The organism is Plantibacter cousiniae (nom. nud.) (genome assembly GCF_977070315.1).
In genome coordinates this window covers 173,015-230,533 of record NZ_CDRVEU010000006.1, presented here as the reverse complement: position 1 = coordinate 230,533, position 57,519 = coordinate 173,015, and the positions used below count along the sequence as shown (strand labels likewise).

The window sequence follows — 57,519 nt, the reverse complement described above, 5'->3', positions numbered from 1 at the left end:
GGCAGTCCCGCTGGCTGCTGCCACTGACCCATCCGGCAATGCTGGACGTTTCACGTCGCTAGACGCGGCCTTCAAACCGGTGATCTGACGAGCGTGACCGAGTGTTCACGTTTCAGGTCTCTAAGCGTAAAGTCTAAGCCCGAGCCTATTGACAGCAGTGACTGGTCAGTCTTGTTAGGACTATGCATCTTGCGTATCCTCGGCGGTCCGTCTGTCCCACAGTAAAAAAAGCGGAATCCAATACATGTCAGATCTGAAAACTGCCGCGCTCGAATACCATGCCAATCCTCGTCCGGGGAAGCTGAGCGTCGAACTCACCAAGCCGACCGCAACCGCTCGTGACCTGGCTCTGGCCTACAGCCCTGGCGTTGCTGAACCCGTGCGTGAAATTGCCCGTGACCCCGAGCTGGCTTACAAGTACACCGGCAAAGGCAACCTGGTAGCAGTTATTTCCGATGGCACCGCGATTCTCGGCCTAGGCGATCTGGGTCCGTTGGCTTCCAAGCCGGTCATGGAAGGTAAAGGCGTTCTGTTCAAGCGCTTCGCCGGTATCGACGTTTTCGATATCGAAGTCGATTCCGAAAGCCCACAGGCCTTCATCGACACCGTAAAACGTATCTCCATCACCTTCGGTGGCATCAACCTGGAAGACATCAAGGCGCCTGAGTGCTTTGAAATCGAGAAAGCGCTGATCGAACAGTGCGACATCCCGGTTTTCCACGATGACCAGCACGGCACCGCTATCGTGACAGCGGCCGGCATGATCAACGCGCTGGAAATCGTCGGCAAGACCCTCGATTCGGCGAAGATCGTTTGCCTGGGCGCTGGCGCTGCGGCCATCTCCTGCATGAAGCTGCTGGTGAGCATGGGCGCGAAGATCGAAAACATCTTCATGGTCGACCGTACTGGCGTTGTCCACTCCGGCCGTACCGACCTTAACCAGTACAAGGCTGCGTTCGCTCACGCTACCGAGAAGCGCTCGCTGACTGACGCGCTGGATGGCGCTGACGTATTTGTAGGCCTGTCCGGTCCTAACCTGCTGAGCGCTGAAAACCTCAAGCTGATGGCCAAGGACCCGATCGTGTTCGCCTGCTCGAACCCTGATCCGGAAATCTCCCCGGAACTGGCTCACGCCACGCGCAGTGACGTGATCATGGCCACTGGCCGTTCGGACTACCCGAACCAGGTCAACAACGTACTGGGCTTCCCGTTCATCTTCCGCGGTGCTCTGGACGTTCGTGCCAAGCGCATCAACGAAGAAATGAAAATCGCCGCGGCCAACGCCCTGCGCGAACTGGCCAAGCTGCCTGTGCCACAGGAAGTCAGCGACGCCTACGGCGGCATCAAACTGGAATTCGGTCGTGAGTACATCATTCCGAAGCCAATGGACACCCGCCTGCTGGGCCTGATCGCCGATGCAGTGGCCAAGGCCGCTATCGAAAGCGGCGTTGCCACCCTGCCATATCCGAAGCACTACCCGCTGACCAGCGTGGATGATGTGTTCAAGGGCTGATCCCTGACCCAAAAAAAAAAACCTGCAGCGATGCAGGGTTTTTTTTATGCCTTGGATGCCCTGCTCTTGTGGGGCATTTTCAGGGATTGAACTAGCCTCTTCGCGAGCAAGCTCGCTCCCACATAGCCCCGGATCATCCTGAAAGTCCACGAATCCGTGGGAGTGAGCTTGCTCACGAAGAGGCCTGTGCAGCTGCTGAAAATCTACTGACCCACTAGTACGCCTTCGCGAGCAAGCTCGCTCCCACAAAGCTTCGGATAGTCCTGAAAGTCTCCGAATCCGTGGGAGTGAGCTTGCTCACGAAGAGGCCTCTACAGCCTCTGAAAATCTACTGATCCATTAAGTCTGTGCTATCAGAACAAATCGATCGGCGCTGACTCATCTGCCGGCAACGGGCTGCCCGGTGCGCTGCTGCCGCCCAGTTCGTTGACGCTTGGCGGTGTGTCTTCGCTTTTGAACAGCTCGAAGAATGCGTTCGGCGTGCTTGGCGTGGCGGCGCGGCCACTCAATGGGTCGACGCGCAGGCTGAGAATGCCTGGCGGTTCGGCCTGCTGATGCGGCGGCTTGTCCTTGAGCGCGGCGCTCATGTAGTCCATCCAGATCGGCAGCGAGACCGTGCCACCGAATTCGTGACGGCCAAGACTTTCAGGCTGATCGAAACCACTCCACACCGTGGTCACGTAGTCCGCGTTATACCCGGAGAACCAGGCATCCTTGGAATCATTGGTGGTACCGGTCTTGCCAGCGATGTCCGGTCTGTTCATGGACAGTGCGCGGCGCCCGGTGCCGCGCTTGATCACGTCCTGCAGCATGCTGTTCAGAATGTACGTGGTGCGCGCATCGACCACACGCTCTGCCACTGCGGGCGCCTGAGGCTGAGCAGGTGCTCCTGGCTCACCGGTGACCACGCTCGGGCTGTCATGTACCGCGAAGGTCGAGGTGTTGGGCGCGGTATTGACGTCATTGACCGGGACGCTTGGCGGGTTGGCGACAAACAGGGTCTGGCCGTCACGGTTCTCGATGGTCTGGATCAGATAAGGGCTGACCTTGTAACCGCCGTTGGCGAAGGTCGCCCAGCCGGTGGCGATTTCCATCGGGGTCAACGTCGCCGTACCCAGTGCCAGCGACAGGTTGCGCGGCAAATCCTGCTTGGAGAAGCCGAAGCGGGTGATGTAGTCGATGGTGCTGTCGATGCCGAGGGCCTGGAGCAGGCGGATCGATACCAGGTTACGAGACTTGTACAGCGCCTCGCGCAGGCGGATCGGCCCAAGGAAGGTGTTGGTGTCATTTTTCGGACGCCATACCTTGTCCAGGTATTCGTCGACGAACACGATAGGCGCGTCGTTCACCAGGCTGGAAGCGGTGTAACCGTTATCGAGCGCAGCGCTGTAGATGAACGGCTTGAAGCTGGAGCCCGGTTGACGTTTGGCCTGCATGGCGCGGTTGTAGTTGCTCTGCTCGAACGCAAAGCCGCCGACCAGTGCGCGAATGGCACCGTTTTGCGGATCAAGCGACACCAGTGCGCTCTGCGCGACGGGAATTTGACTGAATTTCAACGAGCCATCGTCCTGGCGCAGCAGACGAACGAGGTCGCCGACCTTGGCAACGTCAGCCGGCTGCTTCGGATTGGCGCCCAGGCTGTTGGTATTCAGGTAAGGACGCGCCCACTTCATGGTGGCCCAGTCGACGGTTTCTTCCTTCTCGCCGTTGCGGGTCAGAACGCGTAGACCGGTCTTGTCGACCTGCGTCACGATGCCGGGCTCGAGGCCGTTTATCATGCGCTGCTTGGTCAGTTCCTGTACCCAGTTGGCGCGGGTCATGCCCGGGAAGCGGCTTTCCGGACCACGGTAGCCGTGGCGCTGGTCGTAATCGATCAAGCCCTGCTGAATGGACTTGTTGGCGTGCTCCTGAAGGTCGCTCGGCACGGTGGTGGTAACGCGGAAGCCTTCTGTATAGGCCTCGCTGCCATAACGGCCGACCATTTCAGCCCGCGCCATTTCAGCGATGTACGGTGCATTCACTTCCGGCGTCGGCACGTGATAGCTGGCGTTGAGCGGCTCATTCAAAGCGGCCTGATAAGCCGTTTGGTCGATCTTGCCCAAGCGATACATGCGGCCCAGGATCCAGTCGCGACGTTCCTTGGCACGGGTCGGGTTGGCCAGTGGGTTGAAACGTGACGGTGCCTTGGGCAGACCGGCAATCATGGCCATTTGCGCAAGGCTTACATCACGGATCGACTTGCCATAGTAGACTTGCGCCGCCGCCTCGATCCCGTAGGCGCGGTTACCCAGATAAATCTTGTTGACGTACAGCTCGAGAATCTCGTCCTTGGTAAGTTGGCGCTCGATTTGCAAGGCCAACAGAATCTCGGTGGTTTTGCGCGAAAAGCTGCGCTCGCTGGTCAGGAAGAAGTTTTTCGCGACCTGCATGGTGATGGTACTGCCGCCTGACTGGATATGGCCGCTCTTGACCAGCTGAGTGGCGGCGCGCATCAGGCTGCCCGGGTCGACGCCATAGTGGTTGGCGAAGTTGTCGTCTTCGGCCGACAGCAGTGCGTTGATGAAATTGGGCGGGATTTCCGCGAAGCGAATCGGCGTGCGGCGCATTTCACCGAACTCGGCAATCAGCTTGCCGTCGCTGGTGAACACGCGCAGGGGGATTTGCAGTTGAATGCTTCGCAGCGCGTCAACGGATGGCAGGGTCGGGCTCAGGTAAAGAAACGCGCCGCTCAGGCCAAGCAACAGCGAGCAGAATACCGCGACGAGGGACCACCAGAAAAACTTCAGCAGGCGTATCAAGGCTTTTGGATTTCCAGAAAAAATAATGGGTTAAGCGCAGGCATTTACAAATGAACACGCCTTGAAGCTTTGTTAAATGAAAAAAACGCTGGGCATTATAAGCATTTTTCGTCCCCAAGCGTGATTTGCGCTACTGTCAAGGCTGTCGACAGTGACGTTGGCCCGAAATAACTCCGTAAGTGACGGAAACTCATAGGAATCAGGTTGTGTTCGAACTCTTCAGTAAGAAGGCCAACACCCTTCTAGGGATCGATATTAGCTCCACCTCGGTAAAACTCCTGGAATTGAGTCGTTCCGGCACCCGTTACAAGGTCGAGTCTTACGCAGTAGAGCCCTTGCCGGCCAACGCTGTCGTCGAAAAGAACATTGCCGAACTCGAAGGGGTCGGGCAGGCGTTGTCACGCGTACTCGTCAAGGCCAAGACCAGCGTCAAGATCGTGGCGGTTGCCGTGGCTGGTTCGGCGGTGATCACCAAGACCATCGAGATGGACGCCGGTCTTTCCGACGATGACATGGAAAACCAGCTCAAGCTTGAGGCTGACCAGTACATCCCCTATCCGCTGGAAGAAGTCGCCATCGATTTCGAAGTGCAGGGCTACTCGGTGCGCAACCCCGAGCGCGTCGAGGTGTTGCTGGCTGCCTGCCGCAAGGAGAACGTCGAAGTGCGCGAGGCCGCGCTGGCACTGGCCGGGCTGACCGCGCGCGTCGTCGATGTCGAGGCCTACGCCCTTGAGCGCTCGTTCGGGCTGCTGGCTGCGCAACTGGGCAACGGCCATGACGAACTGACGGTGGCCGTGGTCGATATCGGCGCCACCATGACCACCCTGAGCGTGCTGCATCACGGCCGGATCATCTATACCCGCGAGCAGCTGTTTGGCGGGCGCCAGCTGACTGACGAAATCCAGCGCCGCTATGGGCTCTCTATGGAGGAAGCCGGGCTTGCCAAGAAGCAGGGCGGCTTGCCCGACGACTACGTCAGCGAAGTGCTCGACCCCTTCAAGGAAGCGCTGGTGCAGCAGGTTTCCCGCTCCCTGCAGTTCTTCTTCGCGGCCGGTCAATACAACTCTGTGGATCACATCATGCTGGCAGGCGGCACGGCTTCGATTTCAGGGCTGGAGCATCTGATCCAGCGACGCATCGGCACTCCGACCATGGTCGCCAACCCGTTTGCCGACATGGCCCTGAGCGCCAAGGTCAATGCCGGGGCCCTGGCCAGTGACGCGCCAGCCCTGATGATCGCCTGTGGCCTGGCGTTGAGGAGCTTCGACTGATGGCGCGGATCAACTTATTACCGTGGCGCGAAGAGCTTCGCGAAGAACGAAAGAAACGCTTCCTGACCGCACTGGTCGGCGTGCTGGTGGTGTCAGTCGGCATTCTGTTTCTGATCGATCGTTTCGTCAGCAATGCCATCGAGCATCAGATGGCGCGCAATGCCTTTCTGCAGACGCAGATTGCCCAGCTCGATATCCGCATCAAGGAGATCAGTGATCTCAAGGCTCGGCGCAAACAGCTGCTCGAGCGCATGAAGATCATTCAGGACCTGCAAGGCAACCGCCCGATCACCGGGCGCGTCTTCGATCAACTGGCACGGACCCTGCCGGACGGCGTTTATTACTCGCAGGTCAAAATGACCGACAAGCTGATTGCCATCAATGGCGCTGCCGAGTCGAACAACCGGGTTTCCGACCTGATGCGTAATCTTGAAGCCTCTGACTGGCTGGAAGCGCCGAGCCTGACCGAGGTCAAGGCCACCACGGCCGGTGCCGTGGATCAGGCCAATGTCTTTCAGCTGACCGTACGCCAGACCCAGCCTCCGGTTGCCGCTGCCCCAGGAGCCAAGCCATGAATATGTCCGAATGGCTGGAAGGGCTGCGCAAGGTCGATCTGAGCGAGCTGGACCTTAATAACCTGGGCTCATGGCCCGCAGCGGTCAAGGCTATTGCCGGGCTCCTGGTTGCGGTCATGATTTTCGCACTGGGCTATTTCTTCTTTATCCAGGACCTGGAAACCCAGCTGGAAAGTGCTCAGAACAGCGAGGTGACGCTCAAGGAACAGTTCTCCAACAAGGCCTTCCAGGCGGCCAACCTCGAGCCGTACAAGAAGCAGATGGAAGAGATGGAAAACACCTTCGGCGCCCTGCTGCGGCAATTGCCCAGCGACACCGAAGTGCCCGGCCTGCTTGAGGACATCACCCGCACCGGGCTGGGAAGCGGGCTTGAGTTCGAGGAAATCAAGCTGCTGCCCGAGGCGGTCCAGCAGTTCTACATCGAGCTGCCGATACAGATCACCGTGGTCGGTGGTTATCACGACCTGGCGACCTTCGTCAGCGGTGTAGCCAGCCTGCCGCGCATCGTCACGCTGCATGATTTCGAGATCAAGCCGGTCGATCCCAAAGTGCCGACCAAGTTGCGCATGAGCATTCTGGCCAAGACCTACCGCTACAACGATGAAGGGCTGAAGAAATGAGGGCGGCGCGATTGCTGTGCGTCAGTGTGGTTCTGGCAGGGCTGGCCGGTTGCGGTAATGACAATGATTTTGCCGATCTGTCCGAATTCATGGATCAGGCCAGAGCCCGCCCGAGTGGCAACATCGAACCTTTACCCAAGTTTCGGCCGTATGAGGCGTTCACCTACAACGCCTCCACGCTGCGCAGTCCTTTCCAGCCGCCGGTCAAGATCGACCTGCTCAACCGCCAGAAGGGTTCACGGCTGGTGGCGCCGGACGAACACCGGGTCAGGCAGTTTCTTGAAGGTTTCAATATCGAGTCGTTCGAGATGGTCGGCACGATTGGCAACGAGTCGGGGACGTTTGCCCTGCTGCGCGGTGCCGGAGGTGTTCATCGCGTCAAGGTGGGCGATTATCTGGGGCGTAACAACGGCCGGGTAGTGTCGATCGGCGACGCGCAGGTTGATGTCATCGAAATTGTTCCTGATGGAGAGGGGGCGTGGCTGGAAAGGCCACGCACTATCGCCCTCAAAGAACGCTCATGAAGTGGGCAAGGCCAAGTATGCACAGTAGCGCTCAACGGAAATTGATCATGACCCGGATTCTCTCGATTATCGGCGTGTCGTTATGCATCGCGGTGCTGGCGCCGGTTCTCCAGGCTGCCAACCTCAAGACCCTGGATGTCGCCGCCCTGCCGGGTGACCGCATCGAGCTGAAGCTGGCATTCGACGCCCCGGTGCCGGCACCGCGCGGTTACACCACGTCGCAACCAGCGCGCATTGCGCTGGATCTGCCGGGTGTTACCAGCCAGTTGGCGACCAAAAGTCGTGACCTGGGCACCGGTAATGCGCGCAGTGTGGTTGTGGTACAGGCTCAGGACCGCACCCGGGTGATCATCAACCTGACCACGCTTTCGCCGTACAGCTCCCGCGTCGATGGCAACAACCTGTTCGTGGTCATCGGCCAGGGTGCCGGCGCCGCGCAAGCTTCCCAACCGACCACCGCAATGGGTGCGCAACGGGTCGCGGTGCCACCGCCCACGCCTGCATCCGCCAAACCGTTCATCCCCGCAGGCGTCAAGGCCATCCGCAATGTCGACTTCCAGCGTGGCGAGTTGGGTGAGGGCAATGTGGTCATCGACCTGAGCAACCCCAGCATTGCCCCGGATATTCAGGAGCAGGGCGGCAAGATCCGCGTGGACTTCGCCAAGACCCAGCTGCCCGAACCGCTGCGCGTCCGGCTGGACGTCAAGGACTTCGCCACGCCGGTACAGTTCGTCAGTGCTTCGGCGTCGGGTGACAAGGCCAGTATTCTGATCGAGCCGTCGGGTGCCTTCGACTACTCGGCGTTCCAGACCGAAAACAAGCTGACGATCAGCGTGCGCCCGTTGACCAACGAGGATCTGGACCGCCGCGCCGCCGACAAACCGGTGTACACCGGTGAAAAGCTGTCGCTTAACTTCCAGGATATTGATGTGCGTTCGGTGCTGCAGCTGATTGCCGACTTCACCAACCTCAATCTGGTGGCCAGTGATACGGTCCAGGGCGGTATCACCCTGCGTCTGCAGAATGTGCCATGGGATCAGGCGCTGGACCTGGTGCTGAAAACCAAAGGCCTGGACAAGCGCAAGGTCGGCAACGTGCTGCTGGTTGCGCCAGCTGATGAAATTGCCGCCCGCGAGCGTCAGGAGCTGGAGTCGCTCAAGCAGATCGCCGAGCTGGCGCCCCTGCGCCGTGAGCTGCTGCAAGTCAATTACGCCAAGGCGGCCGACATCGCCAAGCTGTTCCAGTCCGTGACCAGTGCCGAGTCCAAGGCCGACGAGCGCGGCTCGATCACGGTGGACGACCGGACCAACAACATCATTGCCTACCAGACCCAGGAGCGCCTCGACGAGCTGCGTCGTATCGTGTCGCAACTGGACATCCCGGTACGCCAGGTGATGATCGAGGCGCGCATCGTCGAGGCCAACGTCGATTACAACAAGCAACTCGGGGTTCGCTGGGGCGGTTCTACCAACACCAGCGGCAGCGGTAAATGGACAACCTACGGGCTGGATAATAACGGTGACGAGGCCGGTAACACTGGCAGCAGTACTACCTCCAACGTGCCGTTCGTGGACCTGGGCGCCGCTGATGCGACGACCGGTATCGGCCTGGGCTTCGTGACCAATAACACGCTGCTGGACCTTGAGCTGAGTGCCATGGAGAAAACCGGTAACGGTGAAATCGTCTCCCAGCCCAAGGTGGTCACCTCCGACAAGGAAACCGCCAAGATCCTCAAGGGTACGGAGATCCCGTATCAGGAATCCAGCTCCAGCGGTGCGACCACCGTGAGCTTCAAGGAGGCCTCCCTGTCGCTTGAGGTAACGCCGCAGATCACGCCGGACAATCGCATCATCATGGAAGTGAAGGTTACCAAGGACGAGCCGGACTACCTGAATGCGGTGCTGGGCGTACCGCCGATCAAGAAGAACGAGGTCAACGCCAAGGTGCTGATTTCCGACGGCGAAACCATCGTCATCGGTGGTGTGTTCTCGAATACGCAAAGTAAAGTTGTCGATAAAGTGCCATTTCTTGGCGATGTACCGTATCTTGGCCGGCTTTTCAGGCGCGATGTGGTATCCGAGTCCAAATCCGAGCTGTTGGTATTTCTGACTCCGCGTATCATGAACAACCAGGCGATTTCTGTGAGTCGTTGATTTTGTGCGAAATTTAATACTTGTGGGGCCGATGGGTGCTGGCAAGAGCACCATCGGCCGTTTGCTTGCCAAAGAATTGCGACTGCCGTTCAAGGATTCCGACAAGGAAATCGAGCTGCGTACGGGCGCCAACATTCCCTGGATCTTCGACAAGGAAGGCGAACCGGGTTTTCGTGATCGCGAGCAGGCCATGATTGCCGAACTGTGCGACGCCGATGGCGTGGTTCTGGCGACCGGCGGTGGCGCGGTCATGCGCGGCGAAAATCGCCAGGCACTGCGGGCCGGCGGGCGCGTGGTGTATCTGCATGCCTCGATCGAGCAACAGGTAGGGCGCACCGCGCGTGATCGCAATCGTCCTTTGCTGCGTACCGCCGATCCTGCCCGGGTACTGAGCGAGCTGCTGGCCATCCGCGACCCGTTCTATCGGGAAATCGCCGATATCGTGATTGAAACCGATGAGCGGCCTCCCCGAATGGTGGTTCTCGAGATACTGGCGCGACTGGCAGAGCTTCCTCCCCGTTAAAGCGCAGGCGAAAATGCGCTATTCTCGTCGACCAGCAAAACAGCGTCGGTTCATGGCCTTGCGTCATGAGATGCTGAAGCACAAACCGTCCAATCGGTAATCAATGTGGGGACACATGCAGACACTTAAGGTCGAGCTTGGTGAGCGTAGCTACCCGATCCATATTGGCGAAGGCCTGCTGGATCAGCCAGAGCTCCTGACCCCGCATATCGTCGGGCGTCAGGTGGCTATCGTTTCCAACACGACAGTGGCACCTCTGTACCTGGAGCGCCTGACGCAAACCCTGGCCGGTTACAACGTTCTGCCGATTGTTCTGCCCGATGGCGAGGCGTTCAAGAACTGGGAAACCCTGCAGACCATTTTCGATGGCTTGCTGACCGCTCGCCATGACCGTCGCACCACGGTCATCGCTCTGGGCGGCGGGGTGATCGGCGACATGGCCGGGTTTGCCGCCGCCTGTTATCAGCGCGGCGTGAACTTCATCCAGATCCCGACCACGCTGCTGTCTCAGGTGGACTCATCGGTCGGCGGCAAGACCGGTATCAATCATCCGCTGGGCAAGAACATGGTGGGTGCCTTCTATCAGCCGAGCGTGGTGCTGATCGATACCGCTTCGCTCAATACCCTGCCCGAGCGTGAACTGTCCGCCGGGCTGGCCGAAGTCATCAAATATGGCCTGATCTGCGACGAGCCCTTCCTGACCTGGCTCGAAGAGCACGTCGATGCACTGCTCGGCCTGGACCAGGCAGCGCTGACCGTAGCCATCGAACGTTCCTGCGCCGCCAAGGCGCTGGTGGTCGGCGCCGATGAGCGCGAGTCCGGCGTTCGTGCGACATTGAACCTGGGTCACACATTCGGGCACGCCATCGAGACGCATATGGGCTATGGTGTCTGGCTGCATGGCGAGGCAGTTGCTGCCGGTACGGTCATGGCGCTGGAAATGTCCTCGCGCCTGGGCTGGATCAGCACGCAGGAGCGGGATCGCGGCATTCGTCTGTTTCAGCGTGCCGGGCTGCCGGTCGTGCCACCGCAGGACATGACGGAAGACAATTTCCTCGAACACATGGCGATCGACAAGAAAGTCATCGACGGTCGCCTGCGTCTGGTGCTGTTGCGCCGGATGGGTGAAGCGGTCATCACGGACGATTATCCAAAAGAAGTATTACAGGCCACCCTGGTTGCGGATTATCGCGCCCTGGTGGATCAGCTCAGAGGTTAACGGAAACCCCATGACTAGTTTGCATGCCGACGAGGCCTTCCTCGGCCATTATCAGTTGAGTCATGACCCCTTTGCTGCGCGGGTACCTGGCTTCAAATTCTTTCCTGCCCAACGCAAGCCTGTGCTGGGTCAGCTTCATCATCTGGCGCGCTACAGCCAGCTGCTGCTGGCGGTCACCGGGCCTCAGGGCAGCGGCAAGACCCTACTGCGCCAGGCGCTGGTGGCGAGCACCAACAAGCAGTCGGTGCAAAGTGTCGTGATTTCTGCGCGCGGTGCAGGTGATGCGGCAGGCGTGCTGCAGCAGGTCGCGCAGGCGCTGAGCGTCGCGCAGGCTGAAATGCAGTCGATCCTGTCGCAGGTCGTGCAGCTTGGGCTGACCGGCCAGGAAGTCTACCTGCTGGTTGACGATGCGGAACAACTTGGCGATTCGGCGCTCGAAGCGTTGCTGGGTCTTGCTGTGGGAACGCCTGAAGGGCGTCCGCATGTATTCCTGTTCGGAGAGCCATCGCTGCTCGATCGTCTCGATCAGATGTGTGCCGACCTGCAGGGTGATGTCGAAGGCGAACGCTTTCACGTCATCGAGCTGCAACCCTATACGGAAGAGGAAACCCGGGAGTATCTGGCTCAGCGTCTGGAGGGTGCAGGGCAGGGAATCGCGTTGTTCACCGCCGACCAGATCACCGATATTCATGAACAGTCCGATGGCTGGCCTGGCGCAATCAACCAGGTAGCCCGCGATTCAATGATCGAGGCGATGATCGCGAGTCGTTCCGCGGTCAAGCGTCCAAGTGTGGGGTTCAAAATGCCGAAAAAACACGTATTGGCCTTGGGTGCCGTTGTCATAGTGGCCGTGGCAGCAGCCGTGCTGATCCCGGGTCGCGGCGACAAGACGGGTACACCCGCCAATGCCCCGGCTTCCGCTCAGGCGCAACTGCCGCTGGGTGAAGGCAAGCCAACTGCTCAACAATCGAATAACGGCAGCCCGGCCATCGAATTCGCTGGTAACTCGCAGCCGATGCCGCTACCGATGAATGGCTCTCAGCCGGTGATGCGCGGTCCTCTGGCCGAGGCTGCCGGGTCCAGTGATTCCGACGAAGACGCAGTGCCGACAGGTTCGCCTGCACAGCCGCCGACCGTCACCACTACGGCGCCGCCAGCGGGTGTACCGGCAGGTCAGGCCGCAGCACAGACGCCTCGCTCGTCCATCCCTGCACCGACCCCGGCACCTGCGCCAGCCGCCAAGCCGGCCCCTGCGCAGACTCAGGTCGCAACAGCCAAGCCTGCCCCGACTCCGGCTCCGGCTGCCAAGCCTGCTGAAAAACCGGCAGCGGCGGCGGCCAAACCGGCTGCCGGCGGTAGCTGGTACAGCAGCCAGGCACCCGGTCACTACGTGGTCCAGATCCTCGGCACCAGCTCCGAAGCGACGGCTCAGGCCTACGTTGCAGAGCAGGGTGGCGAGTATCGTTATTTCAAGAAAACCCTGCAGGGCAAGCCGCTGTACGTCGTGACGTACGGCAACTTTCCTGACCGTGCTGCCGCCCTGGCAGCCATCAAGGTATTGCCAGCCAAGGTTCAGGCTGGTAAACCTTGGCCTCGTACTGTCGCCAGCGTCCAACAAGAGCTCGGCGCCACTCGTTGAAGTCGCAGCGGCTCTACCCGGGCCGCCCGCCGACCTACCTGACTTAACCCGCCTGAGCGCGCCGCATGTCGGCGCGCCTTGCGGCGTCTGCGTTACAAGCGCCTTACAGTCTCCCGTCGCGTCAGTCAGATTCACGAAGAAATACTTTGACTAGCACAGCGACCCGTTTTAAAACTTTCATAATTGCGACATTGATTATCAGCCAGTCGTCGTTAAATTTGTTAGCCCTTGTGTCGCTGTGTACAATGACCTCCGTTTTGCCTGTCCGAAGCTGGCGCACGTTCGGCGTGACAGGTAATTGGTTGAATTAAAAGGAAATTTGCCTCGAATAGAGGCAGCCTGGTGAGAAAGTGTCTATGAAAGCAGGTCTGTACCAACCAGATGAATTCAAGGATAACTGCGGCTTCGGCCTGATCGCTCATATGCAGGGCGAGCCCAGTCATCACCTGTTGCAGACGGCCGTTCAGGCCCTGACCTGCATGACCCACCGTGGCGGTATCAACGCCGACGGCAAGACCGGCGACGGTTGCGGTCTGTTGATTCAGAAGCCCGACGGCTTCCTGCGTGCGATCGCCAAGGAACACTTCGCCGTCGATCTGCCCCGCCAATACGCTGTGGGCATGGTGTTCCTCAATCAGGACGACGCCAAGGCCGACGCTGCACGCGAAAACATGAACCGTGAAATCCTCGCCGAGGGCCTTGATCTGGTGGGCTGGCGTCAGGTGCCGATCGATACCAGCGTTCTGGGTCGTCTGGCGCTGGAGCGCCTGCCGAAAATCGAGCAGGTATTCATTGGCGGTGAAGGCCTGAGCGATCAGGAATTCGCCATTAAGCTGTTCAGTGCGCGTCGCCGCTCGTCGGTGTCCAACGCCGCAGATACCGATCACTACATCTGCAGCTTTTCGCACAAGACCATCATTTATAAAGGCCTGATGATGCCGGCCGACCTCACGGCCTTCTTCCCGGACCTGAGCGACGAGCGTCTGCAGACCGCTATCTGCGTGTTCCACCAGCGTTTTTCCACCAATACCCTGCCGAAATGGCCGCTGGCGCAGCCGTTCCGCTTCCTCGCCCACAACGGCGAGATCAACACCATTACCGGCAACCGCAACTGGGCGCAGGCGCGACGCACCAAGTTCACCAACGATCTGATGGACCTGGACGAGCTGGGCCCGCTGGTCAACCGCGTGGGTTCTGACTCGTCGAGCATGGACAACATGCTTGAGCTGATGGTCACCGGCGGCATCGACCTGTTCCGTGGCGTGCGCATGATCATTCCGCCTGCGTGGCAGAACGTCGAGACCATGGATCCGGACCTGCGGGCGTTCTATGAGTACAACTCCATGCACATGGAGCCGTGGGACGGCCCTGCGGGCGTGGTCATGACCGAAGGTCGTCATGCGGTCTGCCTGCTCGACCGCAACGGCCTGCGCCCGGCGCGCTGGGTCACCACCAAGAACGGCTACATCACCCTGGCGTCGGAAATCGGCGTATGGGACTACAAGCCTGAAGACGTCATCGCCAAGGGCCGCGTCGGCCCTGGGCAGATCTTTGCCGTGGACACCGAAACCGGTCAGATCCTCGACACCGACGCCATCGACAACCGCCTCAAGTCGCGTCATCCGTACAAGCAATGGCTGCGCAAGAATGCCCTGCGCATTCAGGCCACCATGGAAGACAACGACCACGGTTCGGCTTTTTACGACAGCGAGCAGCTCAAGCAGTACATGAAGATGTATCAGGTCACGTTCGAAGAGCGTGATCAGGTGCTGCGCCCGCTGGGTGAGCAGGGTCAGGAAGCCGTAGGCTCGATGGGTGATGACACGCCAATGGCTGTGTTGTCGCGTCGTGTGCGTTCGCCTTACGACTACTTCCGCCAGCAGTTCGCGCAGGTGACCAACCCGCCGATCGACCCGCTGCGCGAAGCCATCGTCATGTCGCTGGAAATCTGCCTCGGTGCCGAGCGCAACATCTTCCAGGAATCGCCGGAGCACGCCTCGCGCGTGATCCTCAGTTCGCCGGTCATTTCGCCAGCCAAGTGGCGGTCGCTGATGAACCTGGAGCGTCCGGGCTTCGAGCGCCATATCATTGACCTGAACTACGATGAAAGCCTGGGTCTTGAAGCCGCTGTGCGCAGCGTTGCCGACCAGGCCGAAGAGGCCGTGCGTTCCGGTCATACGCTGATCGTGTTGAGCGACCGACACATCGCACCGGGCAAACTGCCGGTGCACGCTTCACTGGCGGTCGGCGCGGTTCACCACCGTCTGACCGAACAGGGCCTGCGCTGCGACAGTAACATTCTGGTCGAAACCGCGACGGCGCGTGACCCGCACCATTTCGCCGTGCTGATCGGCTTCGGCGCCTCGGCGGTCTATCCGTTCCTGGCTTACGAAGTGCTGGGCGACCTGATCCGTACCGGCGAAGTGCTGGGCGATCTGTACGAAGTCTTCAAGAACTATCGCAAAGGCATCACCAAGGGCCTGCTCAAGATCCTCTCGAAGATGGGCATCTCGACCGTTGCGTCCTACCGTGGCGCGCAGTTGTTTGAAGCCATCGGCCTGTCCGAGGAAGTCTGCGATGTCAGCTTCCGCGGTGTGCCGAGCCGCCTGAAGGGCGCGCGCTTCGTCGACATCGAAGCCGAACAGAAGGCGCTGGCTGCCGAAGCCTGGAGTCCGCGCAAGCCGATCCAGCAAGGCGGCCTGCTCAAGTTCGTGTTTGGTGGCGAGTACCACGCCTACAACCCGGACGTGGTCAGCACCCTGCAGGCTGCCGTGCAGCAAGGCGACTACAGCAAGTTCAAGGAATACACCTCGCTGGTGGACCAGCGTCCGGTGTCGATGATTCGCGACCTGCTGCAGGTCAAGACACTCGATCAGCCCTTGAACATCGACGAAATCGAGCCGCTGAGCGAAATCCTCAAGCGCTTCGACTCGGCCGGTATTTCGCTGGGTGCCTTGTCGCCCGAGGCCCACGAAGCGCTGGCCGAGGCGATGAACCGTCTGGGCGCGCGCTCCAACTCCGGTGAGGGTGGCGAAGACCCGGCTCGTTACGGCACGGTCCGCAGCTCCAAGATCAAGCAGATCGCGACGGGCCGCTTTGGCGTGACGCCCGAGTACCTGGTCAATGCCGATGTGCTACAGATCAAGGTTGCGCAGGGCGCCAAGCCGGGCGAGGGCGGGCAATTGCCGGGCGGCAAGGTCAATGGGCTGATCGCCAAGCTGCGTTATGCGGTGCCGGGTGTGACGCTGATTTCGCCGCCACCGCACCACGACATCTATTCCATCGAAGACTTGTCGCAGCTGATTTTTGACCTGAAACAGGTCAACCCGGCGGCGCTGGTGTCGGTCAAGCTGGTGGCAGAAGCGGGCGTCGGCACCATTGCCGCCGGTGTCGCCAAGGCCTACGCCGACCTGATCACCATTTCCGGTTACGACGGTGGCACCGGTGCATCGCCACTGACCTCGATCAAATACGCCGGCGCACCGTGGGAGCTCGGGCTGGCCGAAACTCACCAGACCCTGCGCGGCAACGACCTGCGCGGCAAGGTTCGGGTACAAACGGACGGTGGTCTGAAAACCGGCCTGGACGTGATCAAGGCTGCCATCCTCGGGGCCGAAAGCTTCGGCTTCGGCACCGCGCCGATGATCGCGCTGGGCTGCAAATACCTGCGTATCTGCCACCTGAACAACTGCGCCACCGGCGTAGCGACCCAGAACGAAAAGCTGCGCAAGGACCACTACATCGGCACCGTCGACATGGTGATCAACTTCTTCACCTACGTGGCAGAAGAAACCCGCGAATGGCTGGCCAGGCTGGGTGTTCGCTCGCTGGAAGAGCTGATCGGCCGTACCGACCTGCTGAACATCCTGCCGGGCGAAACCGAGAAGCAGCAGCATCTGGACCTGACACCCTTGCTGGGCAGCGACCATATTCCGGCCGACAAGCCTCAGTTCAGCCTGGTGGATCGCAACCCGCCGTTCGACAAGGGCCTGCTGGCCGAGAAGATGGTGGAGATGGCCAGGCCGGCCATCGAGTCGCTCAGCGGCGGCGACTACGAACTGGAGATCTGCAACTGCGACCGTTCGATCGGCGCGCGCATCTCCGGCGAAATCGCCAGACTGCATGGCAACCAGGGCATGAACAAGGCACCTGTCACCTTCCGCTTCAAGGGCACTGCCGGCCAGAGCTTCGGGGTGTGGAACGCCGGTGGCCTGAACATGTATCTGGAAGGCGATGCCAACGACTACGTCGGCAAGGGCATGACCGCTGGCAAGCTGGTGATCGTGCCGCCCAAGGGCAGCCCGTTCAAGACCAATGAAAGCGCGATTATCGGTAACACCTGCCTGTACGGCGCAACTGGCGGCAAGCTGTTTGCAGCGGGCACGGCTGGCGAGCGTTTCGCTGTGCGTAACTCCGGTGCCCACACTGTCGTTGAAGGCACTGGCGATCATTGCTGCGAATACATGACGGGTGGTTTCGTCTGCGTACTGGGCAAGACCGGCTACAACTTCGGTTCCGGCATGACCGGTGGTTTCGCCTACGTGCTCGACCTGGACAACACCTTCGTTGACCTCGTCAACCATGAACTGGTCGAGATCCAGCGTATCAGCGGCGAATCGATGGAGGCTTACCGCACTCACCTGCAAAGCGTCCTGAATGAGTACGTCGCGGAAACCGACAGCGAATGGGGCCGTAATATCGCGGAAAACCTGGACGATTACCTGCGTCGTTTCTGGCTGGTCAAGCCCAAGGCTGCCAACCTGAAATCGCTGCTCTCCAGCACTCGGGCCAACCCGCAATAACAGCAGCTGCGAGCGGCGAGCTTCACGCCGCACGTTAACAGCAGTGCGCCAATTGCCTGCGATCATGATTCCCGCAGCTTCAGGCTTGTAACCTGAAGCTGCTGCAAAGAGGCTCCAGAGAATGGCTGAACGTCTCAGTAACGACTTCCAGTTCATCGACGTCGGACGTAAAGACCCGAAGAAGAAACTGCTGCGTCAACGCAAGAAAGAGTTCGTGGAAATCTACGAGCCTTTCAAGCCCCAGCAGTCTGCCGATCAGGCGCACCGCTGCCTGGGCTGCGGCAACCCGTACTGCGAATGGAAGTGCCCGGTGCACAACTTCATTCCCAACTGGCTCAAGCTGGTCGCCGAGGGCAATATCCTCGCGGCTGCGGAATTGTCGCACCAGACCAACACCCTGCCGGAAGTCTGCGGCCGCGTGTGCCCGCAGGATCGCCTGTGTGAAGGTGCCTGCACACTGAACGACGGTTTCGGTGCGGTGACCATCGGTTCGGTCGAGAAGTACATCACCGACACTGCTTTCGCCATGGGCTGGCGTCCGGACATGTCCAAAGTCGTGCCCACCGGCAAGCGCGTCGCGATCATCGGCGCAGGGCCTGCGGGCCTGGGCTGTGCCGACGTGCTGGTGCGTGGCGGCGTGACCCCGGTGGTGTTCGACAAGAACCCGGAAATCGGCGGTCTGCTGACCTTCGGCATCCCGGAATTCAAGCTGGAGAAATCCGTGCTGAGCCATCGCCGTGAAGTGTTCACCGGCATGGGCATCGAATTCCGGCTAAATACCGAAGTCGGCAAGGATGTCACCATCGATCAACTGCTCGAAGAATACGATGCGGTGTTCATGGGTATGGGCACCTACACCTATATGAAAGGCGGCTTCCCCGGTGAGGATCTGCCGGGTGTGCACGATGCGCTCGACTTCCTGATTGCCAACGTCAACCGCAACCTGGGCTTCGAAAAGGCGCCGGAAGACTTCGTCGACATGAAGGGCAAGCGGGTCGTGGTTCTGGGCGGTGGTGACACGGCGATGGACTGCAACCGCACCTCGATCCGCCAGGGCGCCAAGTCAGTGACCTGCGCCTACCGCCGCGACGAAGAAAACATGCCTGGCTCGCGCAAGGAGGTGAAAAACGCCAAGGAAGAAGGCGTGAAGTTCCTCTACAACCGTCAGCCTATCGCCATCATCGGCGAGGGCAAGGTTGAAGGCGTGAAGGTGGTCGAGACGCGCCTGGGCGAACCGGATGCCCGTGGTCGTCGCAGTCCCGAGCCGATTCCGGGCTCCGAAGAGATCATCCCGGCAGAAGCCGTGGTCATCGCCTTCGGCTTCCGCCCAAGCCCGGCGCCATGGTTCGAGCAGTTCACCATCAGCACCGACAGCCAGGGCCGTGTCGTGGCCCCGGAACAGGCGCAGTACAAGCACCAGACCAGCAACCCGAAGATATTCGCCGGTGGCGACATGGTGCGCGGCTCCGACCTGGTGGTGACCGCTATCTTCGAAGGCCGTAATGCGGCTGAAGGGATTCTGGATTACCTGGGCGTCTGAGTCTGGTGTTGCCGGGGTGTGCCGTTGCTGACGCGCACCCCGACAACAAGCGTCTACCCTTCGCATGCACTGTGCCAATGTCTCTGACATCCCGCCCGGCACTTACTCTCTGGACTCGGTGTAACTCGCTCAGGAAGAGCGTTTCCACCGGGGAAGGCAGTGATGAATAGTCGTTTTTGCCTGTTTCCTGCGCTTTTGAATGCGTCAGGCGCGTGTGCGCTCGACGTGGCGGGTTTGAGATCTTCTGAAACAACCCCGATTCTCCGATCACGACCTGTTCGTAAGGGGCGCGATACTCGATTGTTAACGCCTTGTTTCTGCCCTCGGTTTCTGCTTCCGGAAGGCGTTACGCTGTTGCGCTTTCATCGGGATGCCAATTGCCGTGCAGGCACTCCCGCCATCCATGTCGCTATAAGGAAATAGCCATGTTGAAAGCCGCCCCCATGGGCAAACTTGCTCTATCCAAAGAACAGAAACTTCTCGGTCCGGACAGGTTCACGCCCAGTACGGTTGCCGTACGCGAACACCGGGCTCGAGAACGCGCGGACCGGATAATCGACCAATTCATCGGGCGCTTTACAGAGAAGAACTTTTTCCCTGAAGGCGGTGAAGATGCGTTATTCGCCTTGCTGGTTCAGTTGCCTGACTGGCCTGCCGACCTGTCTATCAGGATTCACAACGAAAACGACGAAGTGCTCGCGGTCTTTTTGAAAGGCAGCGATGAAAGCGCCGTTCAAGGCAGCATCGTCCTGATGCAAAACGCCGATGCCTATATCGTTCCGGATGATGTTCCGGTCTCCAATGATGAGCCGTTGCTGCACTGGGTGTTCAGTCAGTTGCCGGCAGGTTCCAGTCTCGGCATGGGTGGCAACTTTCCCGGCAGTCACAGTGATGACGGACGAATCGTTACCCTGCGCGAACAAATAGCGGGTCTGGCAAATGACCAAAGGCCGCTGTTATTCGATGCACTGGTGGCGGCCGATGAGGGCGCCTCGAAGGGGCAACTGGATACCCGCACACGTAATCCTTTCCTGCCACTGTGGGTTCGTCAGCAGACTCTGCTTTCTCCGGTCCTGAGCGAGCTATGCGCTTTATACCCGGATGTTCCGGCCGGTCGTCTTGAAGGACTGTTGGAGCAGATGCCGCTGACAGAGCAGGAAGAAGCTGACTTTCTGGATAATGTTGTTCTGCCGGAGTCTTTCGAGGAGGCGATGAGCATTTCTCTGGATGAGTGGAGCAGCAGTCTGGCTATCGACGGCCTGTCGCGAACGCGGAGCTTCAATACCTACACGGATGAGCTGGCCCGCGAGATCATCAGAGAGTTGCTGACTGCCGAATCGGGGCGAGAGCTGGTGATCTTCGAGCCCGGCGAGAGCGAGTATTTTCCGGAAGACCCTGACGATACCCGTATCGTTCTGCTGCATGACGGCTACGGCAACTACAGTGCTCGGGACACCGAAAGCGGCGGGTTTTTCTCATTCAAGCCGGGTACCGACAGCTTCTATCTTGCGATCAGTTCGCAACTGAAAGCCGAAGAGCGTTTTGCGCTGGGCATGCAGTTCGAGCAGGATGTGAAAGGCATTCGCGACGTTCTGACCCGGCGTGCCATTGAGAAAAATCGCGGCTGGTTCGACCCTGAGCAACCCACTGAAATCGAAAACGATTGTCTGCCTGACTGGTTCGCGAACGCGACCGATGTCGAAAAACAAAGCTGGAAAGTGGCGGTGCAGGACTACAGCCAGGCGTTGCTCGAAGCCCAGGCACCTGACCTGCCGGATCCTTCCGTTTACGGACAGCCTGACCGGTTGCGTAACTACGCGCGGGGAAAACTGCAAGAGCGAATTTTGCTCGACCACGGCATTACAGTGGATCCTGACCGCATCAGCGTTCATACCACCAGCGTCGAGATTGATCCGGGCATCGGCATTGATATCGATTATGAATATGTCGGCCCTTCCGAGCTGGAGCCGCATTACGAAACGCAAGAGCGCAGCCTTACAGATCTGTCGCTGGAGAACATTGCACTCACCAATATCAACTTTCTACTCACCGGTCGCGCGTTTGACGATCAGGGGCAACTGCTCAGTTTCCTCAACGCCGGTTATCTGTTCGGCCTGATTCGTGAGCTGAACATTGGTGAAGATTACTCAAGGTACCTCAGCATAGTCTTGTCCACGTCGGCGGCAGGACAATGGCACCGTGAGCGTTATGCACGCGTCATGCGCGCACAAATGCGCCTCGACGCGATCGAGGCGAAAATGGCGGGAGACTTTCTGGGCGATGGCGGGCTTCCTCCCGAGCTGGCGAACAGAGGCTACAAATGGGTTGCCGCTGTGCTCGATCACCCAGTTGACAGTGATGATCGCGCGACGGTGGAGGGGCATCGCATTCAGGTCAGCCAGTTATCCATCAATGGCGTGTCATTGAGCGGTGTATTGGTGATCGGCACCGAGTCGCGCTCCAGCGTCGCCAACGTGGTGGTTTTTACCCCGCAGGCTCCTGACGGCATGTGCTTCCGGGAAATGAGCGATACGCAGGAGTTCCGGCAGCGGATATTGCTTGAGCCCGAATTGCTGAACTACCTGGTGAGCAGGGCACCTTTGGCCTCACAGGCCGATGTCAGGCAGGTACTGACCGCTGGCCGTGACACGCTGTTCATGGAACTGCAGCCGTGTACCGGGAGTTTTCTTGAGGTGGTCTATGAGTCTGAAGTCGCGCGGGTCATTTCTGCTGTCGATGAACAGACCAATACCAACTGGGAAACCTATTGGGAAAGTGCCTGGGAAATCACCAAAATCGTTGGCGACATCCTCCTCACCTTCACACCTTTTAAAGTGCAACTGCCGATCGCTGCCCTTCGCAGTTTTTACGCTATCTGGCAGGGCGTTGGAAAGAAGTCCAGCGAACAGGGGAGTGCCCCGTTGTATTTGGTTCAGGCGGCATTGTTGCTGGCCGATGGGCTGACGCTGTCAAAAGGGCGGCGGGTCAGAACATCTTCTACGGCAACGGTTGGCCGCTCTGTGCTCGATCCGAAAACAGCGGTATCCAAAACGCCTGTCGGGCTGAAAGCGCGCAGTGACGGGATTTACCGGGGCATCCATGAGAAAGCTCAAGAAGGTGTACCGAGCCGCTTTTACGCCGTGCAACAGGAAAAAGTCTATGCCGTCAGATACGACTCAGATTGTGCGGCATGGCGGGTTATTGATTCGCGGCGACCGGATGCGTATTACCAAATGCCGATCCAGCTCGACGATCAAGGTGTCTGGGTACACGCGTCGGCCGGTTTGCGCGGTGGCGGCAGACACCGGATAACCAAGCTGCCCACGGAAACAGGGAACGGTACGGATACACCGGGCAAGAGTGCTGGAAAACTCAGGTACAAAATACACATGAGTGATTTTTTCAACGCTGCCGAATTCAAAAGAGCGGATAAGGAGATACAGGCCAAAGACCTGGAAGCCTCAGTCAGGAATGCTGTTGAGAAGTACGTTCTTGATGGCGCTGCTCACCTGCATAGATGGAAACCCACTGCAAAAAATAAACTGGATAAAAACGCAAAGTTTTTTTTCCTGGACTTGCCCTCCATTGGCGATAGCACCGGGAGAGGGGATTGGCGTCTGGTGCTCAAGCGTGTGGAAAAAGGCCTGCTCGAGCCTTTCGATATCCTCAACCATAAGCAAATGTGACGGAAATCAGCCGGTTCTGAAGGCGCATGCCCGTGCATAACGACAGCAAATCGGCACGATAGACAAAAGGCACGGCTCTCGCCGTGCCTTTTGCGTCGAGCTCTGAGAAAATGCCGGCACTTTTATTGCGGATGCCGACATGACTGCCCTGAAGAACGACCGTTTCCTTCGCGCTTTGCTCAAGCAACCCGTAGACGTCACGCCGGTATGGATGATGCGTCAGGCAGGTCGCTACCTGCCGGAATACCGCGCCAGCCGCGCCAGTGCCGGGGACTTCATGAGCCTGTGCAAGAACCCGCAGTTCGCCTGTGAAGTCACTTTGCAGCCGCTGGATCGCTACCCGCTGGACGCGGCGATTCTGTTCTCCGACATCCTGACCATTCCCGATGCGATGGGTCAGGGGCTGTACTTCGAAACCGGCGAAGGCCCGCGCTTCAGGAAAACCGTCAGCACGCTGGCCGACATCGAAGCGTTGCCGATCCCCGATGCGCAGCAGGACCTGGGCTACGTGATGGATGCGGTCAGCACCATTCGCCGCGAACTCAACGGTCGTGTACCGCTGATCGGTTTCGCCGGCAGCCCGTGGACGCTGGCGACCTACATGGTCGAGGGCGGTTCGTCAAAAGACTTCCGCAAATCCAAGGCCATGCTCTACGACAACCCGCAAGCGATGCACCTGCTGCTCGACAAGCTGGCGCAGTCAGTGACCTCCTACCTCAATGGCCAGATTCTGGCCGGTGCGCAAGCCGTGCAGATCTTCGACAGCTGGGGCGGCAGCCTGTCTTCGGCGGCGTATCAGGAGTTCTCGCTGGCCTACATGCGCAAGATCGTCAACGGCCTGATTCGCGAAAACGACGGGCGCAAGGTGCCAGTGATCGTGTTCACCAAAGGTGGCGGTCTGTGGCTGGAAAGCATTGCCGACATCGGTGCGGACACCCTCGGGCTGGACTGGACCTGTGACATCGGTGAAGCGCGTCAGCGTGTCGGCAGCAAGGTTTCGCTGCAAGGCAACATGGACCCGACCGTGCTGTACGCCCGCCCGGAAGCCATCCGCCAGGAAGTCGCACGCATCCTTGCCAGCTACGGCAGCGGCACCGGGCACGTCTTCAACCTCGGCCACGGCATCACCCCTGAAGTCGACCCGGCCAATGCCGGCGCGTTCATCAATGCGGTGCACGAGTTGTCGGCGCAGTATCACCAGTAATTGCCGAGCCAACGAGGCGTCGATGCCTCAAGACGCATCGATTGATTTAAGCGCCGACGACTACGTCGGCGCTTTTGCATCCGCAAAGCCCTGCCGCAGCGAACCGCTGCGTGGCAGGAATCTGCCCTGTCGCTCGCCTTGCGCCTTGCCTTCTGCGTAGCTCAGGCGACCGTTGACCCAGACACCGTCGATGCCCTGCGCCGCTCGCTGAGGGTCTTTGAAATCCGCCACGTCGCGCACGGTTTGCGGGTTGAACAACACCAGATCCGCCCAGTAACCCTCGCGAATAAGGCCGCGTTCGTGCAAGGCGAAGCGCGCGGCTGACAGCCCGGTCATTTTGTGTACGGCGGTGTGCAACGCAAACAGCCCCTTGTCCCGGCTGAAATGCCCAAGCACTCTCGGGAACGCGCCCCACAGGCGCGGATGAGGAAACGGGTCTTCCGGAAGGCCATCGGAGCCGATCATCGCCAGCGGGTGAGACATGATGCGTTCGACGTCGCCCTCATCCATGCCGTAGTACACCGCACCCGCAGGCTGTAACTTGCGTGCGGCGTCCAGCAATGACAGCCCCCAGTCGGCGGCAATGTCCTGCAGATCCCTGCCGCCCTGATCCGGGTGTGGCGTAGACCAGGTGATGGTAATGCGAAATGCGTCAGTCACCTGTTTAAGGTCCAGCGTTGAAGAACTGGCCGCATAGGGATAGCAGTCGCAGCCTACCGGATGGTCCTGCGCGGCCTCTTCCAGGGCCGCCAGCAGTTGCGGGCTGCGTCCCCAGTTGCCGGCACCGGCGCATTTCATGTGCGAGATGATGACCGGTGAGCGCGCATGGCGACCTATATCGAATGCTTCTGCCATGGCCTCAAGCACCGGCTCGAATTCGCTGCGCAGGTGGGTGGTGTAAATCGCGCCGAACGCGCTGAGCTCCTCAGCCAGTTGTTTGACCTCGCTGGTTTCGGCCGAGAACGCCGAAGCGTAGGCAAGGCCGGTCGACAACCCCAGCGCGCCCGCTTCCAGGCTGTCGCGCAACTGCTCGCGCATCGCGGCGATTTCTTCCGGGCTGGCGCTGCGCAACAAGTCATCCATGTGGTTGCTGCGCAAGGCGGTATGGCCGATCAGGGCCGCCACGTTAACGGCGGGCCGGGCGTTTTCAACCGCCGCGCGGTAGTCGGTGAAACGTGGATAGACGAACGCCGCGGCGTCGCCCAGCAGGTTCATCGGGTCGGGCGGATTGCCGCTCAGCGAGACCGGCGCCGCGCTGATCCCGCAGTTGCCGACGATGACGGTCGTCACGCCCTGGCTGATTTTCGGCAGCATCTCGGGTTTGCGGATGACCACCGTATCGTCGTGGGTGTGCACATCGATAAATCCGGGGGCCAGCACGCGACCGGCCGCATCGATTTCTTCCCGGGCACTGGCACCGGTCAGACTGCCGATGCGCTGGATGCGCCCTTCGCTGATCGCCACATCGGCGCGTACCCCCGGCGTGTCACTGCCGTCGATGACCAGTGCGTTGCGAATGATCAGGTCATAAAGCATGGTTCAGTCTCCCAGCGGCAGGCCATCTTCACCACCACGGTATTCATCCAGCGCAAGCTTGATCCGGCGCAGCCGCTCCTGATTGTCTTCAGGGCTCGCCAGCGCCAGTTCAGTGGCCAGCACATCGATGGTCAGCAGCATGCCGTAGCGCGCTGCGGTAGGTTTATAGATGAAATTGGTTTCAGCAATTTGCAGCGGCAGCACGACCTCGGCCAGTTGTGCCAACGGTGAGTCAGGCAGCGTAATGGCCAACACGCGGGCACCGTAGCTGCGGGCCAGGGTCACCGCGTCGAGCAGTTCCGGTGTGCGCCCGCCGAGCGAGCAGACAATCAGGCTGTGTTGCGGGCCAAGCGTAGCGGCGACCATGCGCATCATCACCGGGTCGCGGCAGGCGGCCACCGGGTAACCCAGGCGCACCAGCCGGGTTTGCAGTTCTTCGCTGCACAGGCTGGAGCAACCGCCCATGCCGAATGTGTGAATCATGCGTGCGTCGGCGACACAGGCGATGGCGGCGGCAAAGCGTGTTGCATCGAAGCCCGCCAGGTGCTGGCGCAGGGTCGCTTCGATGTCGTCGACGATCCGGGTGAAAAACGCCGACTGCTCCGGCGCCGGTTCAGGATGAAGGAAGCGGCTGCCGACGCCGCTGGCCTGGGCCAGTTGCAGGCGCAAATCGCGCAGATCCCGACAACCGATGCTGCGTGCGAAGCGTGACAGCGTCGCACTGCTGACCTCGGCGCGGCTGGCCAGCTCATCCAGACTGGCACTGGCCGCGAAGGCGATATCGCTGAGCAACAGCCTGGCGATTCGTCCCTCTCCCGCGCTGAGGGAATCCTGACGGGCACGTATCTGGTACAGAATGTCCACTCAAAGCACCTGCGCCAGGCCCAGCGTCAGGGCAAAAGCGACGACAGAAATCAGCGTCTCCAAGACCGTCCAGGTCTTGAACGTTTGCGCGACGGTCATATTGAAATACTCCTTGATAAGCCAGAAACCACCGTCGTTGACGTGGGAAAAGATCACCGAGCCTGCGCCCGTCGCCAGCACCAGCAATTCGGGGTGCGGGTAACCCAGCCCCAGCGCGACAGGCGCAACAATGCCCGACGCCGTGGTCATCGCCACCGTCGCCGAGCCTGTCGCTACACGCATCAGTGCAGCGAAAAGCCAGCCCATCAGCAGGGGTGAGAGATGAAAGTCCTGCGCCAGACCAACGATCTGGTTGGTGACACCGCTGTCGACCAGAATACGGTTCAAACCGCCACCGGCACCGACCAGCAACGTGATGCTGGCGGTCGGTGCCAGGCACTCATTGGTGAATTTCAGGATCGAGTCGCGGTTGAAACCCTGAGCGATGCCCAGCGTCCAGAAACTCAACAGGGTGGCCAGCAGCAGGGCGATCACCGAGTTGCCGATGAACAGCAAAAAGCCATTGAACGCACTGCCCGGTGTGCTGATCAGGTTGGCCCAGCCACCCAGCAGCATCAGCACCACCGGCAGCAGAATCGTGGCCATGGTCAGGCCGAAGCTGGGCAGCTTCTGGCGTGGTTCGCGGTCGAGAAACTGCTTGGCCAGCGGGTTTTCAGCTGGCAAGTGGATGCGCGGCACAATGAATTTGGCATACACCGGACCGGCGATGATCGCCGTGGGGATGCCGATCAGGATGGCGTAGAAGAGCGTTTGCCCCACCGACGCCTGATACGCCTGCACCGCGAGCATCGCAGCAGGGTGTGGCGGCACTAGCGCATGCACCACCGAGAGACCGGCGACCATCGGCAGGCCGACCATCAGAATCGACACCCCGACACGCCGGGCCACGGTAAAGGCAATCGGCACCAGCAGAACGAAGCCGACTTCGAAGAACAGTGGCAAGCCCACCAGAAACGCGATGCAGACCATGGCCCAGTGCGCGTTACGTTCGCCAAAGCGGTCGATCAGAGTGCGCGCCACCTGCTCGGCGCCGCCAGACTCGGCCATCATCTTGCCAAGCATGGTGCCCAGCGCCACGACCAGCGCGATATGCCCCAGCGTCTTGCCAACCCCCGCTTCATAGGAGGCGACCACGCCACTGGCCGGCATTCCCGCGACCAGGGCCAGACCGACCGAAACAAGCGTAATGACGATAAACGGATTGAGGCGGTAACGCGCGATCAGCACGATCAAGGCGATGATGGCGACAGCGGCGTAGACCAACAGCGAAATACCGGGAGACGGCGACATAGCGGCGGTTCCTTGCAGAATGGGTAGGCGAGAGCGCAATACCGACGGCTGAAGCCGTCAGCCTGAAGGCGACTCGGGGGTACTCGGCAGGGATAACGCAATAAGGTGGAGCAGGGGCGTTTCAGGGCGATCACAGGTATTCATTGTTTTTATCTCTGCTTTCGTGATGAAAATAAATTACACGAAAACGAAATATAAACAAATATATGAAAATAAATTTCTTGGAAGGGGTTAGGTGGCTGATGGGAGTGCCATTGCGTCCCCCCATCCGCCTGCGTCTGCCGGGTGACTAAACCTTCGCCCCCAGCGGCTGCAACCTTGCCAGCCGCAGCGCTACCCCAAGTGCGATCAGCAGCAACACGCCGATAAACAGCCCGATGCCGTTCCATCCCGCGTAGTGCCAGAACACGCCGCCGCCGGTTCCGGCTACGCTCGAGCCTGCGTAGTAACAGAACAGGTACAGGGACGCGGCCTGGCCTCTGGCGGTGGTGGCCCTGCGTCCGACCCAGCTGCTGGCCACCGAATGTGCGCCGAAGAAGCCGAAAGTGAAGATCAGTACGCCGACGATCACCAGCGGCAGCGGGGTGAACAGGGTCAGCAGCAGGCCGGCCAGCATCATCACGATCACGGCCCAGAGCACCTGTCGGCGGCCAAGGCGGTCAGCCAGCGAGCCGATCTTTGCCGAGCTGTAGATGCCCGACAGGTACACCACGGAAAACACCCCGACCACGGCCTGGCTCAGGTTGTAGGGTGCGCTCAGAAAGCGGTAGGCGATGTAGTTGAACAGCGTGACGAATGCGCCCATCAGCAGAAAGCCGGTCAGAAACAGCAGCGGCAAGCCTGCATCGCGAAACTGCACCACAAACCCGTCGAGCAGACTGCGAGGGTGCAGCGAGCGCGGGCGGAAGTTGCGTGACGCCGGCAGGATCCTCCAGAACACCGCTGCGGCGATCAGCGCCAGCCCGCCAACTACCAGCATTGCCGCGTGCCAGCTGACATAGTCGATCATCACCCCGACGATCAGCCTTCCGCTCATACCACCGACGGCGCTGCCGCCGATATACAGCCCCATCGCCAGACCCAGATGGGTGGGGTGGATCTCCTCGCTCAGGTAGGTCATGGCCACCGCCGCGAGGCCGCTCAGTGACAGGCCTACCAGGGCGCGGGTAATCAGTACGCCCTCCCAGCTGGGCATCAAGGCGCTGGCGATGGTGAACAGCGACGCACAGAACAGCGCCATGACCATCACCGGCTTGCGCCCCAGCCGATCGGATATCGGCCCGGTGATCAGCAGGCCGATGGCGAGCATTGCCGTGGCTACGGACAGGATCAGGCTGCTTTGTGCCGCCGTCAGGGAGAACTCGCTGGACAGCGTCGGCATCATCGGCTGAACGCAGTACAGCAGGGTAAAGGTCGAAAACCCGCCAGCGAACAGCGCCAGAGCAGTGCGTTTGAAAAGCGGCGTGTTCTTTTCGATGTAGGTATCGTCGGGCAGTGTCGACGACTGTACGGACGGGGTGTTCAGGTCTGGGGTGGGCGGGGCGACGGCAGGGTTCACAAAGACCTCAGGGCATGATTGAGCAGGCGATGAAAAAATCATATAGCTCGCTAATCATTCCATCCAATATATTGTTCGACCTGTTTGATAGGTAAAACGACTTAATGGAGGCCGCATGGAATTGCGTCATCTGCGTTACTTCATCGCGGTTGCCGAAGAGCTGCATTTTGGCCGCGCCGCGCAGGCGCTGGGTATTTCGCAACCGCCGCTCAGCCAGCAGATTCAGACGCTGGAGCAGGAACTGGGCACGCGCTTGTTCGAGCGCACCAACCGGCGCGTCGAGTTGAGCGAATCCGGGCGGCTGTTTCTCGACGAAGCACGGCTGGTGCTGGCGCAGGTCGACAAGGCCACTGACGTGGCGCGGCGTGCGCAACTGGGTGAGATCGGCGAGCTGAAAATCGGCTTTACCTCATCTGCGCCGTTTACGTCGAGCATTCCGCAGGCGATTTTTGCTTTCCGCCAGGCCTACCCTGACGTCCATCTCACCCTGACCGAGATCACCAGTCAGGAAGTGGCGGCAGGTCTTGAGGACAAAACCATTCAGGTCGGCATCATGCGCCCGCTGGCATTGCCCGATTCACTGGTGGTGTTCGAATTGCTCAGTGAACCGTTGGTGGCGATCATGCGTGCCGACCATCCTCTGGCGGCAGAAAGCGAGGAGGGAATCTACATGGCAGCGTTGGCCGCCGAGCCGTTCGTGTTCTTCCCGCGCACCTACGGCAGCGGCATCTACGCGCAAGTCCTGAGCCTGGCGCGCGCCGCAGGGTTCAGCCCGCTGATCACCCAGGAAGCGGGCGAAGTGATGACCATCATCGGCCTGGTTGCAGCAGGATTGGGCGTCACCGTACTGCCTGCGTCCTACCGGCGAATGCGCATCGACGGCGTGGTCTACCGCAACGTCCTCGACCCCGGCGCAACCAGCGCGGTGTGGCTGGTGCAACGCAAGGACGAACAATCGCCCATGGCCAAGGCGTTCACCGAGCTGTTAACGCGCAATGTGGGGTGATTCAAAGGTACTGATGATAGGACGCAGAGTGTCCAGAACGGCATGCGACGCAGAGCGCCGCACGATGGTTGAGATTCTGGCCGCAGGCCGTGGGAGCGACCTGCCGGGAAACGGCAGCAAGACCGGTGCATGCGGTGGGCCGGGCCGCTGAGCGTCCAGAACGGCATGCGACGCAGAGCGCCGCACGATGGTTGAGATTCTGGCCGCAGGCCGTGGGAGCGAGCTTGCTCGCGATCTGCCGGGAACCGGCAGCAGGACCGGTGTATGCGGTGCATCAGGCATGGCCGGGCCGCTTCTCAGCCGGTCGTAACCTCCCGAACGTCCTGCGGGCAGCAGCCCTCTCTTGTAGGCATGTTGATACCTAAAGATCGGACGCAAAGCGACCAGAGCTGCATTCCCACGCCGGAGAGTGGGACGACAAGTGTGTGGACTGGAGCATGAGGAACGGCAGGCGTCCCAGATAACACCCTTAGCGCCAACGCCTGAAGATCAGCGAGGTGTTCACGCCGCCAAATGCGAAGTTGTTGTTCATCACGTATTCGTTGCTCATGTGCCTTGGTTCGCCGACGATGTAGTCCAGTTCACCGCACTGTGGGTCGATGTCGACCAGGTTGAGCGTATGGATATAGCGATCGCTGTTGAGCATTTCGATGCTGAACCATGACTCCAGCGCGCCGCACGCTCCCAGCGTGTGGCCGAGGAAGCTTTTCTGCGAGCTGAGCGGCATGCGCGGGCCGAACAGGCTGCTGGTGGCCAGGGTCTCGGCGATGTCGCCCTGTTCGGTGGCGGTGCCGTGACCGTTGACGTAACCGATGGCGTCGGGCGGCAGGGCGGCGTCTTCGAGGGCCAGCTCCATCGCGCGGCGCATGGTGGCCTGCTCGGGGCGAGTGCTGTGCGCGCCGTCGGCGTTGCTGCCGAAGCCGACGATCTCGGCGTAGATGTGCGCGCCACGTGCCTGGGCATGCTCAAGCTCTTCAAGCACCAGCATGCCGCCGCCTTCGCCGATCACCAGGCCGTCGCGTCCGCTGTCGTAGGGGCGTGGCGTGCTGTGGGGCGCATCATTCTTGAGGCTGGTGGCGTACAGCGCGTCGAACACCATGGCCTCGGTCGGGCACAGCTCTTCAGCCCCGCCCGCCAGCATCAGCGGCAGACGGCCGAACTTGATCGCCTCGTAGGCATAGCCGATGCCCTGGCTGCCACTGGTACAGGCGCTGGAAGTCGGAATCAGGCGTCCGGTCAGGCCGAAGAAAATGCTGATGTTGGCAGCGGTGGTGTGCGGCATCATGCGCACGTAGGAGTTGGCGTTCAGGCCCACAGCCACCGAGTTGATCAACATGTTGCCGAAAGCCTTGATCTCGTCGGTGCTGCCAGTGGACGAGCCGCAGGCCGTACCCATACGGCCATCGCGAATGATCGGGTCATTCAGCAGCCCGGCGTCGATCAGGGCCTGCTCCGCAGCCGCCACGGCCAGACGGGACACGCGGCCCATGCTGCGCAGTTGCTTGCGCGTCCAGTGCCCCGGCACGACGAAATCGTCGATGGGGCCAGCCAGGCGGGTATTGAGCTCGGCAAAACGGTTCCACTCGTCCATCCGGCGAATGCCGCTGCGATTGGCCGTGAAGCTGGCATCGATAGTCGGCCAGTCGCTGCCCACCGAAGTGATGCCGGACATGCCGGTCACTACCACACGCTTCATCAACACAGTCCCCCATTGACGGCCAGAACCTGACGAGTGATGTAGCTCGCTTCGGCCGACATCAGAAAATTCACGGCCCCCGCCACTTCCTCGGGCGTGCCCATGCGTTGTGCCGGAATCATTTTCATCAGTTCGTCAACGGGCACGTTCTCGTCGAGCATAGCCGTATCGATCAGCCCCGGCGCGACGCAGTTGACGGTGATCTTGCGTTTGCCCAGTTCGATGGCCAGCGCCTTGGCGGCACCGATAAGCCCTGCCTTGGATGCGCTGTAATTGACCTGGCCGCGATTGCCGATCAGCCCTGAAACCGAGGTGATGCAGACGATGCGCCCTGCTGCACGACGGCGAATCATCGGCATCGTCAACGGGTGCAGGACATTATAGAAACCGTCCAGGTTAGTACGCAGCACCTGATCCCAGTCATCGTCGCTCAGCGCCGGAAACGCGCCGTCGCGGGTCAGCCCGGCGTTGAGTACCACGCCGTAATAGGCGCCATGCGTCTCCACATCCTGTTCCAGAATTGCCTTGCAGGCGGCACGGTCCGAGACATCGAATTGCAGCACGCGTGCCTGACGGCCCAGCGCAACGACTTCGGCCTGCACGGCTTCGGCTTCGCTGCGGCCGGTGCGGCAATGCAGGATCAGGTCGTATCCGGCCTGCGCCAGACGCAGGGCGATGGCGCGGCCGATGCCACGGCTGGAGCCGGTGACCAGTATCGATTCAGTCATGCCGGGGCTCCTTCAGCCAGGTAGTCAGCAGTGTTGGGCGGGCAATATACATTGAGTCGGGCAAAAGCCTCGATACCCGGGCCGGTGAGGGTGCACTCGAACATGCCCATGCCGTTGTCGTCCTGCAGGGAGCGCACGGCATGGATGTGCAGTTCACTGCCCAGTGGGAAGCGTGTCACGTTGCAATCGAACTTGCGGCTGCCAAGCAGAAAACCCAGCTTGACCGCTTCGCCGTTGTTGCGCGCCTTGCAACCGGCATAGGCCGCGACGCTCTGCGCCATCAGCTCTATGCCCAGCCATGCGGGCAGGCTGCCGTCCGCTTGATTGAACAGGCCGTCGGCGCGTACGGTCAGGCAGGTTCGAATCTGTTCTTCGTCAAAGCTCAGCACCTGATCGATAAGGATCATGTCGCCGGCATGGGGGATGAGTTCGGCGAGCGGCCACTCGGTCATGGGGCATCTCCGATAATCAGGCTGATGTTGTTGCCACCGAAGGCAAACGAATTGCTCATCATGTAACGAGCGCTTTCAGGTGTCAGGCGCGAGCCTGCGTGTGTCCATTGCAGCGCAGGCAGCAGTGGATCGGCCTCGCTGTCCCACAGGTGCGGGGGCAGGGCCCGTTCGGCATTCTGCGGTGCCAGGCTCAGCCAGCAAAACGCCGCTTCCAGCGCGCCCGCTGCGCCCAGGGTGTGGCCGCTGAGCGGTTTGGTCGACGAGCAGGGCACGCCGTTCGGAAATACGCCCTGCACGGCCAGGCTCTCCATCGCGTCGTTGTGCGGCGTGGCGGTGCCATGCAGGTTCAGATAACCGATCTGCTCCGCCTCGAGTCGCGCATTGCGCAACGCTTGCAGCATGGCATCGCGCGCACCACGCCCGGTGGGTTCGGGGGCCGAGATGTGGTGAGCGTCGCAGCTGGCACCTGCACCCAGCAGGGCAATCGAGTGCCTGCTGTCAGCTTCGCGAGTCATCAGGAACAGGGCGGCCGCCTCGCCGATATTGATCCCGTTGCGGTTGCTGGAGAACGGATTGCAGAGCTGCGGCGACATGGCCTCGAGTGCCGAGAACCCCTGCAGGGTCAGCCTGCACAGGCTGTCGACGCCGCCGCACAGCACGGCATCGCACAGGCCCATGTCCAGCGCCCGCCGCGCACTGAGCAATGCCCGCGAACTGGAGGTGCAGGCTGTCGAGATGACGTAGGCCGGGCCGCTCAATTGCAGCCAGGCGGCGAGAAAATTTGCCGGTGCGCCCAGTTCCTGCTGCCGATAATCGTAATCGTCGGGGAAGGTCCGTTCACGCAGCCAGACGGCCATGCTCTCGCTCGCTTCATCAATGCCCGAGGTGCTGGTGCCGATGATCACGCCAATCCGCCCGGCGCCGAAGCGGGTGATGGCCTGGCTGATGTCCTCCTCGATCTGCAGGGCGGCGGCCAGCAGCAGCTGGTTATTGCGGCTGCGATGCAAATGCACGGCCGGCGGAATGGGCGGCAGTGCGGATTTGACCGCGCCGACCGGCAACGCACGTTCCGGTACCCAGCCGCTTTCGAAAACCATGCCCGAGCTGTCACCTGCGAACAGCCTGCGCGACACCTCTTCACGGCTGTCGCCCAGCGAGCAGATCACGCCCAGCGCGTTGAGATAGGCGGTCATGGCAGGCTCTCGTTGTTCAGCGGTGTGACCTTGTAGCTCAGCCTGTCCTTGAGGCGAATAGTGAATGCGTTGGCCGACTGATATTCGACCAGCCAGCGATCATCCAGGCGGCGCTGCATGCCCTGGCGGTAAGCCGTCGGGTAGCGGCCATGCATTTCCAGGTCCGGGGTCATGGCGAACATCAGCGCAGCGAACAGCTCGCGGGCTTCGGGATTGGGCGGCAGCAAGCCATCGGCCTGCCATTTTCCGTCGATCAGCAACTGGCGCGCTTGGGGAATGCCCAGCGGGTCCATCATCGACCAGCGCAATCCGCCGTTTTCGCGCTGGATGATCAGCAGCCAGTCCTGATGCTGATCGGCCTGGCGACGCTCGATGTGCAGCTGCATCGGCAATTGCATGGTCGGTGCGCTGGTCGGCAGCGGGGCGTGTGCCGCACAGCCGCCGAGCATCAGGAAGGCTAAAAACAGTATGCGAATCATGATGCTTCCACTTCCAGGGGTTTGCGGGCCACGACATTGACCAGCGTTTCCTCACGTTGCCCGAACGGCCTGGGCTTTTGCAGTTTCAAGACTTCGAGCAGGCCGAAGTCCCTGGCGCGGCTCCACCACAGGTAAGGGTACGAAACATTCGGTGCATCGAACTCGAAACCCTGGTCGCGGATCATCTGCAGATACTGCGCCGCGCTTTTCTGAACGTGCATCGGATGGCGGAACAGCCAGCGAATCACCCAAGTGTCGATGTACGCTTCGGTCGACTCGGCGAACAGCAGGTAGCCGCCCGGTTTGAGTACCCGGTAAAACTCGGCCAGCGCTTGTTCCTGCTCCACCAGATGATGGAAAGTCTGGTGGCAGAACAGCAAATCGACGCTGGCGTCGGGTACTGGCAGGGCTGCGCAGTCGCTGCCGATCAGCTCGACCTCTAAGCCTCTGGCCCGCGCCTCTTCGCGACTCATCTCGAGGCTGTGCGGATCGGCGTCGACACCGATGAGCCTGGACGGCTGAAAAACCTTGTTCAGATGCTGGAACGAGCGGCCTTGCCCGCACCCGGCGTCGAGCAACACCGGCGCAACCGGCGGCGGGCTGGCGAACAGGCTGCGCAAGTCGTCTATCGCCACGCGCAGCACGCGGTACTGCCAGATGTTGCTGCGCAGAAACCACAGGCCGAAGCGGGTTTCCTCGACATAACTGTCACTCAGGAACGGTCGACTCATGAACCACCGTCCGCGCAGATTTCCGAAAGTGTGCGCAGGCGGCGCTTGGGCTCGCTGACAAACGGATTGCGTTCGTCCCAGGCATAACCGGCCAGAATCGAGCTGATCATGCGGCGGATGTCCGGAGCGCTGCCGGGGTAGAAAATCACGCTCTGGAACGTACCGTCATACCAGCCCTCGACATAGGCACGAAAGGTGTCGACGCCACGTTTCAATGGCACCGCGAACTCGCTTTCCCAATCCACGTTTTCGCCCTGCAACTGGCGGCTCAGCACGCCAGCCGCCATGCTCGCCGAACGCATGGCGATGGTCACACCTGACGAAAACACCGGGTCGAGGAATTCCGCCGCATTGCCCAGCAGCGCAAAGCCTTTGCCGTGCAGGGTCTTGACGTTGGCCGAGTAGCCACCGATGGTTCTCGCTGGCGTATCCCAGACTGCGTTTTTCAGCACGCTGGCCAGTTGCGGTGTCTCATCGATAAAGGCGCGCAGGCAGGCATCCAGATCCTCGGGCTTGTCCTTGAAGCGTTCAGCCGAGGCGACCACGCCTATCGAACAGCGGCCTTCGCTGAACGGGATCGACCAGAACCACACATCGCTGTGCTGCGGATGGATGCTGACGAGAATCTTGCGGCGGTCGAAGGGCGGGCTTTCGATGCGGTCTTCGATATGGGTGAACACCGCCTGGCGCACCGGAAAACCCGACGGCGCTTCCAGATCCAGCAAGCGCGGCAGCACACGGCCATATCCGCTGGCGTCGAGTACGAAGCTGGCCTGCACGCTGTATTCGCTGCCGTCCTCACGCCTCACACGCAAAACCGGCTGCGGGCCATCGAAGTCGGCGCTGACGATCTCTTCCTGATAGCGGATGTCCACGCCTTGCAGCGCAGCCTGATCGGCGAGCAGTTTGTCGAACTCGCTGCGCTGCACCTGAAAGGTCGTCGGCTTGCCGTTGCTGAACGTATCGCTGAAGTCGAAATCGCTGTATTGCTCGCCACGCGCGAAGGCTGCGCCATTTTTGGGCTGGAAACCGGCGGCCTGCACGGCCTCCAGCATCCCGGCTTCTTCGACGAAGTCCAGGCAGTGGCACAGCAGGCTTTCACCGATGGAGAAGCGCGGAAACAGCTGGCGCTCGATGATCAGCACGTCATGGCCCTGGCGTTTGAGCAGGGCAGCCGCTATTGAACCGGCCGGGCCGGCACCGATGATGACGACCTGACGAATTTCCCTATCAGTGATGGGCACAGGTATTCCTTTTCGGTTGGGCGGTGGCTGGGAGTGACGACAACGCTGCAAGACTCATGCGTGTGGCCCTTCAGCATTGGCTGGCGAATGAAGCGCTTTACGCGGGCTGGCCCAGGGCGCCAGCAGGAAGCTGAACGCCAGCCCCAGACTGACCGACAGGCCGAAGTTGCTGATCGCCGGGGTGCTGGAAACGGCCAGCAGGCCGAACGACAGCCAGGTGGTGACCGCTGCCAGCAGCGTGCCCAGCAGGCTGACTGCCGCGCCGCCTATCTGCTCGCGCATCAGGATGGCGTAATCGACGCTGATCGCCGTGACCAGCAACAGGCCGAACAGGCTGAACAGAGTCAGCGGCTGACCGAGCCAGCCCAGGCTGGCGAGGCTGCACAGGGCCGCCAGCAGGGGCAGGGCGACGATGCGCAACGCACCGCCGAAGCCAAACGGAGCGATCAGCAGCAGGACGATCAGTACGCACGATGCCAGCTTCAATTCCGCTGCGCTGATCTGCGTGTGGGCAAACACCTCGTTGAGCTCACCCAGACGGTCGACCAGTTGCACGCCCTCCAGCCCGATGGCCTGCACGCGCAGCAACGCCATGCTGTTCATGCCACGCAGGCTGACGATGCTGGCTACCTGAGCGTCGCCTTCGGCATCTTCGCTGGCGCCCAGCCAGAGCGTGCGCCACGGTTCGCTGAGCGGGCCTTGAAGCGCCTGATCAATGTCTTGCGTTGGCAGTGCCTGCAATTGCGCGAGTTCGGTTTTCAGTGCGTTGGCCGGAACGCCAAGCTGTACCAGTGGCTCCCAGTGTTGCGGCAATTTGCCCAGTGCATCACGGGTCAGTTGCTGCTCGGCAGGCGAATCCAGCAACTGGTTGAGCGCCATGTAGCCTTGCAGCTTGTCCATGCTGACCAGCTGGTCGAGCCGTTGGGTCAGTTCGGACTGCCGATCCAGCAACTGCTGTTGGTCCTTGCCGCGCACTAGAAAAAACTGGCTGGTGGGCTGATAACCGGTGATCCGTGCGATGGCCTGGGCTTCATCGGTCAACGCCTGAGGTGCTGCCACCCATTGGCGGATATCGTTCTTGGTGGTCAGGTGCCAGAGTCCGCCGCCACAGAAGACCAACAGCAGCACCAGCAGGATCGGTGTGCTGATGCGCAGCAGCAAGGCGGCGCGGCAATCGAGCATCAATTGCGCCAGTTTCAGCGGCCACTGGGCAGGGCTGATCTCGACTTTTGCGAGCAGCGCGGGCAGCAGGCACACCGCCGTCAGGTAGGCGCCGATCAGGCCGGCCGCCGAGAACACCGCAATTTGCGTGAGTGCCGGGAACGGCGTCCAGGCCAGCGCCAGGTAGCCGATGCAACTGGTGATCAGGCTCAGGCTCAGGCCCGGCAGGGTCAGGCGCAAGGCGGGCCAGCTGCGCCAGGGTTTGAGGCTCCAGCTCTTGGACAGGTAATGCAGCGGGTAATCCACCGCCACCCCGATCAGGCTCGAGCCCAGCACCAGCGTCATGACGTGCATGCTGCCGAATATCGCAACGCAGGCCACCGCGCCGAAGAGCATGCCGATTACCACCGGCACGAATGCCAGCAGCACGCTCCAGCGGCGGAAGGCGAGTAACAGCAACAACAGGATACCGACCGTTGCGCCACCGCCGACCCAGGTGATTTCCCGGCTGGCCTGCTTCTGCCCGTCGGCAGCGTAAAGCAGCCCGCTGGCCGCGAGCAATTGACCACCCGCCTGACTGGCCTGCACCCGCGCTTGCGCCAGCAGGTCCGCGACCTGGCCGGGCAGGTGCATGTCGAAGGCATCGGTTCGGGTTCGCGAACGCAGCAGTACCCAGCTTTTGCCCTCGGCGCTGGCCACCAGCGCGCCACTGGCCAGGTCCGCCTCGACCGAGCCCTGCTTCGGCAGGCCGTTCTGGATACGTCCGGTCAGCCCCAGCCAGTCATCCTGGCCAGGCACCAGGCTGAACCCGGCAAACGGGTCGAACAGCGTCTGTACGCGCTGTTCGATGAAGGTTTTCGGGTCGTCGATCAGCAGTGTGCGGTCCGCTGTCGGCAGCATGGCGATGCGCCCTTGCAGCAACTGGGTGCGCAACGCGGGCAGATCGGCCTGCAGCGACCACTGAACCTTCTCGAACAGGCCGGTCGACTGCCATTGTTCAGCCAGATTGCGTGCCAGTTCGACAGCCTTCTGCCGATCGCTGTGGCCCACCAGCACCAGCATTTCGCGGTTGAGCGGTTCCTGCATGCGCTTTTCGGCGCTCACGACCAGTTCGTCGTTATCGGTGCCCGGCACCAGCTCCATCAGGTTGGCCGACAGCGGCGAGCGGTCGTGCCACTGCCAGCCCGCGAGCGCCAGTACGCCCGCCAGAATCAGCAGGAACAGTCGCGGCAACAGCCGCTCAGTCTTTGAAGTCATTACGCTGCGCATCGGTCAGGGTCGGGGCACTGCTGCTGTCGATCATTTTCAGGACCGTGCTGTCGCCCTGGGTTTCCAGCAGCTCGATACGCTGCACCAGTTCGCCACCGTCGATGTTGATCTGTTTGAACACTTGTTGCAGCAGCATCGAACGCGGCGTCAGGGTGAGGTGCCAGGCATTCGCCTCGCCCTTGAGCTGCAAGTCGAAATCCCGCTGCAGACCGCTGCTGTCGCCTTGCAGGACCGCCAGGAACAGACGGTTCTGCTCGGCGCCGGCGTTCTTGTTCGGCACCGGCTTCCAGGTGCTGACATTGCCATCGGCTTCACGACGGGCAATACCGTCGGCATTGATGCGGTAATCCTGTTTGAGCGGTGTTTCCAGCAGCCAGAGCAGCCCGAAATCCCTGGCGAGCACGAAGCGGCCCTTGCTGAGCAGCGGTTGTGGCAGGGCACGCAGGTGTTTTTCCTGAACGAAACGACCCTGCACCACGGCAGGCTTGGCGAGCTGATCGCTCAGTTGTTGCAGATCGAACGCCTGCGCCAGAGAAGAAAGGCACAGCAGACCCAGCAGAATCAAGGTACGAAGCGGGCGGTTCATGGCGAGGCGCTCTCTATTGTGCTCTCAAGGGCAGTTTTGACGGCATCGATGAACACCTGCGGCGAGGCCAGTTGCATTTCCCGGCTCTGGCTGTCGACGGCGACCTGCACAGTGCTGGCGCGGGTCAGGCGCTCACCGGTGTGTGCATCGGTGATCAGGTAATTGATCTTCAGACGGTTCTCCCACTCCACCAGACTGGCGCGCACGTTCAGTGTCTGACCGAACACGGCGCTGCGCACATAGCGCAATTGCAGATCGATCACCGGCCAACCATAACCGGATTCGAGCATCTGCATGTAGTTATGGCCGATATGATCGAGCAGCGCGCAGCGCGCCACTTCGAGGTACTTCACGTAGTGCCCGTGCCAGACGATGTTCATCATGTCGACGTCGAAAAACGGCACGACGATTTCAGTGTCGATGTGCAGGAAACCCTTACTGCGCATGTAACCTCCTGTGGCGATCCGCGCTGATTTTACAACGCAGCACATGACCGCCGAGCGCGATCAGCTCATGAGCCTGATTCATCGGCAGACTTCCAGAATGGGTAGAAATTGAACCACTGCTGCGGCGCTTCCAGGCAATAGTGCCCAAGGCGCTCGGCATAACGCGTGGCCCACTGCTCGATGACCTGGGCACGGTCGCTGCGCCGCCACTCGATGGCGTCGGCGAACGGTTCGAGAATCACCCGATAGCCCTTCGCACCCTTAAGGCAGAAGAACAGGTTGACCGGGCACTTGAGCAGCCCGGCCAGCAGCCAGGGGCCTTGCGGGAAGTTGGCCGGCTGACCGAGAAAGTCGACCTGCACATTGCGCCCGCCATGCAGCGCGACGCGGTCACCGGCGATGGCCAGCCACTCGCCTTCGTCCAGACGCTGGCTTAATTGCAGCATGATGGCCGGGTCCAGCTCGCTGACCTGAATCAGGCGCAGATGGGTCGCGCCGGCTTCACCGAGCAGGCGATTGAAGCGTTCGGCATGTTTGGTGTGCACCAGCACGTTCATGGTGACCTTTTCGCCGAGTTCGGCCAGCGCTCGGCACACCTCAAGGTTGCCCAGGTGCGCACCGACCAGCATCTGTCCGCGTTGGCCACGCAGGTTCTGGCGCAGCAAGGCCTGGTCGACGATCTCGATCTGATCGATACCCAGCCTGCCGTTCCACACGTCGAGCTTGTCGAGCAAGGCATCGGCGAATGCCATGAACTGCCCGAACACCCGGCGCTGGCTGGGCCGCAGTTCGGGTTTGCCGCTCCAGTCCGCCAGGTGCTGCTGGTATTGCCAGATGCTGTGCCGGGCACGTCGCCCGAAGACAAAGAAATAGAGGACGATGCCATACAGCACCGGGCTGAGCAGGCGCCGACCGAGCACCCGCATGCCCCAGGCGGTGAGTTTCATGAGCATGAAGCTGCCGCGCTCCTGATGACTGGCCCAATGCTCCTTGGGCGACTTGTCGATGCTCATGGCCGCCACCGTCGCCACAGGAGCATTGGCAGGCGTAGCAGCATGCCGAAGAACAGCTTGGCGTGCATTTTCGAAATCAGGGCGTTGTCATGAAACAGGCGGAAATGCGACAGGCCGTCCTGCGGGTAATGAACGCGGGTCGGCAGCCAGCGCATCGGCTGGCCGCGCCAGGACAGGCGCACGAGCATTTCCGAGTCGAAATCCATGCGTCTGCCGATCTGCACGCTGTCGATCAGCGCCAGGACCGGGGCCAGTGGATAGAGGCGGAAGCCGCACATGGAATCGCGAATGTGCAACGACAAGGTATTGATCCACACCCAGACGTGGGTCAGGTAGCGTGCATACAGACGGCCTTTGGGCACGCTCTCGTCAAACTGCGGATAACCGCAGATCAGCGCATCCGGGTGCTGGCGCGACTGCTCCAGAAACACCGGAATATCACTCAGATCATGCTGGCCATCGGCATCGACCTGCAACGCATGGCTGAAACCCAGCCGGATCGCCTCGCGAAAGCCCGCCATTACCGCGCCGCCCTTGCCCTGATTGACCGGCAGGCGCAGCAGGTGGATAGCCTCACCCTGCGCCAACTGCTGTAACACGGCTTCGCAGGCCGGACTGCTGGCATCGTCCACCAGAATGCACGGCAACCCGGCGTTGCGCACGGCCTTGACCACGTTGGGCACGGCCAGCTCGTGGTCAAACACCGGAATGATCACGCAAGGCTTATGCATGGTCGTCCTCCAGGAGGATGCGGCCACTGGAGCAGGGCGCGTTGTCGGCGTTGCGAAAGGCGAAGTGCAGCTTGGAGCGTGTCGCATCGAAGCGCAGTGTCAGCGTGAGGCGATCACCGGGACGCACCAGTTGCTGAAATTTGAGCACCTCCATACCGGCAAATCCGCATGGCAGGTCGAGCAGTCGCTGGCCCAGGCTGATCGCCCAGTCGACTTGCACCACGCCCGGCAAAATCGGCGCCTTGGGAAAGTGGCCGCTGAAAAACGCCAGATCGGGCGGGACGCTCAATTGCAGGTGCAGCTCGCCTTCGACGTTCTGTTGCTCAAGCACTTCCGGCTGTTTCGAGCGTGGCGCCAGCAGCAGCGCCTCGACCTCTGCCTGAGGCAGTTTGCCCTGGGCGTTGAGCGGCATCTGCCGCAGCAGACGCCAGCGACGCGGCAGGGCGATGGTTTCGCAGTGCGGTTGCAGATACTGCCGCAAGGCTTCGGTGAGCGCCCGACGGCCCTGATTGCGCAGGACCAGCAAGCCCGCGTCGCTCAGCACCAGCAGCGCGCCCAGCGAGGCACGGTTTGCCTGCACCACGCCAAGGCGCGCTTCACTCACCCACGGGTGAGCCGCGAGGGCCTGCTCGATCAGCGGCAAGGACACGCGCTTCTCTTCGAGTTTGACGATGCGGTCGAGCCTGCCCAGCAGTTCGAAGCGCCCGTCTGCACCGATCAGCGCCGCATCGGCGGTCTGCTCGACATGGCCGGGCGGCAGATAGGGCGAGCTGATGCGCAGCGCACCTTGCGCATCCTGACTCAGCTCTACGCCGTCGAAGGCCTGCCAGCGTTGCCCGCCCTGACGCCAGGCGATGCCGCCGGTTTCCGAGCTGCCGAGAATTTCCGTCGGCCACTGACCGAGGCGTTGCTGCAGGCTCTGTGCGGCTTCGGCCGGCAATGCGCCGCCGGAAGAGAACACCCGGCGCACGGCGGCAAGACCCGGCCAGTCGAGATTGTCGCCCATGCGCTTGAGCAGCGCAGGGCTGGCGACCCAGGCGAATGACGGGTATTCACGGCTGGCGCGTTGCAGGTCTTCGGCGAACGGCAACTGACGGCGCACGAACGGGCGTGCCGCGCACAGCGGCCAGAGCAAACGAAACAGCAGCCCGTAAATATGTTGCGTCGCCACGCTGCCGATCATGCATGCCGCGCCGAGCTCCGCGCCCCACAGCTGTTCCAGCCCGCAGACTTCGTTGGCCAGTTGCCGCAGGTGTTTTTCGATCAGTTTGGGCTCTCCGCTGGAGCCGGAGGTGCACAGGCTCAGCCGGCACTGGTCGAGGTCCAGCGCTGCCGCGGGGAGAGGCGCGGCATGCAGGTCGCTCAGGTGGGTGTCACCCGGCAGGTCAGTCAGCCACAGGTCGACCTGATTCGCCCAGCGCTCGCGGGTCTGGCCCTGCAAGTCGGCGGGCAGCAACACGTGCACACCTGCGCGCCAGGCCGCGAACAACGCAATGGCCAGGTCGGCGGCATCCTCGAGGTGCACTGCAAGGCGTGTGATGCCGCGCGCGTTCAGCCCCGCAGCCACGCCGAGCGCCTGATCACGAAACTGCGCGTGGCCCAGGGTCGGGGCCAGCGTCAGCAGCCGGTCGGGCAGCGCATCGAGCAGCAGGTGTTCCAGATTCAACCAGTTCATGCGATCCATTTCATTTGCCGCCCGCTGAGGGTGGGCGGACGATCCATTCAACAGCGAATAACACGCCCATCAGGCCGTAGGAAATCAGGCCGGTGTACAGCGTCCACCATGACAACGGTGCCCACAGTGTCAGGATGGCTGACGTGAGGCCGTTGACGAGAAAGAACAGGCACCAAATCTGCGTGACTTTACGTGTATAGCGGATACCCGCCTCAGGCAGATCGGGACGGTTCAGGCGCGCCATCTTTTCCACGATCGGCGGGCCGTAGACCAGGCTTGAGCCGAACAGGCCGAGCATGAAGGTGCTGACCAGTACTGGGTACCAGCGCAGCATGATGTGACTGTCGAGGGCGCCGAGCACCGCGCAAAAGATCAGCGCTACAATCGCCATCGCCAGGCTGCCTTGCCTGCGCTCTCCGGTCAGGGCGCGCGCCAGCCACAGGCTGCCCAGCAGCAGCGCGAACTGCCAAGGGGCGAAATGCTCGGTCCCCCAATAGACGGCGAATGGATAGAGCACGCCGGCCAGCACCAGAATCAGGCCAATCAGCCGCTTCATTCGGCGGTGTTGACCAGTTTGTAGACGGCCTCTACCACGTCATTCACGGTCCTCACCGACTTGAACTCTTCAGCCGCAATCTTTTTGCCGGTCTTGCGTTTGATGTGATCGATCAGGTCCACGGCATCGATGCTGTCGATTTCCAGGTCCTGATACAGGTTGGCTTCAAGCGTGACTCGCTCAGGCTCCAGTTCGAACAGTTCCACCATTGCGGTGCGCAGGATTTCGAAGATGTCTTCACGGGTTTGCATGTTCAATTCTCAGGCCGGTTGTCTGGCGCTGACGAAGGCCGCAAGGCTGTCGACGCTGGCGAAATGGTTACGGGTGTCCTTTGCATCGGCATCGATCCTGATGCCATAACGCTTCTGGATGGCCAGGCCCAATTCGAGCGCATCCACCGAGTCCAGTCCCAGTCCTTCGCCAAACAGCGTCATATCGTTGCCGATATCTTCCGGGGTGATGTCTTCGAGGCCCAGGGCATCGATGATCAACAATTTAATGTCCTGGTGCAGATCGCTCATCTGAGGCGAGCTCCTTGGTGAAATAGTCATGCAGGTAATCGTTGAGCTTGCGGGACGCCAGGGGCGGTGGGCCTAGCGCACTGAAGGCGGTTGGTTCTATATCGGCACCGACGCGCAAAGTGAAGTGCACGCGGCGTTGCGGAATGCGATACCAGGGCTCGGCCTTGGTCAGGGTGGTCGGCTGGACCTTGATCGTCACCGGGGTGATGACGCTTGCGCCACGCAGCGCAATGGCGGCCGCGCCGCGGTGAAAGACAGGCGGCTGGCCTGGCTGGGTGCGCGTGCCTTCCGGGAAAATGATCAGTGTCTGGCCGCTTTGCAGGCGCTCTACGGCGGCGTCGAGCATGTCCATGCTGCCGTCGTTGCTGATGTAACCGGTGGAGCGCACAGGGCCGCGGGTGAACGGGTTCTCCCACAGGCTGCGTTTGACCACGCAGTTGGCGTCACGCACCAGCCCGATCAGAAACACGACATCGATCAGTGACGGGTGGTTGGCGATGATCATCTGCCCTGGGCGACCAAGCTTTTCGGCGCCTTGCACGTCATAGGTCAGCACCCGCATGCGCGCCATGATGCGGATGAACAGCCAGAACAGGCGGCTTATGGTCCGCCGCGCGCGGCGCTGATGGCTGGCCACACTGCCAGGCAGGCAACTCAATACTGGAAAAACGAACAACCGCAGGCATAAACCGCTCAACCCGAACAGGGCAAAGCTGATGCCTGTTGCCAGCAGACGCCAGTAATAGGCGTCCCGACCTTTTTTCAGTGACTGCGTTGCCAGTTCCATAACCGGTTATTCCAAGGGTGCAGGCAGACGGATTGATCAGTGTGCAAGGCCCGCAGCAGGTTCAGGGCATGGGGCCACTGAGTGCGCTTGGTGCCTTGCGTATCGGTGTTCAGAGACAGTTGCCACTCATTCCCCGGCGTCAGCAGCAAGCCGACCGCGTAGGGAAAGGGCACGTCATCAATCCATTGGGCATAGGCTTGCGGCGGCTGTTCTTCAGTCACCACAAGCAATACTGCTTCTGCTCCCTCGGCCAGCAACGCTGCGGCCTCGAATGCTCCATACTCCAGCCCGTCGCCTGTGGCGGCCAGGGCTGTCATCTCACTTGTTTCACCGCGCATGATCGACCACAGACCAATGATGGCGTTATGCACTGAAAGGCTGAACTGGGTCGGTGAAAGCGGCTCGTTGGCGGCCAGATCACGCAGGATTTCAAAGGTCCTCGGGGTTTCTCCGTGGCGCGAGACAAACACCAGCGGGACGCGCTCCAGCCCTTCAGTCAATGGCCAGCCGACGGCAAACGCCATTCTCGCCATGCGGCCCAGGCGGCGGCGTTGCATCGCAGGAAGAAAAGACACGTCTGGCGCTGCATCACTGGTTTCCAGCAGCGTCGGATCGAGGCTCCATCGCTGCCAGTCTTCCGCGCTCGCCAGGCCCGGCGCCCAGGCTTGCCATCGTGCAATGTTGAAGGTGATCAAGGCTTCTCTTCCCGCCCCTGCGGGCTTGTTTCTCGCTACATCGATATCAGGTCGATATCAGCCTGGGTGCGGTAATTGACCGAGTGCGCGCATTATCCTGATGGGGCTCATTACTAGCAAATTTGTTACATAAAAACCGTTTACAGGCGTGTATTTTAAGGTTGAAGTCGTTTTTCTGTATGACAACCGGCCAGCAACTGTTTTGCGTTAAGCTCACCGTTGTCACATGCACTGTCTAGACTCGATTTCCTCTTACGGTCGTTATCGGCCACTCCTGCTGTTTCTTCATCTTTCAAGGAATCCAAAGCATGCGTCGCGTGGTATTCAATCAGAAGGGCGGTGTCGGCAAATCGAGCATCGCCTGCAATCTGGCTGCAGTCAGCGCTCACGAAGGCTATCGGACGTTATTGATCGATCTCGATGCCCAGGCCAACTCGACTCAGTACCTCACCGGCCTGACCGGTCAGGACATTCCGATGGGGATTGCCGAGTTCTTCAAGAACACGCTGTCCGGCTCACCGGTCGCCAAAAAGAACCATGTCGATATCTACGAAACACCGTTCGACAACCTGCACGTGATCACGGCGACTGCAGAGCTTGCTGACCTGCAGCCCAAGCTCGAGGCCAAGCACAAGATCAACAAGCTGCGCAAACTGCTCGACGAATTGAGCGAAGATTACGAGCGTATCTATCTGGATACGCCGCCAGCACTGAATTTTTATGCGGTTTCGGCGTTGATCGCCTCTGATCGGGTGCTGATCCCTTTCGACTGCGACAGCTTCTCGCGACAGGCGCTGTATGGGCTGATGCGCGAGATCGAGGAGTTGAAAGAGGACCACAACGAAGATCTCCAGGTTGAAGGCATCATCGTCAACCAGTTCCAGCCCAGAGCCAGCCTGCCGCAGCAGATGCTCGACGAACTGATTGCCGAAGGCCTGCCGGTGCTGCCGGTCTATCTCAACGCCTCGGTAAAAATGCGCGAGTCGCATCAGGCCAACCTGCCGCTGATCCACCTCGACCCACGGCACAAACTGACGCAGCAGTTCATGGAACTGCATCACTTGCTCGAGACCAACGCCCATCCGTGATGGGCATACCTATACGGAGCCTTGGCGCTATAGTTGAAACGCAAGTCATGTGGGAGCGGGCGTGCTCGCGAAGGGGCCGGTACAGACCCCGAAAGCAGGGCGTTTAAACCAGCGCATTCGTGAGCAAGCTCACTCCCACAAAGCATGTGTATGCTGAATACGGAGCATGGGCACGAGATTCGCAACTCAACATGGCTGCGAAAGAGGCCTGAGTACTTCGGGCGTATAGCTGCCGTCTCTCAATGAGCGCGCCAGATGTTCGGCATAGAGTCGCGCTGTCGAGGCCAGTTCTTCGGGGATGGCGATGGTCGCGTCCATGTCGGCCCGGACGTGCTCCTGCGAGGTGGTCAGCGTGTTGCTGCCGGGTGCGCAGCCACACTGCACCTCATGACCCTGAGTAGCGACCGCCACAAGTTCGTCGATGTAGGTGGGGTTTCCCTGGGCGATGAAGCCAATCTGCCTGCAGGCCGGGCACCACACCGGGTCACCCATGCGCGCCACACGACGCAGTTCGATGACTTCGCTTGCCGATGCGGCCAGCACGAAGCCGCCGGTGGTAGTGAGATCGCCTTCCCTGACTATAAATGACATCGCGCTACTGCCTCTGGGTTACGGAAAACCTCAAGGCTAGGCGCAAACACGGATTCCGATAGCACCCCGAGCCCTTTAAAGACCGGTCCTACGCAATTACCAGCCGGGCGTTTCGAGCATGTTGCATGCGCGACGACGCACCCGGCGAAACGTCCGTTTCCCTATCGTTACTCCAGCCGTAATGATTCGACGCGCTGCTTGATTGATGCCCAACCGCTATCGCTCCTAAGGTGGCCGACGACAGCAAAATCGTGGAGCGATCATGACAACAACAACTTCCCCCGACGCACGCTGGACACGTCGTCGCAGCGAGAAGCAGCGGCGTCTGGAGCAAGTGCGGGCGTTGGCCGATGGTGTGGTGTTGCCGACCGGCAATATCGTCGCCGCGCTGGAGGCCCTGCTGGTTTCCGGCGACCGCGTGGTGCTTGAAGGCAACAATCAGAAGCAGGCGGACTTCCTCTCCCGCGCGCTGGCCAAAGTCGATCCGGGCAAGGTGCATGACCTGCACATGATCATGCCGAGCGTCGGCCGCGCCGAGCACCTTGACCTGTTCGAACAAGGCATCGCGCGCAAGCTGGACTTCTCGTTTGCCGGCACGCAAAGCCTGCGCATCAGTCAGTTGCTTGAAGACGGCCTGCTGGAAATCGGCGCGATCCACACCTACATCGAACTCTATTCACGGCTGGTGGTGGACCTCATCCCCAACGTGGTGCTGGCGGCAGGCTTCATGGCCGACCGCGCCGGCAACATCTACACCGGGCCCAGTACCGAAGACACCCCCGCACTCATCGAACCGGCGGCATTCAGCGACGGCATCGTTATCGTCCAGGTCAATCAGCTGGTCGATGACGTCAGCGAGCTGCCACGGGTGGATATCCCGGCCTCGTGGGTCGATTTTGTGGTGGTGGCCGACAAGCCGTTCTACATCGAGCCGCTGTTCACCCGCGATCCGCGCCACATCAAGCCGGTGCATGTGCTGATGGCAATGATGGCGATTCGCGGCATCTACGAGAAACACAATGTCCAGTCGCTGAACCACGGCATCGGTTTCAATACCGCCGCCATTGAGCTGATTCTGCCGACCTACGGCGAGTCGCTGGGCCTGAAGGGCAAGATCTGCCGCAACTGGACACTCAATCCGCACCCGACGCTGATCCCGGCCATCGAAAGCGGCTGGGTCGAGAGCGTGCATTGTTTCGGCACCGAGCTTGGCATGGAGAACTACATTGCTGCCCGCCCGGATGTGTTCTTCACCGGACGCGATGGCTCGCTGCGTTCCAACCGCCAGCTCTGCCAGCTGGCCGGGCAATACGCCGTGGACCTGTTCATCGGCGCAACCCTGCAGGTCGATGGCGACGGGCACTCCTCGACAGTCACCCGTGGTCGTCTGGCCGGCTTTGGTGGCGCGCCGAACATGGGCCATGACCCACGCGGCCGGCGTCACGCCACGCCCGCCTGGCTCGATATGCGTCAGCAGCACGATGACGGCCCGGCTGCCTACCTGGAGCGCGGCAAGAAGTTGGTGGTGCAGATGGTCGAAACGTTTCAGGAAGGCGGCAAACCGACCTTCGTCGAAACCCTGGACGCGGTCGAAGTGGCGAAGAAAAGCGGCATGCCGCTGGCGCCGATCATGATCTACGGCGACGACGTGACCCACCTGCTGACCGAAGAAGGCATCGCCTATCTCTACAAGGCGCGCAGCCTTGAGGAACGCCAGGCGATGATCGCGGCAGTGGCGGGCGTGACTGTGATCGGTTTGCGCCACAACCCCAAGGACACCGCGCGCATGCGCCGTGAAGGGCTGATCGCGCTGCCCGAAGACCTCGGCATTCGCCGCACCGACGCCAGTCGTGAACTGCTCGCCGCCAAGAGCATTGCCGACCTGGTTCAGTGGTCCGGTGGCCTCTACAACCCGCCTGCCAAATTCAGGAGCTGGTAATGAGTGCACTTCAATTGGCACCGCAATCGGCCTCGCTGGCAGTACGACTGGCCGATCTGGCCGTCGACGCCTTGATCGACGAAGCCGACCTGTCGCCTAAACCGGCCCTGGTGGACCGGCGTGGCAGCGGCGCGCACAGCGATTTGCACCTGGGGCTGATGCATTCCTCGGCGCTGTCATTGTGGCCGACTTTCAAGTTGATGGCTGACGCCGCCACGCAGTTCGCTGTTGTGGACCGGCCATTGCGTGAGGCACTGGGCAGGCTTGGCCGTGAAGGCGAAGCCACCATGCTACGCACCACCAGCGGGGTGAATACGCATCGCGGCGCGATCTGGGCGCTGGGTCTGCTGGTGACCGCTGCCGCGCTGGAGGCTCGGGATTGTGCGCCCGATGCCATCTGCGCGCGCGCTGCCGCTTTGGCCCAGATCAAGGACCGCCAGGTGCTCACGCAGAATAGCCACGGTGATCAGGTAGTTCGTCGTTACGGCGTCATGGGCGCCAGAGAGCAGGCGCAGCAAGGGTTCCCGGCGGTCAGGCTGTTCGCCTTGCCACAACTGCAACGCAGCCGTGCGGCAGGCAGCGGCGAGCAGAACGCTCGGTTGGATGCGCTGTTGGCGATCATGACTACGCTGGACGACACCTGTGTGCTGCATCGCGCCGGCATCGAAGGGCTGAATGCCATGCAGCACGGGGCACAGCGCGTGCTCGACGCCGGAGGCAGCGCCAGTCTGGCGGGCCGCCGCGCACTGAACGAGCTTGATCAGCACTTGCTGGCCCTCAATGCTTCGCCCGGTGGCGCGGCGGATCTGCTGGCTGCCTGCCTGTTCATCGATGGCCTTGAGCCTGCGCTCGGCCCTGTTTCGAGGAGTGCCTGAAATGGAAACCCTGTCTTTTGAATTTCCTGCCGGACAGCCGCCCAAGGGCCGTGCGCTGGTGGGTGTGGTGGGCTCCGGTGATCTGGAGGTGCTGCTGGAACCCGGTAAACCGGGCACCTTGTCGATTCAGGTGGTGACGTCGGTCAACGGTGCCTCGCTCCGCTGGCAACACCTGTTCGAGCGCATGTTCGAGGGGCAGACCCCGCCTGCGCTGAGCATCGATATTCATGACTTCGGCGCGACGCCCGGCGTCGTGCGTTTGCGCCTGGAGCAAGGCTTCGAGGAGATCGGTCATGACTGATAGCGCACGTTTGCTGAATCAGCACAGTTTCATCGAATTGGGTGCCCGACAGCGCGCCCGCGCCTTGCTGGATGCAGGCAGCTTCCGCGAACTGCTGGGGCCGTTCGATCGGGTCATGTCGCCGTGGCTGGCCATGCAGGGCGTGGTGCCTCAGGCGGATGACGGCGTGGTGGTCGCCAAAGGCACTGTCGATGGTCGGCCAGTGGTCATCGCCGCCATCGAAGGCTCGTTTCAGGGCGGCAGCATGGGCGAAGTCGGCGGCGCGAAAATGGCCGGCGCGCTGGAACTGGCTGCCGAAGACAACCGCAACGGCATTCCCACCGCTGCTATCTTGCTGCTGGAAACCGGTGGTGTGCGTTTGCAGGAAGCCAATCTGGGCCTGGCCGCGATTGCCGAGATTCATGCCGCGATAGTCGATCTGCGTCAGTACCAGCCGGTGATCGGTGTGGTGGCAGGCAGCGTCGGCTGCTTTGGCGGGATGTCCATCGCCGCAGGGCTGTGCAGTTACCTGCTGGTGACTCAGGAAGCACGTCTGGGCCTGAACGGTCCGCAGGTGATCGAGCAGGAAGCCGGCATCGAAGAATACGACTCCCGCGACCGTCCGTTCATCTGGAGCCTGACCGGTGGCGAGCAACGCTTTGCCAGCGCTCTGGTGGATGGTTTTGCTGCCGATGATGTCGCCGATGTCCGCCAGCAGGTCAGCGGCTGGCTCAAACAGGGCGTGCCCGACATGCATCGCAGCAGTCAGTACCCACTGTTCCTGCAGCGACTGGCAAGCCTCGACACTGAGCCGCAAATTGATCCGCAAAGCGTGCGTACCCTCTATCAAGGAGCCCGGTCATGAGTCATTCACAGCGGGGTTTGAACTGGTTCAACGCCTTGAGCGCAGGCGCCCGTGAAGTCACTGGCCTGCCTGCCTCACTCAAGGTCGCCGACGGTTTTCTCGGCGAGCAGGCGGTGCGTTTTGTTGCAGTGATTGCCGATACCGACAACCGCTTTCCCCGGGCGCGTCAGGGCGAAGTCGGCCTGCTGGAAGGCTGGGGCCTGGCCAAGGCGGTGGAAGAGGCCATCGAGCAGGATCGCGACCGCGCCGAAAAACGTGCATTGATTGCCATCGTCGACGTGCCGAGCCAGGCCTACGGGCGTCGCGAGGAGGCGCTCGGTATCCATCAGGCATTGGCCGGAGCTGTGGACAGTTACGCGCGAGCGCGTCTGGCGGGACATCCGGTGATCGGTCTATTGGTGGGCAAAGCCATGTCCGGCGCATTCCTGGCCCACGGCTATCAGGCCAATCGATTGATCGCGCTGCGTGATCCCGGCGTGATGGTGCATGCGATGGGCAAAGCCTCGGCAGCCCGCGTAACCCTGCGCAGCGTCGAGGACCTGGAAAAGCTCGCCGCCAGCATCCCGCCGATGGCTTACGACATCGACAGTTACGCCAGTCTCGGTCTGCTGTGGGAAACCCTGGCGGTCAGCCAGATCGAACAGCCCGCTGCAGATGACCTGATTCAGGTGCGCAACGTGCTGAGCAGTGCGATCAAGGACGTGCAGGCCCGCGGCGTCGATCTGAGCAGCCGTCTGGGTGCGAGCAACCGTGCGGCGTCGGCCAATGTGCGTCAGTTGCTGCGGGCGCAATGGTGATCAGCAACACTGGCGCAGTGCTGCCCCATGATTTGTTGTGGGGCATGCCGCTGTCTGCGTTGCCTGACGACGCGCCCAAATGGGCGGTCGAGGCCGTGCTGGCCGGGCAACCGGTGGTGGTCCGGCGTCAGGCAATGCCCGCCGGGCAGGTGGCGGTGGGCTTGCGCGGTCGCGGTCGGGAGCAACGCTATGCCGCAAGCATGTCGTTGGCCGACGTCTGCCGAAGGGTCATGCCCGAGCAGTTGATCGAAGCCCCGACCGAGAGCCTTCAGCAATGGCCGGCGTTGCAGGCGTTGCGCCAGATCCGTCCGGTCATGGAGGCGCTGGAGCTGGACTGGGGCGTCGGCGGCAGTGCCGGATTCGAGCTGGCCAGCGGTATTGCGGCGTTGCATCAGGACAGCGATCTGGACCTGATTCTGCGCACCCCGGGGCGCCTGAGTCGCCGCTGCGCCGCCGAGCTGGTCGAGGCGTTGGAAACCTCGGTCTGCCGGGTCGACGTCCAGCTGCAACTCGAGCAGGGTGCCGTGGCGCTGCGTGAGTGGGCGCGGCCAACGGGGCGGGTGCTGCTCAAGACCGCCAGCGGCGCGCGGCTGGTTGCAGACCCATGGCACCTGGGGCAGGTGTGCGCATGAGCAGCCTGTGGGTATTTCCCGGCCAGGGCGCGCAGCAAGCCGGCATGCTGCATCAGTTGCCGGACGATGCTGCGGTGCGCGACTGCCTGCAGGAGGCGGCCGATGCACTGGGCGAAGACGTGCTTGCGCTGGACACCGCCGATGCACTGCAAGCCAGCCGTGCCGTTCAGCTTTGCTTGCTGATCGCTGGCGTCGCATGCGCGCGCGTGCTGCAGGCGCGTGAGTGTGTGCCGGACTACCTGGCAGGGCTGTCCATCGGCGCTTATCCGGCAGCAGTGATTTCGGGAGCGCTGGCTTTTGACGACGCCGTGCGCCTGGTCGCGCTGCGTGGCGAGCTGATGCAAAGCGCCTGGCCGCAGGGTTACGGCATGACCGCGCTCGTCGGTCTGGACCAGACGCAGGTAGAAGCGCTGATCGCGCAGGTACACAGCGCGAAGGCACCGGTATTTCTCGCCAATATCAACGCCGACAACCAGATGGTGATCTCCGGCAGCGCCGAGGCGATGCATCAGGTCGGTCAACTGGCCAAGGCTGCCGGAGCAGCAGCGGTCAAGCGTCTTGCGGTCAGCGTGCCGTCACATTGCGCCTTGCTGGACGCCCCCGCGCAACAACTGGCCGAGGCCTTTTCAAGGGTCGCGCTAACGGCACCCACGATACGTTACCTGAGCGGCAGCACGGCGCGACCTGTGCGCAATGCCGAGAAGCTGCGTGACGACCTGGCGTTCAACATGTGTCGGATCATCGACTGGCGCAGCACCGTGGAAACCGCCTGGGAGCGGGGTGTGCGCCTGCACATCGAATTGCCGCCCGGCAGCGTGCTGACCGGGTTGGCGCGCAAAGTATTCCAGCAGGGCACCGCGCTGGCTTTTCAGGCTGCGCGCCTGGACAGCCTGGTTGCGCTGTCGCGCGAGGAGGGTCGCCGCACCCCATAGAGCCGCCGTGCAGCTGCTACGAAGGACAAAAACAACAACTTCAGCAATGCAAACAGAGGAATAACAACAATGATTATCTATGGTGTTGCACTACTGGCCATCTGCACGCTTGCGGGCGTGATTCTCGGCGATATGCTCGGCGTTCTGCTGGGCGTGAAATCCAATGTGGGCGGGGTCGGGATCGCCATGATCCTGTTGATCTGCGCGCGCCTGTGGATGGAAAAACACGGCGGCATGAGCAAGGACTGCGAAATGGGCGTGGGTTTCTGGGGCGCGCTGTACATCCCGGTGGTGGTGGCGATGGCCGCACAACAAAACGTTGTAACCGCACTCAAGGGCGGGCCGGTGGCGGTGTTGGCCGCTGTGGGTTCGGTGGTGCTGTGTGCCTGCACCATCGCAGTGATCAGTCGTACCAATCGCGGCGAGCCGTTACCCAAGGAAGAGCCGCTGCTGACGCCTGAAATCGCCCCGGCTGGAGGTCGCTGATATGTGGGATCTCATCGAGAAGGGACTTGAACACAACGGCCTGATCACCGCATTCGCCTTCGTCGGCATCATCATGTGGGTGTCTGTGGTGCTGTCCAAACGCCTGACGTTCGGCCGGGTGCATGGTTCGGCCATTGCGATCGTCATCGGGCTGATTCTGGCCTGGGTCGGCGGCACCTTGACCGGCGGCCAGAAAGGGCTGGCGGATATCACGCTGTTTTCCGGTATCGGCCTGATGGGCGGGGCGATGCTGCGTGACTTCGCTATCGTGGCGACGGCTTTTGAAGTGCAGGCCACCGAAGCGCGCAAGGCCGGGCTGATCGGCGCCATCGCCTTGCTGCTGGGCACGATTCTGCCGTTTATCGTCGGCGCGAGCATTGCCTGGCTGTTCGGTTATCGGGACGCGATCAGCATGACCACTATCGGTGCCGGGGCGGTGACCTACATTGTCGGCCCGGTGACCGGTGCTGCGCTGGGTGCCACCTCCGATGTGATGGCGCTGTCGATTGCCACCGGCCTGATCAAGGCGATTCTGGTGATGGTCGGCACGCCCATGGCGGCGCGCTGGATGGGGCTGGACAATCCGCGCTCAGCGATGGTTTTCGGTGGTCTGGCGGGTACTGTCAGCGGCGTTACCGCAGGGCTGGCGGCAACCGACCGGCGTCTGGTGCCTTATGGCGCGCTGACCGCTACGTTCCACACCGGTCTGGGCTGCCTGCTCGGGCCATCGGTGCTGTACTTCATCGTGCGCGCCATCGTCGGCTAGGCGCTGTACTAAAAGTGGCTGCGCTCGGTGATGCTTCGTTCGCCGACTTTTCGTACAGAGCCTAGGTCAGGTCATCTGTTCCAGCAGCCGGTTGGTGTACATCCGGCACTCGGCCAACAGCGCGAGCAGGTTGGGATCGCGCTGTTTGGACTTGAGAAAAACAATGCCGATGTGCTGCTGCATCCGGTAGCGGCTCTGCAACGGGATCAGGCGCACGCGGTTTTCATAGACCGCGGCGATTCTTCCCGGCAGCAGTGCATAGCCGACGCCGGAGCTGACCATGCTCAGCAGGGTGAAGATGTCATTGACCTGCATCGCCACCTTGGGCTCGAAACCGGCCTGCCGGAACACGCGGATCCCGTCGCGGTGTGTGGCAAAGCCTTGGGTCAGGGTGATGAACGTCGCTTCGCGCAGATCGCCCAGGTCCACTTCAGGGTGTTCGGCGAACGGCGAGTCGGTGGGGACGGCGAGAAAGATGTCGTCGGAAAACAGCGCCAGATGCTCGCAGTCCGGGTCGTTGGTGCTCTCATCCAGTGACACCAGCATCGCATCGACTTCCATGTTCTTGAGCTTGTAGAGCAGGTCCATGTTCGAGCCCAGAATCAGGTCGATATTCAGCTCGCTGCGGCGGATCTTCAGGCCCATGATCAACTGCGGCACGGTCTTGACGGTCAGCGAATACAACGCCCCCAAGCGAAACCGCGCCGCTGAGAAGCCTGCCGCCTGACGGGTCAGTTCCACCGTGGCGAGCACGTCCTGGACCAGCTTCTGCGCACGCTCTTCAAGTACATAAGCGCTTTCCAGCGGCGTCAGGTTGCGGCCCTCATGCTTGAACAGCGGGCAACGCAACGCACTTTCCAGCGAATGAATGGCGCGGTGCACGCTGACGTTACTGGTCTGCAGCTCCTCCGCTGCACGTGCCAGATTGCCGGTGCGCATGAAGGCCAGGAATATTTCCAGTTTCTTGAGCGTCAGTTCGTCATCGATCTGCATGTCGTGGCGCTTATGGTTGAGGTGCGCTGATTGTGCACAACTCATGCGTCGATAGCTGCTTAAAATATCCGTCACTGACACGGGTGTTGCGGTTTGTTTCAATAACCCGGAGTCTCTGTTTCCAGTGTTTTCGCCACAAGAGGGTATCGAGCGGATGTACTACGGAGAAAAATTCAATGCCTGGTCGCACTTGGTCGGCGCTGTGCTGGCAGCCGTCGGTGCGATCTGGCTATTGGTCATGGCCAGCCTGCATGGCGATGTCTGGAAAGTGGTCAGCATGGCCATCTATGGTGCGTGTCTGGTGACGCTGTACAGCGTCTCGACGGTCTACCACAGCGTCAAGGGACGCTCGAAATCGATCATGCAGAAGGTCGACCACTTTTCGATCTACCTGATGATTGCCGGCAGCTACACCCCGTTCTGTCTGGTGACATTGCGCGGCGCATGGGGCTGGACCCTGTTCGGAATTGTCTGGGGGCTGGCGCTGATCGGCATCCTGCAAGAGATAAAACCGCGCTCCGAAGCGCGAATCATGTCCATCGTGATCTACGCCGTGATGGGCTGGATCGTGCTGGTGGCCGTCAAGCCACTGCTGGCTGCACTCGGGGTGTCGGGGTTCATCTGGCTGGCCGGAGGCGGCGTGCTGTATACCGTCGGCATCCTGTTCTTCGCCTACGACCAGATCCGCCACTTTCACGGTATCTGGCACCTGTTCGTCATCGGCGGCAGTTTGATGCACTTCGTGGCGATTTGTTTTTATGTGCTGTGAAAGTGGCCAGGTTCAGGCCTCAATGGCTGGGTAAATGCAAATCCTTGTGGGGAGCGAGCCGGTGTCTGATTCTGAGCGTGCAGCGCGTTTGAGGACGCATCAAATGATCAAAAATCGCCCCACAGCTGTTGTGCCACGCTGAGCGCGACCACGGGAGCGGTT

52 protein-coding genes (2 of these 52 only partly in view) are annotated in these 57,519 nt (G+C 61.2%); 26 read left to right on the top strand and 26 right to left on the bottom strand.

All coding sequences use genetic code 11. From position 1 onward, the window contains the following. Positions 1–62 carry the final stretch of a thermonuclease family protein gene (locus ACW55A_RS14040; protein WP_498811350.1) on the top strand. Its footprint begins 691 nt before the window's first position, so 62 of the gene's 753 nt are visible here — the last part of the coding sequence; the start codon falls outside the window, past its left edge; its stop codon occupies positions 60–62. A gap of 182 nt (positions 63–244) precedes the next feature. Then, entirely contained in the window at positions 245–1,513 is a 1,269-nt protein-coding gene (locus tag ACW55A_RS14035) for a malic enzyme-like NAD(P)-binding protein (protein ID WP_003365988.1), read from the top strand. Between the two features lie 353 nt (positions 1,514–1,866). On the opposite strand, the gene ACW55A_RS14030 is transcribed toward ACW55A_RS14035, so the two are convergent. Next, positions 1,867–4,311 carry a penicillin-binding protein 1A gene (locus ACW55A_RS14030; protein ID WP_003365990.1) on the bottom strand — a complete coding sequence of 815 codons (2,445 nt, stop codon included), beginning with the start codon at positions 4,309–4,311 and terminating at the stop codon, positions 1,867–1,869. A 206-nt stretch (positions 4,312–4,517) separates the two neighbouring features. Between ACW55A_RS14030 and ACW55A_RS14025 the strand changes: the two genes are divergently transcribed. The 12 genes from ACW55A_RS14025 (at position 4,518) to hemE (ending at position 24,067) form a co-directional block, all read left to right on the top strand. Then, complete coding sequence (locus ACW55A_RS14025; RefSeq protein ID WP_003365992.1) at positions 4,518–5,582, top strand: pilus assembly protein PilM; 1,065 nt, start codon at positions 4,518–4,520, stop codon at positions 5,580–5,582. Next, on the top strand, positions 5,582–6,157 hold the full coding sequence (locus tag ACW55A_RS14020) for a PilN domain-containing protein (protein ID WP_122266666.1): 576 nt from the start codon (positions 5,582–5,584) through the stop codon (positions 6,155–6,157). The genes ACW55A_RS14025 and ACW55A_RS14020 overlap by 1 nt, the downstream gene beginning before the upstream one ends. Next, on the top strand, positions 6,154–6,777 hold the full coding sequence (gene pilO / locus ACW55A_RS14015; RefSeq protein ID WP_003432147.1) for a type 4a pilus biogenesis protein PilO: 624 nt from the start codon (positions 6,154–6,156) through the stop codon (positions 6,775–6,777). The genes ACW55A_RS14020 and pilO overlap by 4 nt, the downstream gene beginning before the upstream one ends. Further along, the gene (gene pilP / locus ACW55A_RS14010; RefSeq protein ID WP_003350151.1) at positions 6,774–7,301 is read left to right on the top strand and encodes a type 4a pilus biogenesis lipoprotein PilP; all 528 of its coding nucleotides are present in this window, start codon (positions 6,774–6,776) and stop codon (positions 7,299–7,301) included. Before pilO ends, pilP begins: the two co-directional genes overlap by 4 nt. 47 nt (positions 7,302–7,348) lie before the next feature. Beyond that, positions 7,349–9,454, top strand: coding sequence for a type IV pilus secretin PilQ (locus ACW55A_RS14005; protein WP_003432146.1), 2,106 nt, complete (start codon positions 7,349–7,351; stop codon positions 9,452–9,454). A gap of 4 nt (positions 9,455–9,458) precedes the next feature. Beyond that, positions 9,459–9,977, top strand: coding sequence for a shikimate kinase AroK (gene aroK, locus ACW55A_RS14000; RefSeq protein WP_003365999.1), 519 nt, complete (start codon positions 9,459–9,461; stop codon positions 9,975–9,977). A 115-nt stretch (positions 9,978–10,092) separates the two neighbouring features. Continuing rightward, positions 10,093–11,196, top strand: coding sequence for a 3-dehydroquinate synthase (gene aroB, locus ACW55A_RS13995; RefSeq protein ID WP_498811349.1), 1,104 nt, complete (start codon positions 10,093–10,095; stop codon positions 11,194–11,196). A gap of 10 nt (positions 11,197–11,206) precedes the next feature. Then, entirely contained in the window at positions 11,207–12,835 is a 1,629-nt protein-coding gene (locus ACW55A_RS13990; RefSeq protein ID WP_498811348.1) for an AAA family ATPase, read from the top strand. Positions 12,836–13,191: 356 nt separating this feature from the next. Then, a complete protein-coding gene (gltB, locus tag ACW55A_RS13985; RefSeq protein ID WP_054081260.1) occupies positions 13,192–17,637 on the top strand; it encodes a glutamate synthase large subunit in 4,446 nt (1,481 codons plus the stop codon). Between the two features lie 121 nt (positions 17,638–17,758). Beyond that, positions 17,759–19,177: an FAD-dependent oxidoreductase gene (locus ACW55A_RS13980; protein WP_010438787.1), complete on the top strand. Its 1,419-nt coding sequence runs from the start codon at positions 17,759–17,761 to the stop codon at positions 19,175–19,177. 425 nt (positions 19,178–19,602) lie between these two features. Next, a complete protein-coding gene (locus tag ACW55A_RS13975; RefSeq protein WP_498811347.1) occupies positions 19,603–22,863 on the top strand; it encodes a dermonecrotic toxin domain-containing protein in 3,261 nt (1,086 codons plus the stop codon). Positions 22,864–23,002: 139 nt separating this feature from the next. Next, positions 23,003–24,067, top strand: coding sequence for a uroporphyrinogen decarboxylase (gene hemE / locus ACW55A_RS13970; protein ID WP_003366016.1), 1,065 nt, complete (start codon positions 23,003–23,005; stop codon positions 24,065–24,067). A 60-nt stretch (positions 24,068–24,127) separates the two neighbouring features. On the opposite strand, the gene ACW55A_RS13965 is transcribed toward hemE, so the two are convergent. The 4 genes from ACW55A_RS13965 to ACW55A_RS13950 all read right to left on the bottom strand — a co-directional run bounded on the left by ACW55A_RS13965 (position 24,128) and on the right by ACW55A_RS13950 (position 29,375). Next, entirely contained in the window at positions 24,128–25,603 is a 1,476-nt protein-coding gene (locus ACW55A_RS13965) for an N-acyl-D-amino-acid deacylase family protein (RefSeq protein WP_248672430.1), read from the bottom strand. Between the two features lie 3 nt (positions 25,604–25,606). Further along, the gene (locus ACW55A_RS13960) at positions 25,607–26,467 is read right to left on the bottom strand and encodes a MurR/RpiR family transcriptional regulator (protein WP_455808277.1); all 861 of its coding nucleotides are present in this window, start codon (positions 26,465–26,467) and stop codon (positions 25,607–25,609) included. Continuing rightward, positions 26,468–27,817, bottom strand: a complete 1,350-nt coding sequence (locus ACW55A_RS13955) for a GntP family permease (protein WP_058416545.1) — start codon at positions 27,815–27,817, stop codon at positions 26,468–26,470. A gap of 289 nt (positions 27,818–28,106) precedes the next feature. Then, complete coding sequence (locus ACW55A_RS13950) at positions 28,107–29,375, bottom strand: MFS transporter (protein WP_072365082.1); 1,269 nt, start codon at positions 29,373–29,375, stop codon at positions 28,107–28,109. A 115-nt stretch (positions 29,376–29,490) separates the two neighbouring features. Between ACW55A_RS13950 and ACW55A_RS13945 the strand changes: the two genes are divergently transcribed. Beyond that, positions 29,491–30,381 (top strand): LysR family transcriptional regulator, encoded by an 891-nt coding sequence (locus tag ACW55A_RS13945; RefSeq protein ID WP_003316669.1) that lies wholly within the window; start codon positions 29,491–29,493, stop codon positions 30,379–30,381. A 469-nt stretch (positions 30,382–30,850) separates the two neighbouring features. Here ACW55A_RS13945 and ACW55A_RS13940 read toward each other — a convergent pair whose 3' ends face one another. From ACW55A_RS13940 to ACW55A_RS13855, 18 genes are all read right to left on the bottom strand, one after another. Further along, the gene (locus ACW55A_RS13940) at positions 30,851–32,077 is read right to left on the bottom strand and encodes a beta-ketoacyl-ACP synthase (RefSeq protein WP_455808275.1); all 1,227 of its coding nucleotides are present in this window, start codon (positions 32,075–32,077) and stop codon (positions 30,851–30,853) included. Beyond that, complete coding sequence (gene fabG / locus ACW55A_RS13935) at positions 32,077–32,805, bottom strand: 3-oxoacyl-ACP reductase FabG (protein ID WP_003366033.1); 729 nt, start codon at positions 32,803–32,805, stop codon at positions 32,077–32,079. The genes ACW55A_RS13940 and fabG overlap by 1 nt, the downstream gene beginning before the upstream one ends. Next, complete coding sequence (locus ACW55A_RS13930) at positions 32,802–33,257, bottom strand: hotdog family protein (protein ID WP_003366036.1); 456 nt, start codon at positions 33,255–33,257, stop codon at positions 32,802–32,804. Before ACW55A_RS13930 ends, fabG begins: the two co-directional genes overlap by 4 nt. Beyond that, on the bottom strand, positions 33,254–34,450 hold the full coding sequence (locus ACW55A_RS13925; protein ID WP_096107185.1) for a beta-ketoacyl-[acyl-carrier-protein] synthase family protein: 1,197 nt from the start codon (positions 34,448–34,450) through the stop codon (positions 33,254–33,256). Before ACW55A_RS13925 ends, ACW55A_RS13930 begins: the two co-directional genes overlap by 4 nt. Next, a complete protein-coding gene (locus tag ACW55A_RS13920; RefSeq protein WP_455808274.1) occupies positions 34,447–34,929 on the bottom strand; it encodes a hypothetical protein in 483 nt (160 codons plus the stop codon). Before ACW55A_RS13920 ends, ACW55A_RS13925 begins: the two co-directional genes overlap by 4 nt. After that, the gene (locus tag ACW55A_RS13915) at positions 34,926–35,660 is read right to left on the bottom strand and encodes a class I SAM-dependent methyltransferase (protein WP_455808273.1); all 735 of its coding nucleotides are present in this window, start codon (positions 35,658–35,660) and stop codon (positions 34,926–34,928) included. The genes ACW55A_RS13920 and ACW55A_RS13915 overlap by 4 nt, the downstream gene beginning before the upstream one ends. Then, entirely contained in the window at positions 35,657–36,904 is a 1,248-nt protein-coding gene (locus ACW55A_RS13910; protein ID WP_054081268.1) for an NAD(P)/FAD-dependent oxidoreductase, read from the bottom strand. The genes ACW55A_RS13915 and ACW55A_RS13910 overlap by 4 nt, the downstream gene beginning before the upstream one ends. A 54-nt stretch (positions 36,905–36,958) precedes the next feature. Beyond that, complete coding sequence (locus ACW55A_RS13905) at positions 36,959–39,322, bottom strand: MMPL family transporter (protein WP_498811345.1); 2,364 nt, start codon at positions 39,320–39,322, stop codon at positions 36,959–36,961. Then, positions 39,306–39,920, bottom strand: a complete 615-nt coding sequence (locus ACW55A_RS13900; RefSeq protein WP_003432120.1) for an outer membrane lipoprotein carrier protein LolA — start codon at positions 39,918–39,920, stop codon at positions 39,306–39,308. Before ACW55A_RS13900 ends, ACW55A_RS13905 begins: the two co-directional genes overlap by 17 nt. Next, the gene (locus ACW55A_RS13895; protein ID WP_003366054.1) at positions 39,917–40,366 is read right to left on the bottom strand and encodes an acyl-CoA thioesterase; all 450 of its coding nucleotides are present in this window, start codon (positions 40,364–40,366) and stop codon (positions 39,917–39,919) included. The genes ACW55A_RS13900 and ACW55A_RS13895 overlap by 4 nt, the downstream gene beginning before the upstream one ends. 65 nt (positions 40,367–40,431) lie before the next feature. After that, positions 40,432–41,379 (bottom strand): lysophospholipid acyltransferase family protein, encoded by a 948-nt coding sequence (locus tag ACW55A_RS13890; RefSeq protein WP_248680507.1) that lies wholly within the window; start codon positions 41,377–41,379, stop codon positions 40,432–40,434. After that, a complete protein-coding gene (locus ACW55A_RS13885; protein ID WP_003366060.1) occupies positions 41,376–42,110 on the bottom strand; it encodes a glycosyltransferase family 2 protein in 735 nt (244 codons plus the stop codon). The genes ACW55A_RS13890 and ACW55A_RS13885 overlap by 4 nt, the downstream gene beginning before the upstream one ends. Further along, the gene (locus ACW55A_RS13880; RefSeq protein ID WP_455808270.1) at positions 42,103–43,785 is read right to left on the bottom strand and encodes an ApeI family dehydratase; all 1,683 of its coding nucleotides are present in this window, start codon (positions 43,783–43,785) and stop codon (positions 42,103–42,105) included. The genes ACW55A_RS13885 and ACW55A_RS13880 overlap by 8 nt, the downstream gene beginning before the upstream one ends. A gap of 10 nt (positions 43,786–43,795) precedes the next feature. Further along, entirely contained in the window at positions 43,796–44,341 is a 546-nt protein-coding gene (locus ACW55A_RS13875; protein ID WP_455808269.1) for a COG4648 family protein, read from the bottom strand. Then, positions 44,338–44,592 (bottom strand): acyl carrier protein, encoded by a 255-nt coding sequence (locus ACW55A_RS13870; RefSeq protein ID WP_003432110.1) that lies wholly within the window; start codon positions 44,590–44,592, stop codon positions 44,338–44,340. Before ACW55A_RS13870 ends, ACW55A_RS13875 begins: the two co-directional genes overlap by 4 nt. Before the next feature lie 9 nt (positions 44,593–44,601). Then, complete coding sequence (locus tag ACW55A_RS13865; RefSeq protein ID WP_003316688.1) at positions 44,602–44,862, bottom strand: phosphopantetheine-binding protein; 261 nt, start codon at positions 44,860–44,862, stop codon at positions 44,602–44,604. After that, positions 44,837–45,649 (bottom strand): lysophospholipid acyltransferase family protein, encoded by an 813-nt coding sequence (locus ACW55A_RS13860; RefSeq protein WP_044308707.1) that lies wholly within the window; start codon positions 45,647–45,649, stop codon positions 44,837–44,839. The genes ACW55A_RS13865 and ACW55A_RS13860 overlap by 26 nt, the downstream gene beginning before the upstream one ends. After that, complete coding sequence (locus ACW55A_RS13855) at positions 45,625–46,344, bottom strand: beta-ketoacyl synthase chain length factor (protein WP_003366073.1); 720 nt, start codon at positions 46,342–46,344, stop codon at positions 45,625–45,627. The genes ACW55A_RS13860 and ACW55A_RS13855 overlap by 25 nt, the downstream gene beginning before the upstream one ends. 308 nt (positions 46,345–46,652) lie before the next feature. Here ACW55A_RS13855 and ACW55A_RS13850 point away from each other — a divergent pair, with 308 nt between their 5' ends. Further along, positions 46,653–47,432, top strand: coding sequence for a ParA family protein (locus tag ACW55A_RS13850; protein ID WP_003432106.1), 780 nt, complete (start codon positions 46,653–46,655; stop codon positions 47,430–47,432). A 186-nt stretch (positions 47,433–47,618) separates the two neighbouring features. Here the strand turns inward: ACW55A_RS13850 and ACW55A_RS13845 are convergent, their stop codons facing one another. Further along, the gene (locus ACW55A_RS13845; protein ID WP_455808268.1) at positions 47,619–48,023 is read right to left on the bottom strand and encodes a PAAR domain-containing protein; all 405 of its coding nucleotides are present in this window, start codon (positions 48,021–48,023) and stop codon (positions 47,619–47,621) included. Positions 48,024–48,285: 262 nt separating this feature from the next. On the opposite strand from ACW55A_RS13845, the gene mdcA reads away from it, so the two are divergent. The 9 genes from mdcA (at position 48,286) to madM (ending at position 55,595) form a co-directional block, all read left to right on the top strand. After that, positions 48,286–49,962: a malonate decarboxylase subunit alpha gene (mdcA, locus tag ACW55A_RS13840; protein WP_003432104.1), complete on the top strand. Its 1,677-nt coding sequence runs from the start codon at positions 48,286–48,288 to the stop codon at positions 49,960–49,962. After that, positions 49,962–50,837 carry a triphosphoribosyl-dephospho-CoA synthase gene (locus ACW55A_RS13835; RefSeq protein WP_003432101.1) on the top strand — a complete coding sequence of 292 codons (876 nt, stop codon included), beginning with the start codon at positions 49,962–49,964 and terminating at the stop codon, positions 50,835–50,837. The genes mdcA and ACW55A_RS13835 overlap by 1 nt, the downstream gene beginning before the upstream one ends. Position 50,838: 1 nt before the next feature. Continuing rightward, complete coding sequence (locus ACW55A_RS13830; RefSeq protein WP_003414308.1) at positions 50,839–51,138, top strand: malonate decarboxylase subunit delta; 300 nt, start codon at positions 50,839–50,841, stop codon at positions 51,136–51,138. Continuing rightward, positions 51,131–51,982 carry a biotin-independent malonate decarboxylase subunit beta gene (locus tag ACW55A_RS13825; RefSeq protein ID WP_003366085.1) on the top strand — a complete coding sequence of 284 codons (852 nt, stop codon included), beginning with the start codon at positions 51,131–51,133 and terminating at the stop codon, positions 51,980–51,982. Before ACW55A_RS13830 ends, ACW55A_RS13825 begins: the two co-directional genes overlap by 8 nt. Then, entirely contained in the window at positions 51,979–52,779 is an 801-nt protein-coding gene (gene mdcE / locus ACW55A_RS13820) for a biotin-independent malonate decarboxylase subunit gamma (protein ID WP_455808267.1), read from the top strand. The genes ACW55A_RS13825 and mdcE overlap by 4 nt, the downstream gene beginning before the upstream one ends. Continuing rightward, positions 52,776–53,411, top strand: a complete 636-nt coding sequence (locus tag ACW55A_RS13815) for a malonate decarboxylase holo-ACP synthase (RefSeq protein WP_498811344.1) — start codon at positions 52,776–52,778, stop codon at positions 53,409–53,411. Before mdcE ends, ACW55A_RS13815 begins: the two co-directional genes overlap by 4 nt. Next, complete coding sequence (gene mdcH, locus ACW55A_RS13810; protein ID WP_455808266.1) at positions 53,408–54,343, top strand: malonate decarboxylase subunit epsilon; 936 nt, start codon at positions 53,408–53,410, stop codon at positions 54,341–54,343. Before ACW55A_RS13815 ends, mdcH begins: the two co-directional genes overlap by 4 nt. Before the next feature lie 69 nt (positions 54,344–54,412). Further along, entirely contained in the window at positions 54,413–54,829 is a 417-nt protein-coding gene (gene madL, locus ACW55A_RS13805) for a malonate transporter subunit MadL (RefSeq protein ID WP_003366092.1), read from the top strand. A gap of 1 nt (position 54,830) precedes the next feature. Then, positions 54,831–55,595 (top strand): malonate transporter subunit MadM, encoded by a 765-nt coding sequence (gene madM, locus ACW55A_RS13800; protein ID WP_003366094.1) that lies wholly within the window; start codon positions 54,831–54,833, stop codon positions 55,593–55,595. 66 nt (positions 55,596–55,661) lie between these two features. Here the strand turns inward: madM and ACW55A_RS13795 are convergent, their stop codons facing one another. Further along, the gene (locus tag ACW55A_RS13795) at positions 55,662–56,633 is read right to left on the bottom strand and encodes a LysR family transcriptional regulator (RefSeq protein WP_498811343.1); all 972 of its coding nucleotides are present in this window, start codon (positions 56,631–56,633) and stop codon (positions 55,662–55,664) included. Positions 56,634–56,712: 79 nt separating this feature from the next. Here ACW55A_RS13795 and trhA point away from each other — a divergent pair, with 79 nt between their 5' ends. After that, positions 56,713–57,357, top strand: coding sequence for a PAQR family membrane homeostasis protein (gene trhA, locus ACW55A_RS13790; protein ID WP_498811342.1), 645 nt, complete (start codon positions 56,713–56,715; stop codon positions 57,355–57,357). Positions 57,358–57,464: 107 nt separating this feature from the next. Here trhA and ACW55A_RS13785 read toward each other — a convergent pair whose 3' ends face one another. Beyond that, positions 57,465–57,519 carry the end of a 16S rRNA (uracil(1498)-N(3))-methyltransferase gene (locus ACW55A_RS13785; protein WP_003366101.1) on the bottom strand. Its footprint extends 665 nt past the window's final position, so the window shows 55 of its 720 coding nt (coding positions 666–720); its start codon lies beyond the right edge, outside the window; its stop codon occupies positions 57,465–57,467.

What these genes read in the sequence shown, in the direction of transcription:
- ACW55A_RS14035 (WP_003365988.1), top strand. Translation starts at nt 245, where the DNA reads ATGTCAGATCTGAAAACTGCCGCGCTCGAATACCATGCCAATCCTCGT.
- ACW55A_RS14020 (WP_122266666.1), top strand. Translation starts at nt 5,582, where the DNA reads ATGGCGCGGATCAACTTATTACCGTGGCGCGAAGAGCTTCGCGAAGAA.
- pilO (WP_003432147.1), top strand. Translation starts at nt 6,154, where the DNA reads ATGAATATGTCCGAATGGCTGGAAGGGCTGCGCAAGGTCGATCTGAGC.
- pilP (WP_003350151.1), top strand. Translation starts at nt 6,774, where the DNA reads ATGAGGGCGGCGCGATTGCTGTGCGTCAGTGTGGTTCTGGCAGGGCTG.
- ACW55A_RS14005 (WP_003432146.1), top strand. Translation starts at nt 7,349, where the DNA reads ATGACCCGGATTCTCTCGATTATCGGCGTGTCGTTATGCATCGCGGTG.
- aroB (WP_498811349.1), top strand. Translation starts at nt 10,093, where the DNA reads ATGCAGACACTTAAGGTCGAGCTTGGTGAGCGTAGCTACCCGATCCAT.
- ACW55A_RS13990 (WP_498811348.1), top strand. Translation starts at nt 11,207, where the DNA reads ATGACTAGTTTGCATGCCGACGAGGCCTTCCTCGGCCATTATCAGTTG.
- gltB (WP_054081260.1), top strand. Translation starts at nt 13,192, where the DNA reads ATGAAAGCAGGTCTGTACCAACCAGATGAATTCAAGGATAACTGCGGC.
- ACW55A_RS13980 (WP_010438787.1), top strand. Translation starts at nt 17,759, where the DNA reads ATGGCTGAACGTCTCAGTAACGACTTCCAGTTCATCGACGTCGGACGT.
- ACW55A_RS13975 (WP_498811347.1), top strand. Translation starts at nt 19,603, where the DNA reads ATGTTGAAAGCCGCCCCCATGGGCAAACTTGCTCTATCCAAAGAACAG.
- hemE (WP_003366016.1), top strand. Translation starts at nt 23,003, where the DNA reads ATGACTGCCCTGAAGAACGACCGTTTCCTTCGCGCTTTGCTCAAGCAA.
- ACW55A_RS13965 (WP_248672430.1), bottom strand. Translation starts at nt 25,603, where the DNA reads ATGCTTTATGACCTGATCATTCGCAACGCACTGGTCATCGACGGCAGT.
- ACW55A_RS13955 (WP_058416545.1), bottom strand. Translation starts at nt 27,817, where the DNA reads ATGTCGCCGTCTCCCGGTATTTCGCTGTTGGTCTACGCCGCTGTCGCC.
- ACW55A_RS13945 (WP_003316669.1), top strand. Translation starts at nt 29,491, where the DNA reads ATGGAATTGCGTCATCTGCGTTACTTCATCGCGGTTGCCGAAGAGCTG.
- ACW55A_RS13940 (WP_455808275.1), bottom strand. Translation starts at nt 32,077, where the DNA reads ATGAAGCGTGTGGTAGTGACCGGCATGTCCGGCATCACTTCGGTGGGC.
- fabG (WP_003366033.1), bottom strand. Translation starts at nt 32,805, where the DNA reads ATGACTGAATCGATACTGGTCACCGGCTCCAGCCGTGGCATCGGCCGC.
- ACW55A_RS13930 (WP_003366036.1), bottom strand. Translation starts at nt 33,257, where the DNA reads ATGACCGAGTGGCCGCTCGCCGAACTCATCCCCCATGCCGGCGACATG.
- ACW55A_RS13925 (WP_096107185.1), bottom strand. Translation starts at nt 34,450, where the DNA reads ATGACCGCCTATCTCAACGCGCTGGGCGTGATCTGCTCGCTGGGCGAC.
- ACW55A_RS13920 (WP_455808274.1), bottom strand. Translation starts at nt 34,929, where the DNA reads ATGATTCGCATACTGTTTTTAGCCTTCCTGATGCTCGGCGGCTGTGCG.
- ACW55A_RS13915 (WP_455808273.1), bottom strand. Translation starts at nt 35,660, where the DNA reads ATGAGTCGACCGTTCCTGAGTGACAGTTATGTCGAGGAAACCCGCTTC.
- ACW55A_RS13905 (WP_498811345.1), bottom strand. Translation starts at nt 39,322, where the DNA reads ATGACTTCAAAGACTGAGCGGCTGTTGCCGCGACTGTTCCTGCTGATT.
- ACW55A_RS13900 (WP_003432120.1), bottom strand. Translation starts at nt 39,920, where the DNA reads ATGAACCGCCCGCTTCGTACCTTGATTCTGCTGGGTCTGCTGTGCCTT.
- ACW55A_RS13895 (WP_003366054.1), bottom strand. Translation starts at nt 40,366, where the DNA reads ATGCGCAGTAAGGGTTTCCTGCACATCGACACTGAAATCGTCGTGCCG.
- ACW55A_RS13890 (WP_248680507.1), bottom strand. Translation starts at nt 41,379, where the DNA reads ATGAGCATCGACAAGTCGCCCAAGGAGCATTGGGCCAGTCATCAGGAG.
- ACW55A_RS13885 (WP_003366060.1), bottom strand. Translation starts at nt 42,110, where the DNA reads ATGCATAAGCCTTGCGTGATCATTCCGGTGTTTGACCACGAGCTGGCC.
- ACW55A_RS13880 (WP_455808270.1), bottom strand. Translation starts at nt 43,785, where the DNA reads ATGAACTGGTTGAATCTGGAACACCTGCTGCTCGATGCGCTGCCCGAC.
- ACW55A_RS13875 (WP_455808269.1), bottom strand. Translation starts at nt 44,341, where the DNA reads ATGAAGCGGCTGATTGGCCTGATTCTGGTGCTGGCCGGCGTGCTCTAT.
- ACW55A_RS13870 (WP_003432110.1), bottom strand. Translation starts at nt 44,592, where the DNA reads ATGCAAACCCGTGAAGACATCTTCGAAATCCTGCGCACCGCAATGGTG.
- ACW55A_RS13865 (WP_003316688.1), bottom strand. Translation starts at nt 44,862, where the DNA reads ATGAGCGATCTGCACCAGGACATTAAATTGTTGATCATCGATGCCCTG.
- ACW55A_RS13860 (WP_044308707.1), bottom strand. Translation starts at nt 45,649, where the DNA reads ATGGAACTGGCAACGCAGTCACTGAAAAAAGGTCGGGACGCCTATTAC.
- ACW55A_RS13850 (WP_003432106.1), top strand. Translation starts at nt 46,653, where the DNA reads ATGCGTCGCGTGGTATTCAATCAGAAGGGCGGTGTCGGCAAATCGAGC.
- ACW55A_RS13845 (WP_455808268.1), bottom strand. Translation starts at nt 48,023, where the DNA reads ATGTCATTTATAGTCAGGGAAGGCGATCTCACTACCACCGGCGGCTTC.
- mdcA (WP_003432104.1), top strand. Translation starts at nt 48,286, where the DNA reads ATGACAACAACAACTTCCCCCGACGCACGCTGGACACGTCGTCGCAGC.
- ACW55A_RS13835 (WP_003432101.1), top strand. Translation starts at nt 49,962, where the DNA reads ATGAGTGCACTTCAATTGGCACCGCAATCGGCCTCGCTGGCAGTACGA.
- ACW55A_RS13830 (WP_003414308.1), top strand. Translation starts at nt 50,839, where the DNA reads ATGGAAACCCTGTCTTTTGAATTTCCTGCCGGACAGCCGCCCAAGGGC.
- ACW55A_RS13825 (WP_003366085.1), top strand. Translation starts at nt 51,131, where the DNA reads ATGACTGATAGCGCACGTTTGCTGAATCAGCACAGTTTCATCGAATTG.
- mdcE (WP_455808267.1), top strand. Translation starts at nt 51,979, where the DNA reads ATGAGTCATTCACAGCGGGGTTTGAACTGGTTCAACGCCTTGAGCGCA.
- mdcH (WP_455808266.1), top strand. Translation starts at nt 53,408, where the DNA reads ATGAGCAGCCTGTGGGTATTTCCCGGCCAGGGCGCGCAGCAAGCCGGC.
- madL (WP_003366092.1), top strand. Translation starts at nt 54,413, where the DNA reads ATGATTATCTATGGTGTTGCACTACTGGCCATCTGCACGCTTGCGGGC.
- madM (WP_003366094.1), top strand. Translation starts at nt 54,831, where the DNA reads ATGTGGGATCTCATCGAGAAGGGACTTGAACACAACGGCCTGATCACC.
- ACW55A_RS13795 (WP_498811343.1), bottom strand. Translation starts at nt 56,633, where the DNA reads ATGAGTTGTGCACAATCAGCGCACCTCAACCATAAGCGCCACGACATG.